This is a genomic window from Nocardia mexicana NBRC 108244 (assembly GCF_001613165.1).
Taxonomy (GTDB): domain Bacteria; phylum Actinomycetota; class Actinomycetes; order Mycobacteriales; family Mycobacteriaceae; genus Nocardia; species Nocardia mexicana.
Map to the genome: position 1 here is coordinate 1 of NZ_BDBV01000086.1, position 57,671 is coordinate 57,671.

The window sequence follows — 57,671 nt, forward strand, 5'->3', positions numbered from 1 at the left end:
CTAGTCGGAGGCTGCGGTGAGCGCCGACAACTCCTCGTCGGACAGCCGCAGCTCGCCCACCGGCAGCAGGTCGGCCAGCTGTTCCGGAGTGCGGGCACTCGCGATCGGCGCGGCGACCGTGGGCTGCGCGGCCAGCCAGGCCAGCGAGACCGCGGCGATCGGGACGCCGTGAGCGGCGGCGATGCGATCCAGCTCGCCCAGCACACGCTCGCCCCGCTCGTCGAGATAGGACGCCGCGCCCTGGGCCCGCGGGCTGTCCACCTCGACCCCCGGCCGATACTTGCCGGTCAGAAACCCCTTGGCCAGCGCGTAGTACGGCACCGTCGCCAGCCCCTCGGCACTCGCCAGCGGCAGCACATCGCGCTCGAAGTCCGCCCGCTCCACCAGGTTGTAGTGCGGCTGGATGGCCACGTACCGGGCCAGCCCCTCCCGGTCGGCGACGGCCAGCGATTCGCGGATGCGGTCGGTGGACATATTGGACACGGCCACATACCGCACCTTCCCGGCGCGGACCAGTTCGTCGTAGGCGGCGACCGTCTCCGCCACCGGGGTGTCCGGATCGTCGTAGTGCGCGTAGTACAGATCGATGTAGTCGGTGCCGAGCCGCCGCAGCGATGCGTCGGCCGCACCGTGAATCGCCTTGGCGGACAAGCCCTCGAACGGCGCGAGCCGACTGCCCTTGGTGGCGATCACCACACTGTCGCGGTTGCCGCGTGCGGCCAGCCACTGTCCGAGCACGGTCTCGGACTCGCCGCCGCTGTTACCGGGCACCCAGGCCGAGTACACGTCGGCGGTGTCGACGAAATTCCCGCCGGCCGCCGCGTAGGCATCCAGTACCGCGAAGGATACGGCCTGGTCGGCGGTCCATCCGAACACGTTGCCACCGAGGCACAGGGGAAACACATCCAAATCGGTTGTACCAAGTTTCGCCATGAGTTCGAACGTACTCCGCGGTCCGGCGGCGGTCTCGCGAGATTCTCAGCCCTTTCGGACATTCGCGACTGTGGCATCGAACACGTCGCCGAGCGCCCGCATATCCGGTGCGGCGCCGTCGAAGCTCATGTAGGTCGCGTTGATGCGCACGTCACCGATCTGCGCCACCAGCAGCCGCATGGATTGCGTGAGTCCCGGACCGTCCATCGGCCCGGATACGGTGCGCCGCAGCGCGAGTGCGTCGTCGGCGGAGACGGGCGGCGGCGGTTCCACTTGCGTCACAACGGCATTGGCGAGCGGACCGCGCTGCACACGCACGGCTTCGCAGTGCCCCAACTGATCTCGCAACCGGGCCATCGGCTGATCGGTCCGGCTCAGCTCGACGGTGATGGTGGCGCGAGTGTCGTTGTCGGTGCCCACGACGACGGCGAGCCGGTCGGTATCGAACCGCGGCTGCGGCGGCGCGCAATCCTCGGGATCGGCCAGCGACCCGGCCGGAACGCCCGCCAGGTCGGCGACCGCACGGCGGGCCTGCTCGACCGGCAGCACCACGGCCGTGTAGCGGGCGGGGAACCGATCCTGGCCGGGCAGCAGCCGCGCCAGGGGCGTACCGATGTGCCGGGTGACCGCGGTTTGCTGCATGGCCTCCGGAGTGCCCGGCACCGTCTGGCCGCACGCCGCGAGCAGGCCGGTCAGGGCCATACCGCCCAGCACGCGCGCCGCCGCGCTGCCCTTCCTGCGCGGCCGCGGACCCGGTGAATCCGGCACGATCACACTTTTCACTATGCCGAACGCCCGCTGTTCGCCGGGACTGCCACGCCGGGGCCGCGCGCCGGGAATGCGAATCGCGCCTCGCCCGTTGTTCGGACGTGCGGTGCACCCACCCGGCGCGGTCTCCGAAGCACATGAGAGACAATGAAGGTGGTTCGCCACATCACATCCGCCGCCGGTTGTGACGGCGGGCCCCGGACTATGACCGGTATGGACGCATTTCCGCCGGGCACGGCTTCGGGACCGGCTATCCGACGCAACGGATGCGGGCGCACCACGCAGGAAGGAGTACGCGATGGACTACGAGTCGCGAATGTACGAGCTGGAGTTCCCCGCTCCGCAGCTGTCGTCCGCCGACGGCGCTGGTCCGGTGCTGGTACACGGGTTGGAAGGCTTCACCGATGCCGGCCACGCGGTACGCCTGGCCACCACTCATCTGCGCGAGAGCCTCGAATCGGAGCTGGTCGCCTCGTTCGACGTGGACGAGCTGCTCGACTACCGGTCGCGGCGCCCCCTGATGACGTTCAAGACCGACCACTTCTCCGACTACGCCGATCCGGAGCTCAACCTGTGGGCGCTGCGCGATACCGCGGGTACCCCGTTCCTGCTGCTGGCCGGGCTGGAACCGGATCTGCGCTGGGAGAAATTCGTCACCGCCACCCGCCTGCTGGCCGAGCAGCTGGGAGTGCGCCGGACCATCGGCCTGTCCGCCATTCCGATGGCGATCCCGCACACCCGCCCGCTCGGCGTCACCGCGCACGCCAGCGACCGCGACCTGATCGGTGAGCATCAGCGCTGGCCGGGTGAGCTGCAGGTGCCCGGCAGTGCCTCGTCGTTGCTGGAGTACCGGATGGCCCAGCACGGCCAGGAGTCGATCGGCTTCTCCGTGCACGTGCCGCACTACCTGGCCCAGACCGCGTATCCGGAGGCCGCGCAGACGCTGCTGGAGAACGTCTCCGAGAACGCCGGACTGGAGTTCCCGCTGGCGGCGCTCAGCGAGTCGGCGGCCAAGGTCCGCGAGCAGGTGAACGAGCACATCGCCGGGAACACCGAGGTGGAGACGGTGGTCAACGCCCTGGAGCGGCAGTACGACAGCTTCGTCACCGCGCAGGAGCGCCAGTCCAGCCTGCTGGCCCGCGAGGCGGACCTGCCGACCGGCGACGAACTGGGCGCGGAGTTCGAACGCTTCCTCGCCGAGCAGGGCGAGTTCGGCGACGGAACAGAGGGCGGGGAACTGCGGTAGTTCGGGGCTGCCGCGCGGTATCGGTTTGCGGAGCGGCCGCCCCTTCCCGGTAACGTAGAAGCACGTGCAGCTTTCCGAGTTGATCCCCGACCGTGTCGTGCCCGACGTCGACGCGGATTGGCTGTACGAGACCTTCGCCGAATGGACGGTCGATCAGGGCCTGGCGCTGTATCCGGCGCAGGAGGAAGCCCTGCTCGAGCTCATGACCGGCGCCAACGTCATCCTGTCGACCCCCACCGGCTCGGGAAAGTCGATGGTCGCGGTGGGCGCGCACTTCGCGGCGCTCAACCGGGGTGAGCGCAGCTACTACACCGCCCCGATCAAGGCCCTGGTCAGCGAGAAGTTCTTCGCGCTGTGCGAGGTGTTCGGCGCCGACCGGGTCGGCATGGTGACCGGCGACGCGGCGGTGAATCCGACCGCGCCGATCATCTGCGCGACCGCCGAGATCCTGGCCAATCTGGCGCTGCGCGAGGGCGCGGCCGCCGACGTCGGCCAGGTGGTGATGGACGAGTTCCACTTCTACGCCGACCCGGACCGCGGCTGGGCCTGGCAGGTGCCGCTGCTGGAGCTGCCGCGGGCGCAGTTCCTGCTGATGTCGGCCACGCTCGGCGAGGTCGACTTCTTCGCCCGCGATCTCGAACGCCGGACCGGACGCCCCACCGCGCTGGTGAGCGGCTCGGAACGCCCTGTGCCACTGACGTTTTCGTATCGCCGCACGCCCATCACCGAGACGCTGGAGGAACTGGTCACCACGCACCAGTCCCCCGTCTACGTCGTGCATTTCACCCAGGCCGCGGCCCTCGAGCGGGCACAGGCGCTCACCAGCGTCAACTTCGCGTCCAAGGCGGAGAAGGAGGCGATCGCCGAGGCCATCGGCGGCTTCCGCTTCTCCAGCGGGTTCGGCAAGACGCTGTCGCGGCTGATCCGGCACGGCATCGGCGTGCACCACGCCGGCATGCTGCCCAAGTACCGCCGCCTGGTGGAGCGGCTGGCCCAGGAGGGCCTGCTGAAGGTGGTGTGCGGCACCGACACCCTGGGCGTCGGGATCAATGTGCCGATCCGCACCGTGCTGCTCACCGGCCTCACCAAATTCGACGGGGTGCGCACCCGCCGCCTCAAGGCCCGCGAATTCCACCAGATCTCCGGGCGGGCCGGTCGCGCCGGGTACGACACCACCGGCACGGTCGTGGTGCAGGCGCCCGAGCACGAGATCGAGAACGCCCGCCTGCTCGCCAAGGCCGGTGACGATCCGAAGAAGCAGCGCAAGGTGCAGCGCCGCAAGCCGCCGGAGGGCTTCGTGTCCTGGTCCGAGGACACCTTCGACCGCCTCGTCGCCGCCGAGCCGGAGCCGATGGTGTCGCGCTTCCGGGTCACCAATTCGCTACTGCTCAATGTCATCGCCCGCCCCGGCAACTGCTTCGACGCCATGCGCCATCTGCTCGAGGACAACCATGAGCCACGCCCGGCGCAGCGTAAACATATCCTCGAGGCGATCCGGCTGTATCGCGCGCTCCGAGACGCGGGCGTGGTGCAGCAGCTCGACGAGCCCGACGAGACCGGCCGTCGCGCCCGGCTGACCGTCGACCTGCAGCGCGACTTCGCCCTCGACCAGCCGCTGTCGCCGTTCGCGCTGGCCGCCCTGGAACTACTTGACAGCGATGCGCCGACTTACACACTGGATGTGGTGTCGATCATCGAATCCACGCTGGAGGACCCGCGTCAGCTGCTGCTCGCCCAGCAGCACAAGGCGCGCGGCGCCGCCATCGGGGAGATGAAGGCCGACGGCATCGACTACGACGAGCGCATGGAGCTCATCGAGGACATCACCTGGCCCAAGCCGCTCGCCGAGCTGATCGAACCGGCCTTCGAGACCTACCGCGCGGGCCATCCCTGGGTGTCCGAGTTCAGTCCCGCCCCCAAGGCGGTGGTGCGCGAAATGATCGAGCGCGCAATGACTTTCACCGAGCTGATCAACGAGTACGAACTGGCTCGCTCCGAGGGCATGGTGCTGCGCTACCTCGCCGACGCCTACCGCGCGCTGCGCCGCACCGTCCCCGAATCCGCGCGCACCGAGGAGCTGGAAGACGTCACGGAGTGGCTCGGCGAGCTGGTCCGGCAGGTGGATTCGAGCCTGCTCGACGAGTGGGAGCAGCTGACCAACCCGGGCGCGGAGAACGACGCCGAGCAGCTGGCCTTCGGCGCGGAGACCGTGCGCCCGATCTCGGCCAACGAGCGCGCGTTCAAGGTGATGGTGCGCAACGCCGTGTTCCGCCGCGTCGAGATGGCCGCGCTGCGACGCTGGCAGGCGCTCGACGACCTCGGCGACGGCCCGGACTGGGAGCACGACCTCGCGCCGTACTTCGACGAATACGGCGAGATCGGCACCGGCCCGAACGCGCGCGGCCCGCGGTTGTTCCAGCTCGAGCAGCGCCCCGGTTTCTGGCACGTGCGCCAGGTGCTCGACGATCCGGCCGGTGACCACGGCTGGTCGGTCGACGCGGTCGTCGATCTGTCCGAATCCGACGCCGCCGGCGAGGTGGTGTTCGACGACGTGGCGGTGACGGCGGGATGACCGGCGCATTCGCACGACTCGCGCTCCGAAGACCCGTCCCGCGGGACGCGGCTCGCCGCTCCCGTCAGTGATCAAGACGACGTTAATCCGGTTCGTTTTCCATGCCGTCCCGCTGATACTCTCGCGCTCGCTGCCTGCAGCGGGGAGGCTGCCCGGAAGAAAGAGAGTCCCCTTAGATTGTTGGATACACACGCGCCCGAGTCACCTTGTCTCGTCATCGATCTCGCCCGGGTGCGCGACAATTACCGCGCACTGCGGTCCGCGCTACCCACCGCGCGAATTCGATTCGCGGTCAAGGCTTCTCCGATGCCGGAGATCATCCGGCTGCTCGCCGCGGCGGGCGCGGAATTCGACGTCGCCAGTATCGGTGAGATCGAGCAGTGCCTGAGCCTGGGCGTCGATCCCGCCGTGCTCTGCTACGGCAACCCCCTGAAGAAGGCGAGCCAGATCGCGACCGCCTACGCCTCGGGCGTGCGCCGGTACGCCTTCGACACCGAGGACGACCTGGATCGCATCGCCGAGCATGCCCCGGGGTCGGAGGTGGAATGCCGCTTCCTGGCCTCGGCGCCGCAGTCGCAGACCCCGTTCGGCGCCAAGTTCGGCTGTGCGCCGGGCGAGGCGGTGCGGCTGCTGGTGCGCGCCCGCGATCTCGGCCTGCGGCCGGTGGGTCCCTACTTCCACGTGGGCTCTCAGCAGCTGGATCCGGTCGCGTGGCAGATCGGCCTCGAACAGGCGGGTGCCATCGCGGAAGCGTTGGCGGTCAAGGACATTCCGGTGCGATCGGTGAATATCGGTGGCGGACTGCCGATTTCGTATGTCGATCCGGCGCCGGAGCTGTCCGATCTGGGTGCGGTGATCGCCGAGGCGGCGACGCGGTACCTCCCGGAGCACAGCGAACTGGTGGTGGAACCCGGCCGGGCCCTGGTGGGCAACGCCGGTGTGATTCACGCCGAGGTCGTGAACGTGCGCATCGCGCCGGACGGGCGGCGCTGGGTATACCTCGACATCGGCCGCTACAACGGCATGGCCGAGACCGAGAACGAGTACATCGCTTATCGCATCGAAACCTTACGAGACGGTGACCCCCGCGACGAGGCGGTGATTGCCGGACCGACCTGCGACGGAGACGATGTACTGTATCAACGCACGCGGGTCCTGTTACCGACCACGCTGCGAGCCGGTGATCCCGTTCGGATCCTCGATACCGGCGCTTATACGGCGAGTTATTCGTCGGTGTCCTTCAACGGTTTTCCGCCTTTGACTGTGCATGTCATCGGCGCTGAGCGAGAGTGAGTTTGCCCATGACGGCAGAATTCACCGGCTGGCATGTGCTGGCCGAGTTCGGTGGTGTCGACGCGGCTCTCTGCGACGACCTCGAACGACTCGAAGCAGCACTTCGAAAATCGTTGCTCGCCGCGGGCGTGACGATCTGCGATGTGGTGCACAAGAAGTTCGAGCCGATGGGCGTCACGGTGCTGGCGCTGCTATCGGAGTCGCATGCCTCCATCCACACCTATCCGGAATCCGGTGACATCTTCGTCGACGTGTTCACCTGCGGGAGTATCGGCGCGGGTGCGACCAAGGCGGTCGACCTGCTGGCCGCCGAGCTGTCCCCCGGGACCGTGCACACCGAGGTCATCCAGCGCGGGCACTCGGCGCGGCGCATCCACGAGCCGGTGGGCGCCGGTCTGACCCGCATCTGGGATCTCTCCGAGGTGCTGGTCGACACCCGAACTCCGTTCCAGCACATGGTGATCGCGCGGACCGAACAGGGCATCTCGCTGTTCTCCGACGACGATCGCCAGTCCACCGAGTTCTCCCAGCTGACCTATCACGAGGCGATGCTGGTCCCGGCGTACGCGCTGGCGGCGAAGCTCGACAATGTGCTGATCGTCGGCTCCGGCGAGGGGGTCGCCAGCCAGATGTCGGTGGCGGCCGGGGCATCCCGGGTCGATCACGTCGACATCGACCAGCTCGAGGTGGAGCTGTGCGCGAAGCACCTCCCCTACGGCTACACCGAGGCCGATCTGGCCGAGGCGGTCGCGGGCAGCGGGCCGATCCGGATGCACTACGCCGACGGTTGGGACTTCCTGGGCAAGGCCGAGGCCGAGGGCGTGCGCTACGACGTCATCGTCATCGACCTGCCCGACGAGCGGGTCGAGGACGCCCAGCACAACCGCCTGTACGAGGAGGAGTTCCTCACCCGATGTAAGGCGCTGCTGTCCGACGGCGGCGTGCTGGCGGCGCAGGCGGGCTGTGCGACCATGTGGCGCAACGAAACCCTGAAGCGGTCGTGGCAGCGGTTCCGCGACCTGTTCGACACGGTCGTCCCCTACGGCTCCGACGAGCACGAGTGGACGTTCCTGTTCGGCGTCGCGCAGCCGGTCGCCGATCCGGTCGCCGCGATGACGGAGCGGCTGTCGCGGCTGCCGTATCGGGCCGCGACGATCGACGAGCAGGCCCTGGTCCGCGGCGCCATCGAACCGCACGCCTTGCGCGTGGGCGCCGCCGTAGCCTGAGCCGACCGGTACGGGGCACCGGCGTCACCGCCAGCCGGGCACCTGGCCACGCCTCCCGGCGATTGCGCCACGGCCGCCCCGGCGATTGCGCCGCCGCCCGGCATTGCGGACGCCCGCCCGGACACCTTGTCCGGGCGGGCGTTTCGCTGGCCGTGCTGCTCGACGTTTCGCTGTCCGTACTATTCGACGTTGCTGTTCGCACTACTCGGAGCGGGCCGGTTCGGTCCAGGACCATCGGTAGCCGTCGACGTAGCCGGCGAGGTAGCCCTGCCCGTAATCACCCGGCCGCACCAGCGGCGGCGTGGCGGTCTCGCCCGCGAGGTGGCGGGCGGCCGCGACACCGTCCCGGTACCCCGCGCGGTACCCCGCGCGGTAGCCCGTGTGGTAGTTCTGCGCAGCTTGGGCCATATCGAGCTCCTCGGGCAGGGGTGGCTGCCATTCGGATCGAGCGAGTGAGCGGTCTCGCGGGCACGTCGGCGGGCCTTCGGGCGCGATACACCGACCGGGCGGCGGCGCATCGCCGTCACCGCAAGTATGCACCGAGAACCGCTGGTGGCGTGGCCGTTTCCCGCGTCCGATGTGCGGTTCCGCGGCCCGTGTCACCGGTGCCCGGATGGCGTGCCAGCACGTAGCGCAGTTCGGTGCGCCGCCGCACCCGCAGCTTCCGGTAGGTGTGGGTCAGATGCTGCTCCACGGTGCTCACGGTGACACCGAGCGTCCGGGCGATCTCGCGATTGGACACCCCCTGGGCGGCCAGTTCCGCCACCCGATACTCGGCGGTGCTCAGCTCCGCGCCCACCGATGCCGAATCATGCTGTGCCCCCGCATCTTTCGCACTCGGACCGCCTGGATCGCCCGTTCCGGCGACACGCTGCGGATCCCGGGCACATCGCCGTCGCAACGGCTCGGCCCCGCACTTGTCGGCCAGGGTCAGGGCGGCGTGCCGGACCGCGTGCGCGCGAGCCTGCCTGCCGATCATCTCGTAGGCCGTCGCCAGCTCGGCCAGTGTCGCCGCCAGCTCCAGCTCGTTGTCGTTGCGGCGCGCGATGGCCGCGGCCTCCTGCAGCGGGGGAATGCGGTCGCGCGGATCCCTGGTCGCCGCGATCAGCCGCAGTGACACCCCGCCGCTGGCATGCCGCTGCGCCGTCCCGAGCCGCCGCAGATGGGCCTCGGCGTAGCCGCGGGTGCGGCCGTGATCGCCGCGGGCCAGGTGCGCCTCGGCCAGATCGTTGCGCCACGGCACCAGCCCGGGGATGTCCAGGCGCCACCGCAGCATCAGCTCGCCGCACCGGTGAAAATCGGCCAGTGCCCGGTCCGGACCGGCCGTGACCAGCCGCAGATGGCCGCGAGCGTGCAAGTACGGCAGGGTCATTCGCGAATCGGCGAGTTCGGCGGGCAGCTGCCGGTCGAGTTGCAGGTGTGCCTGCTCGTAGCGGCCCGCGGCGGTGAGCGCGCGGACGTGCGCCGCCACCGGGAGGGCGGCGCCGGCGCCGAGATTCGCGGCGGGAATACAGTTCAGCGCGAGGTCCGCGGAGCCGACGGCCTCGGTCAGCCGTCCCTGGCGCAGCGAGATCTCCGCCCGCAGCGCGGCGAATTCGGACTGCCAGGTCGGCGCCCGCCGGGCCGTCGCCTCGGCCAGCAGCGCATCGCACCAGGCCGCGGCCAGCACGAGCCTGCCCGCGTAGATCAGCCCCTCGAGGGCGACCCGCAGCGGGCCGACCGTCGAGGCGTCGAGGCGATGCCTGGCCAGGATGCGGTAGGCCGTGGTCGCGGTGGCCTCGCCGGTACTGTCGGCGGGGAACGCGGCCAGCAGCCGGGTGGCCAGCGCGTGCGCCGAATCCGGCGCCGACACCGTATGCCGTTGCGGCGCCGGGCAATCGGCGGCGGCCTCGGGGTAGGTGTAGCCGATCCAGGAGCGCAGGAACGCCAGCTCGTCGGCCGTGGTGCCGTCGGTCACCGCCACCGGGCCGACCACGTCCAGCGCCGACCGCACCTGCTCGCGGTGGCCGTGCCAGAGCAGGCACCGGGCCGCGACCGGTCGCGCCGGAATCGGCAGCGAGCCCGCGGCCGCGGCCGCCTTCAGGCGGGCGAAATTCCTGGTGGCCGTGGAGGGATTGCTGTGCCACTCCACCGATACCAGCTGCGCCGAGGTCTCGGCCCGCTCGCCGGCGTCCGCGCTGGATCGGTAGGCGACCTCCAGATAGCGCACCGCCGTGTCGAATTCGTCGACCGACAGCGCATCGTCGGCCGCGCGGCGCAGTACGGTGCGCGCCCACGGTTCCTGCGGCTCCCCCGCGGCGACCAGATGTTCGGCAATATCGGCCGGAGAGGCGCCGCGCTCGTAGAGAATGTGCGCGGCGCGGCGGTGCAGACCCCGCCGCAGTTCCGGCGCCGTGCCGCGGAGGATGGCGTCCGCGGCGTGTGCACAGCGAAAACGCGAATCCTCGAGAAATCCGGCCGCGGTGAGCCTGTCGACAATTTCGTAAACCACCGCCGCATCGATACCGGCCAGATCGACGACGACATCGAGCGTGCTGCGCACACCGAGTACGGCAATCGACTGCACGACCCGGGCGCCGGGCGAAGGCGCCGACCCGCAATATGACGAAATTTCGCAGCCGGATCCGGCATGGCTGCACAACGACGAGCGTGAACAATCAACCGAATGCATCGCCCCTCCGCAAACATGATCGACAAGCAGCCGTATATTACCGCCGAAATCGCGTCCCAGACACGCGATCGAGCCTGTGACGCACCACAATTCGCCCGGGTAGGGGTTTTCCCCGGGTTGACACCGGGGTGCGCACCGTCTCCTCCGGCGGATCTGCGAGTGCCTCGCGCACCGCCCCCGAAACCCCCTTTTCGGGATTAGGGGTCGCCTTGGGGTTGGCACACAGAGCCGGTCCGGCGCACGATCTACGGCGAACCGGATTCACTCTCAGGAAACGGGCCGAGCCGCGAGTTACCGCGCATTTCATCGACGATCCCGAGCGCCCACTCGATAATCTTCCGCACCCGGCTATTCCGTCCTGCGAGCGAATCGATCCGGTGGACAAGATCACCGACAGAGGGAATACCATGCGGGCAGCAACGGGCCGGGACGATATCGCAGTGGTAGGCATCGGGTGCCGTTTTCCCGGGGGAATCGGTTCACCCGGGCAGCTCTGGGAATTCGTCGCCGCCGGACAGCACGTCTCCAGCGAATTTCCGGCAGAACGGCCGATGCCGGAAATGGTGGGCATGGCGGAGCCGGAGATCATCGCCGCATTCGCCCCGAAGGGCGGGTTCATCGAGGAGCCCGGAGCATTCGACTCGGAGTTCTTCGGCATCAGCCCGCGCGAGGCCCGGGCGATGGATCCGCAACAGCGGATCGCGCTCGAGGTGTGCTGGCAGTCGCTCGAGCACGCCGGTATCGATCCGCATCGGCTGCGGCAGTCGCGGACCGGCATCTACATCGGCTCCATGGCCGGTGACTACGCGTATCTCGCGTTCGGGCAACAGGATATCGATCCCGGCTACATCGCGACGGGTATGAGCCAGAGCGTGCTGTCGGGCCGGATCTCGTATCTGCTCGGCTTCGAGGGCCCGGCGATGACGGTGGACACCGCCTGCTCGTCGTCGCTGGTGGCCGTGCACCTCGCCGCGCAGGCGCTGCGCGGCGCCGAATGCACGCTGGCACTGGCCGGCGGCGTGACCATCATGTCGACGCTGACCGGGTTCTACGCGCTGGGCCAGCACGGCGCGGTGTCGCGGGACGGCCGCAGCAAGGCGTATTCGGCCGACGCGGACGGGTTCTGCGTCGCGGAGGGCGCGGCCATGCTGGTGCTGGAGCGCGCCGACGACGCCCGTCGGCACGGGCATCGCATTCTCGCGCTGCTGCGCGGGTCGGCGATCAACCAGGACGGGGCGTCGAAGGGGCTGACGGTGCCCAGCGCCGCGGCGCAGACCGCGCTCATCGAGTCGGCGCTCGCCGATGCCGATCTCACGGCCGCCGAGGTGGACGTGGTCGAGGGCCACGGCACGGGGACGCCGGTGGGTGATCCGCTGGAACTGGAGGCGTTGTTCGCGGGCTACGGGCAGGGCCGCCCGGCCGATTCGCCGTTGCTGCTGGGATCGATCAAATCGAACTTCGGGCATGCGCAGGCGGCCGCGGGGGTGGCCGGGATCGTGAAGATGATCGAGGCCATCCGGCACGGCATCGTGCCCGCGAGTCTGCATGTCGCCGAACGCACCTCGAGCGTGGACTGGTCCTCGGGCGCGGTCGAGGTCGTCACGGCGGCGCGGCCCTGGCCCGAGCACGGGCGGCCGCGCCGCGCCGGAATCTCGTCGTTCGGCATCAGCGGCACCAATGCCCACGTGATCGTGGAGCAGGCTCCGGAGCCGCCCGCCGCCCTCGTGCCGGTACCGGAATCCACTGCCGCCGAGATGATCTGGACCGTATCCGGCCGCAGCGCGCAGGCCCTGTCGGAGCAGGCGCGCACACTGCTCGACCATCTGCGCGCCCATCCGGAACTCGACCACGGCGCGGTGGCGTATGCGCTGGCGACCACGCGGGCGGCGTTCGAACATCGCGCGGCCGTCATCGGTTGCGCCGCGGGCGATCTGCACGAGGGGCTGGCGGCGATCGCGGAGGGCCGCCTGCTGGGCACGATCCACGGGGTGGCCGCCGACCACCGAGTGGTCTTCGTATTCCCCGGCCAGGGCGCGCAATACGTCGGCATGGGCGCGCGACTCATGCGGGAGTCGCCGGTGTTCGCCGCGCACGTGCGCGCCTGCGACGAGGCCTTCGCGCAGTTCGTGGACTGGTCGGTGGCCGACACCCTGGCGGCCGTCCCCGGCACCCCGAACCCCGAGCGCATCGACGTGGTGCAGCCGCTGCTGTTCACGACCATGACGGCGATGGCGGCGCTGTGGCAGTCGCTGGGCGTGAAACCGGATGCGGTACTGGGGCATTCGCAGGGTGAGGTGGCCGCCGCGTATGTCGCCGGGGTGCTGTCGCTGTCGGATGCCGCGCGCATCGTCGCGCTGCGCAGCCGGGCTATCGGGACCCTCGCCGGGACCGGCGCGATGGTGTCGGTCAACGCCCCCGCCGAACAGGTCGAGGAGATCCTCGCGGGCTTGGCCGGATTGACCGTGGCCGCGGTCAATTCCCCACGGACGACTGTTGTCTCGGGCGGGCTCGATGCCGTGCAGGCACTGCTGTCGCGCTGCGAGGAGCAGGGCGTGCGGGCCCGGCGCATCGGCTCCGACGTGGCGGGGCACTCCAGCCACTTCGATGTCCTGCGCGCGGAGGTGGAGTCCGCCGTCGCCCCGGTCACCGCGCACGACACCGAGGTGGCGATCTTCTCCACGGTCACCGGCGACCTGCTGTCGCCGCTCGAGCTCGGCCCCGGGTACTGGTTCCGCAATATGCGCGAGACGGTGCAGTTCGACGCCGGATTCCAGGCCGCCTATCAGTCGGGCTACACGGCGTTCCTGGAGATGAGCACGCATCCGGTGCTGACCGCCGCGATGCACGAATCGCTCGAACACTGGGGCGCGGAACCGGAATTCGTCGTCGTCACCGGTTCGGTGGACCGCGACGACGACGGCCTGCACGGATTCCTGTCCGCGCTGGCCCGCGCGCATGTGCGCGGCGTCTCGCCGGACTGGCCCGTGCTGTTCGACGGGTACCGCGGCGGCGTGGAGCTGCCGACCTACGCCTTCCAGTACCAGAAGTACTGGCTGACGGCCGCGGGAACGATGCTCGGCGGCAAGCCGTCCGGATTCGGCCTCGCCGACCCCGGCCACCCGCTGCTCGGCGCGATGACCGAACTGCCGGGCGCCGACAAGTACACCTTCACCACGCGGCTGTCGGTGGCCACCCACGCCTGGATGGCCGACCACGCCCTCAACGGCAACATCCTCGTACCGGGCGCGATGCTGCTGGAGCTGGCGCTGCACGTCGGCGACAGCGTGGGCTGCCCGCGCGTGGAGAAGCTGACCATGTACACCCCCATCACGCTGCCCGAGCGCGGCGCCGTGCACGTCCAGGTGCTGGCCGGTGAGCGAAACAGGCAGGGGCAGCGCACGATCGCCGTCTACTCCCGGCCCGAGGCCGACGACACCGCCGAGAACCTGTGGAGCCTGCACGCCGACGGGCTCCTGAGCGTGGCCCAGGAGACGGCCGTCGACCAGCAGGGCCTCGAGATCTGGCCGCCGATCGGCGCCGAGGTGGCGATGGACCCCGCGGCGACCTATCGGGGTCTCGCCGCCCTCGGGTACCAGTACGGACCGATATTCCAAGGGATGCAGGCGGTCTGGCGCCGGGGCGAGGACGTCTTCGCCGAGGTCGCCCTGCCCGAGTCGGTGAACGACGCCGACAAGTACGGCCTGCATCCGGCACTGCTGGATTCCGCGCTGCAGGCGACCGCTGCGGTCGCGGAACTGACGGCGGTGCAGGGCAACGCGATCCGGCTGCCGTTCGCCTGGGAGCAGGTGTCGCTGTACGCGGTCGGCGCCGCGGCGCTGCGGGTGCGGCTGACGCCCGCGGGCACGGACCGGGTGCGCTGGCTGCTGTGCGACAGCGGCGGCCGCCCCATCGGCACCGGGGTGTTGCAGGTTCGGACGATCTCCATGACGAAGCTCGCCGAACGCGGGCTGTCCGCGCAGCAGGAATCGCTGTTCCGGATCGACTGGCTGCGGGCGCCGCTGTCACGGGCGCGGTATTCCGGCGGCTCCGAGGAATGGGTCGTGGTCGGCGAGCACGGCGTCGCCGACGCGGAAACCCTTCCCGCGCTTCATGATCTGGACGAGCTCCTGACCGGGGACGGCCCACTGCCGCCGGTGGTGGTGTGGTCGCCGCCCGGTGCTCCGGGTAGCACTCGGGATCGCCTGGTCGCGGTGCTGGACCGCCTGCAGCGGTGGCTGGCCGACGACCGCTGCGCGGAAACCACATTGGTGCTCCTCGCCCGCGGCACCCACGCCGCCGACGAGTCCGAGGACGTCACCGATCCAGCGGGTGCGGCGGTCTGGGGGCTGGTGCGCAGCGCGCAGACCGAGAATCCGGACCGCATCGTGCAGATCGATCTGGACGACAGCGCCATCACCCTCGACGATATCGCGACCGCCGTAGCGTCCGACGAGCCCGAATTGCTGTGGCGGCGCGGCGAATTCTGCGGCCGGCGCATCCGGACCGAGCCCGAGTCGGCCGTCGGCGCCGGGAAGCTGCTGCAGGCGCCCTGGCGGCTCGACATCCCGTCGTCGGGCAATCTCGAGGATGCCGCGCTGGCCGCCGCGGAACCGGTCGGCGAGCTGCCCGCCGGTGCGGTGGCCGTCGACCTGCGCGCCGCGGGAATCTCCTTCCCGGTGGTGCTGGCCGGACTGGACGCGGCGCACGGCGTCCCGGACCGGGTCGTCCACGAGGCCGCGGGGGTGGTGACGGCGACGGCTCCCGATGTCACCGAATTCGCCGTCGGCGACCGGGTTTTCGGCCTGTTCGGCGGCATCGGCTCGGCCGTGACCACCGACCACCGCGTCCTGGCGCGTGTGCCGGAGGCGTGGTCGTTCGCCGAGGCCGCGACCGCGCCGGTCGCGTATCTGACCGCGCTGCACGCACTGCGCAGCGCCGAGGCCAAGCCGGGGCAGACGATCATGGTGCACTGCGCGGCCGGCGGCGTCGGCACCGCGGCGATCCACCTGGCCCGACGGCTCGGCCTCGAGATCTTCGCCACCGCGAGCACCGCCAAATGGGATGCGCTGCGCTCCTTGGGGATCGACGACGATCACCTGGGCGACTCGCGTTCGGCGCGGTTCGCCGATGTCTTCGGCGAGCGCGGGGTCGACATCGTGCTCAATCTGCTGCCCGAGCAGCTCACCGGCGCCGCGCTCGGCCTGGTCGCCCCCGGCGGGCGGTTCGTCGAGGTCGGGCGGGCCACCGTGCTCACGCCCGAACAGGCGGGCGAGCGGCGCGGCGATATCGGATATTCGTCGTTCGAGCTGGGCGCCCTCGACCCGGATCGACTGCGGGACATGCTGAGCGAACTCGTGGGCTGCTTCGGCCGCGCCGAGCTGCCACCGCTGCCGCTGACCCGCTTCGACGTCCGGCACGCCGCCGCCGCGCTGCGCTACACCAGCGAGGCCCTGCACACCGGCAAGGTCGTGCTGACCTGGCCGCGCGCCTTCGACCCCGGCGCCACCGTGCTCGTCACCGGCGGCACCGGCACCATCGGCGGACTCGTCGCCCGGCATCTGGTGACGCGGCACGGTGCGCGAAACCTGCTGCTGGCCAGCCGGAGTGGCGCGCAGGCCCCGGGAGTATCGGATCTGGTCGCCGAGCTGTCCGGCGAGGGCGCCCACGTCACCGTGGCATCCTGCGACACCTCCGACGTCCGGGCCCTCGCGGAGCTGCTCGGCACGATTCCCGCCGACCATCCGCTGGGCGCGGTCGTCCACGTCGCCGCCACGATCGCGGATGCGACCCTGCCGAGCCTCACCCCGGAACATATCAACGCCGTCCTGCCCGCCAAGGCCGACGGCGCACAGTACCTGCACGAGCTGACCGCGCACCTCGACCTGTCGATGTTCGTGCTGTTCTCCTCCGCCGCAGGGACTTTGGGGTCGCCCGGTCAGGCCAACTACGGCGCGGCCAACGTCTACGTCGACGCGCTGGCGCAGCACCGGTACCACCGCGGGCTGCCCGCCACCTCGATGGCGTGGGGCTGGTGGGCCGAGACCACCGCCAACACCAGCACTCTCGACGAGAAGGACCGCGCCCGCCTGACCCGGATGGGCATCACCCCGATGTCCACCGCGGCGGCCATGCAGATGTTCGACGCGGCCCTGCACACCGGCCGCCCGCATCTGGTGCCGATCGGTATGAACCTCGGCCTGCTGCGCGCCGCCGCCGCGGTGACCGAGCTGCCGCCGCTGTTCCGGGCGCTGCTGCACACCCGGCCCCGGGTCACCCAGCAGATGGGCGATCCCGGCCAGCTGGCCAAGCGGCTCACCGGACTCGATCAGCAACAGCAGCACGCGGTCGTGGTCGAGATGGTCCGGACGCCGGTGTCGATGGTGCTCGGATACTCCTCGCCCGCCGACATCCAGCCCGACCGGGAATTCACGGAGATGGGGATCGACTCGCTCAGTTCGATCGAGCTCGGCACCCATCTGCGCGCGCTCACCGGCTTGAAGCTGCCGAATTCGGTGATCTTCCAGTACCCGACCGCCAATCTGCTGGCCCGGCACATCCTCGATCAGCTGGCGCCCGAGGAGGCCGGGCTGGCCGATCCGATCGTGGCCGAGGTCGAGATGCTGCTGGCCCGCCTGGCCGCCATCCACGCCGAGGCGGCGGTGCCCGCGGAGCTGATCGACCGGCTGTCCACCTCGGTGCACCGGCTCGGCAACGGCCACGCCGGCAGCGCCGAACCCGTTGCGGCCGAACCGATCGAGCACGCCTGAGCAAGGAGAACCGATGACCGCATCCACGCCGCGCGCCGAACTGGAGCGCGAGCTCGGCGGCGAACTGCCCGGCATCGAGCGGCTGTCCGCGCAGCACTGCGCCGACCTGCTGAATCTGGTGCGTACCGCACCGGCACGGGAGCGCGCGGCCGCCCACGCCGAATTCGACGAGAAACTCGCCGCACGCACCCGGCCGACCCGCGCCCTGCTGCGGGCACTCGTCCTCGGGCGGCGGCGATGACCGACGCCCTGACCCGCTTCGAACTCACCGAACTCGCCGCCACCCTGCAGGTGCCGGTCGAGCGCGTGGAGTACCTGAAAGTCCTGCAGCCCCAGCAGCTGCACGCCCTGCGGACCCGAATCACCCTGCGGCTGTTCGACGATTACGCCGGACTGTATCGGCGCCCCGCCCGGTTCCTGCGCCTCGCACCGAAACGCGTTGCCGCACACTACGCGTCGGTGCTGTTGCCGCCGCGGATCCTGGGCCGGTCGGTCGTCACCGTATTCGACGGCCGCGCCGGTGTCCCGCTGGAGAAGCTGACCGGTGTTCCGGCGGCGGTCGTCGCCGACGCGGCACCCTTCATGGACCCGCGCACCGTCGGCCGCGTGGCGGGCACCGTGCCGCCGACGCTGCGCAAGATGCTCGGCGAGGTGGTCGACGAGCTGATCCGGCGCCGCGATTTCACCACGATCGACAGGCTGATCACGCAACTCGGTGCGCAGCCGGGGACGCAGGACACCCATCCGACGATGTCTGAGCGAGGACCATCATGAACAGAATCGAAGTGGTACAGGAGTTGGCGGTGGCGCCGCCGCAGCTGTATTCGATCATCTCCGATACCGATTCGTGGGGCGATTGGTTCACCCTGCACGACCGGTTCCTCGAGCAGCCGCCCGAACAGCTACAGCTGAATTCCCGCCTGGTGCAGGCCATTCGGGTGATGGGCATGTCGCACACCGTGGAGCTGACGGTCACCGAGTTCCGCCCGCCGATCCGGCTGACCCTGTCCGGGCGCGGCACCGGCGGGATGACCTGCGATTTCGAATTCGGGATCGAGCGCAGCCCGGCCGGTACGACGCTGTCGATCTCCGGCGTCTTCGAGGGGCCGATGCTCAACGCGCAGCTGTCGCGGATCGTCGAGGAGGACGGCCGCACCCAGCTGACCGCCTCGCTCGACCGGCTCTCGACGCTGGCCGCGGCGCGCACCCCCGGCCCCGGCCGGTAGCGACCTGGTGTGCGGTCATGTGCCTGGTATTGATCGGCTGGCGCGCCCATCCGGACTACCGCCTGATCGTGGCGGCCAACCGGGACGAATTCCACGCGCGCAGAACGGAACCGCTGCGTCGGTGGCCCGAGCGGCCGACCCTGCTGGCCGGGCGCGACCTGGACTCCGGCACCTCGGCGCCGGGCGTGTGGGCGGGGCTGTCGAACGCCCCGGGCGATCGCCGTTTCGCGGCGGTCACCAACGTTCGCGGTCCGGGCGAATCGCGGGCGGGCGCGCGGTCGCGGGGTGTGCTCGCGCGGGAATTCCTGTGCGCCCAGCGCGCCGATCCGCAGGACTTCATCCGCGGGGCCATCACCGCACGCGACATCTACAACGGCTACAACCTGATCGTCTCGGATCTGCGGCAACTGTGGTGGTGCAGCAATCGCGGCACCGTCCCCGCCCGAGCGCTGGAGCCGGGCTTCCACGGCCTGGCCAACGACGCGCACCTGCGGTCCGGGGACGGCTCGCGGCACCCGCCCTCACCGAAGGTGGAGCGCGGGCTGGATGCGTTGCGGCGCACGGTCGAATCCGGCCCGGACGACCTGGACGGCTACTTCTCCCTGCTCGCCGACCGCACACCCGCACCGGACGACCAACTCCCGGATACGGGGATGTCGCCCGGGATCGAACGCCTGGCCTCGGCCCGCTTCCTCGCCAATCCGCTGTACGGAACCCGCAGCAGCACAGTGCTTCTCGTCCGCGAGGACGGCTCGTTCGCGATGGTCGAGCGATCCTTCGACCGCCTCGGCGATCCGACCGGCGAGGCCCGTCTCGCCGACGCCGCCCTCGACCGCACGGGAGGTGACCGGTGAGCAGATTCATCGACGCCGTCTTCGGCACCGGCCCGGCGCTCGGCCGCGGAATCGTTGTCGGAGAGCCGGATACGCCCACCCGGATCGCCTGGTCGGAGGTCACCGAGACGGCCCGCGAGCTGGCCGGTGGGCTGGCCGCGCTCGGCGTCGGGCGCGGCGACCGGGTGGCCGTTCTGGTCCGCGCGCCCGCCGAGGCCGCACCGCTGGTGCAGGCGGTGTGGCTGCGCGGGGCGGCCGTCACGATGCTGCAGCAGCCGACGCCGCGCACCGACCACACCCACTGGCTGCACGCCACGCTCGGCATGCTCGACGCGATCGATGCCCGGCTGGTGCTGGCCGGTTTGTCGTTCCTGTCGGTGGTGCCGTCGCTGGCCGCGGCGGGTATCCACACCGTCGCCACGGCGGATCTGAGCGGCGGGCGCCCCGCCGGGCCGGTCGGCTGCGCGGAGGGCGATATCGCGCTGCTACAGCTCAGCTCCGGATCGACCGGAACGCCGAAGGCCGTTGCCATCACCCACGAGAACCTGCACCACAACTGGTCGGCCATGACCGAGGTGTACGGATTCACCCCGGAACACGACACCATGGTCAGCTGGCTGCCACTGTTCCACGACTTCGGCATGATCGCCTTTCTCGCCGGGCCCATGCAGTCGGGTATGGACACCGTGTGCGTGACACCCGCGGAATTTCTCGCCGCCCCCGCCGTCTGGCCCGAACTGCTCACCAGGTACCGGGCCACGTTCACCGGCAGCCCCAACTTCGGATACGCGATGCTGGCGCGCACGCTGGCGGCCGCCCCGGCCGGGGCCTACGACCTGTCCGCCCTGCGGATCGCCCTGAACGGCGGCGAACCCATCGACCCGGCCACGGTGCGCGCGCTCACCGATGCCGGGGCCCGATTCGGCTTACGCCCCGGCGCCGTGGCCATGGGATACGGGATGGCCGAGGCCACGCTCGTCGTCGCGCTCACCCGCCCCGGCGAGACGGCCCGCATCGAGACCGTGGATGCGGACCGCCTCGAAACCGAGGGCAGCGCCCGGCCCGCGGTGCTGCGAACCGCGCGGCGCACAAGGGAATTCGTCGCGGTCGGCCGTCCCGTACCGGGCATGGGCGTGCGAGTGGTGGACGAGACCGGAACCCGGTTGCCCGCCCGCACCGTCGGCGAGTTCCAGGTGCGCGGCGGCGCGGTGACCCACCGCTACCGCACCGCCGCGGGCTGGCAGGATGCCCGCGACCGCTCCGGCTGGCTGGCCACCGGCGACCTCGGCTATCTCACCGACACCGGCGAGGCGGTGGTCTGCGGGCGCCGCAAGGACACCATCATCGTGGCCGGGCGCAATATCTTTCCGACCGAGGTGGAGCGGATCGCCGGGCGGGTCGGCGGCGTGCGGGCGGGCAATGCGGCGGCGATACGGCTGTCCCCGGCCGAGGGGCGCGAACATTTCGCCGTCATCGTGGAGTCCCGCCTGCACGACGACGCCGCCGAGGCCGAGCGCATCGGCGCGGAGGTGGCCCGCCGGGTACGCGACGATATCGGCGTCGCGCCGCGCCAGGTGCTCGTCGTCGCGCCGGGGACGCTGCCCAAGACGCCGTCGGGCAAGCTGCGCCGGTCGGCGGCGGCGGTCCTGCTCGCGCCGGATCCGGCCGAACCGGCGAGCGAGGTGCGGTGATGGGCAGCCTGCTGGCGGTCTCGGACCTGCACGTCGGCCATCCGGGCAATCGCGCCGTCGCCGAGGCCGTCGAACCGGCGGCCCCCGACGACTGGCTGATCGTGGCCGGGGATGTCGCGGAGAAGGTCGCCGACATCCGGTGGGCGCTGACCCTGCTACGCAGCCGCTTCGAACGCGTGCTCTGGACGCCCGGGAACCACGAATTGTGGACCACCGCAACCGATCCTGTGCAGCTGCGCGGCGACCACCGCTACCGGTACCTGGTCGAGATGTGCCGCGACCTCGACGTGCTCACGCCGGAGGACGACTATCCGGTGTGGCGCGGCGCGGGCGGCCCCGCCGTGGTCGCGCCGCTGTTCGTCCTGTACGACTACAGCTTCCTGCCGCGCGGCGCCCGCGACCGTGCCGAGGGGCTGGCGATCGCGGAGCAGCACCGCGCCGTCGCGACCGACGAATACCTGATGCATCCCGACCCGCACCGCGATATCGCACAGTGGTGCGCGGATCGGGTGCACTACACCGAAACCCGGCTGGCGGCGGTGGACGAGAACGTCCCGCTGATCCTGGTGAACCACTATCCGCTGGTGCGGGAGCCGACGAGACTGCTGTTCCCGCAACAGTTCTCGATGTGGTGCGGCACCGAGCGCACGGCGCAGTGGCATCGGCGCTACCGGGCGGCGTGCGTGGTGTACGGCCACCTGCACATCCGGCGGGCCGACACCTTCGACGGCGTCCGGTTCGAGGAGGTGTCGGTGGGCTATCCGCGCGAATGGCGGCGGCACGGACTACCCGATCCGCTGCTGCGCCGGATCCTGCCGCCTCCGCCGCCCACCGCACCGGAGGCGGGTGAGACCTGGCTCGCCACCCACCTGCGCCGGGCGATCGTCGCCACGATGTCGGCGGTCTCGACGCCGCGGCCCCACCGCTCCCCGGCCGACGGCCCCTGATCCCGTGCGCCCCAGCCCCACTCGTGTCACCGGAGGTACCGGAATGCAACAGCTCTTCGACGCCGTACTGGCAGGCGTCCGCACACCCGAGGACATCGCGAATACCCCACTGCCCCAGCACTACCGAGCGGTCACGCTGCATCGCGAGGACGTGGGCATGTTCGCGGATCAGGACAGCGCCGACAAGGATCCGCGCAAATCCGTGCACATCGACGAGGTCCCCGTGCCCGAACTGGGACCGGGCGAGGCACTGGTCGCGGTCATGGCCGGGGCCATCAATTACAACACCGTCTGGAGCGCGCTGTTCGAACCGCTGCCCACCTTCGACTTCCTGACCCGCTACGGCCGCACCTCGGCGCTCGCCGCCCGCCACGACCTGCCGTATCACGTCATCGGTTCGGACCTGGCGGGGGTGGTGCTGCGCACCGGCGACGGCGTCACCGCGTGGCATCCCGGCGACGAGGTGGTCGCGCACTGCCTCAGCGTCGAACTGGAGGCGGCCGACGGCCACAACGACACCATGCTCGATCCGGCACAGCGCATCTGGGGATACGAGACGAATTTCGGCGGCCTCGCCGAGCTGGCGCTGGTGAAGTCCAATCAGCTGATGCCCAAGGCCCCGCACCTGACCTGGGAGGAGGCCGCGTCCCCCGGCCTGGTCAACTCGACCGCCTACCGCCAGCTCGTTTCCGGCAACGGGGCCGCGATGAAACTCGGTGACAGCGTGCTGATCTGGGGCGCCGCGGGCGGATTGGGCTCGTTCGCCACGCAATTGGTGCTCGCCGCCGGGGCCACCCCGATCTGCGTGGTGTCCTCGCCGGACAAGGCCCGAATATGCCGGGCGATGGGCGCGCAGGCCATTATCGACCGGACCGCGGAGGGCTTCCGGTTCTGGTCCGACGGCCACCAGAACTACCGCGAATCCAAGCGATTCGGGCGATATGTCCGCGAACTGACCGGCGGCGACGATGTCGACATCGTCTTCGAACATCCGGGCCGGGAGACCTTCGGCACCTCGGTGCTGGTGGCCCGCCGCGGCGGCAGCATCGTCACCTGCGCGTCGACCAGCGGGTTCGTGCACGAATACGACAACCGGTATCTGTGGATGAGCCTGAAGCGCATCATCGGCTCTCATTTCGCCAACTACCGGGAGGCATGGGAGGCCAACCGGCTCATCGCGAAGGGCCGCATCCATCCCACGGTGTCGGTCGTCTACCCGCTCACCGAAACCGCGCAGGGCATCCTCGACGTGCGTCGCAACACCCATCAGGGCAAGGTCGCCATCCGCTGCCTGGCCCCGGCGGAAGGGCTCGGCGTGCGCGATACCGCACTGCGCGAGCGGCATCTGGCCGCCATCAACCGCTTCCGCGCGGACCCCGCGACAGGCAATGACGAAGGCGGACCCCGATGACTCGAAACACCTTGGCGAACAAGGCGTTACGGATACACTGGCGAAAGTGTCTCAGACAAGGGGGTGCGCCCGTGCAGGACGCGACAATCCATCGGTGCGGCCGCCTGCTCGCCGCCGCGGCGGCCGCGCTGCTGCTGGCGGGCGCGGGATGCGGTGACCCGCAGCCGCCCTCGCCGCCGAAGACGTCCAAGGCCACGACCCAGGCCGCCGACCAGCCGCCGCTGCCGGTGCCCTCGGCGGGTGACCTCAATGCCGGATTCGTGCTGGCACTGGATCCGGGCACGCGCCCGGAACTGAAGGCCGGGGCCATCGAGGGCACCGATATCGATCCCGCGCTGCCGGAGCGACTCACGGACGCCGCGAAGGGCAACAACGTACAGATGACCGTGACGGAGGTCCAATATGTCGGCGACGGCGTCCTCAACGCGCTGGCCGACCTGACGGTGAACGGCCGGCCGATCGAGGGCAAGACGACGATCCCCTTCGTCGCCGCCGGCGGCCGCTGGAAGCTGCAGAAGGCGTGGGTCTGCCAGATGCTGGCCACCGCGAACCTGCAGTCGCCCGCCTGTCCGGTCTGATATGCCCTCCCCCACGCCCGTGCGCGCGCGGCTGGACCGCTGGCGCGTGTTCAGCGTGCGCGAGCTGCTGCTGCATCCGGGCCGCACCGTCGCCGCGGTGCTGGTGATGGCGGTCTCGGCCAGCTTTCTCGTTGCGGTGCTGGCGATTTCGGGCTCACTGTCGGGCACGGTGCGACAGCTCGCCGACAGCGTCGCGGGCGATGCCGCGCTCGAGGTGTCCGGCATCACCGCCTCCGGATTCGACGCCCGCCTGGCCGAGGACGTCGCCGCGGTGCCGGGCGTCGCCGCGGCCGTGCCGATGATCCGAGCCCAGGCGACCACAGACTCCGGCCCGGCCATGCTGATCGGCACCGACGCCTCGGCGGCGCAGCTGGACAGCGCCCTGCGCGACGCCGTCGACCGGCAGCTCGCCGCCCTGGTGTCGGCGCCGAACAGCGTGCTCACCGGCCCCGCGCTGAATCATCCGCAGGGCACGTCGATACGGGTGGGCGACGGCCGGGTCACCGTCGCCGGGGCACTGGCCGGGGCGTCGGCCGGGCGGATCAACGACGGCCACTACGTACTGGCTCCGCTGCCGCTGGCGCAGCGGCTGACCGGGCGCACCGGACACCTGGACGCGGTGCTGGTGACACTGCGGCCCGGCGCCGACCCCGCCGCGGTCCGAGCGGGGGTCACCGATGTCGTGGCCGGGCGGGCCGTGGTCGGCGATCCACTGCAGCGAACGGCCCAGACCGGCAACGGAATTCGCATCGTGCAGTACATGACGCTGATGGGCGCGACCGTCGCCTTCGTGGTCGCGGCGTTCCTCATCTACACGGTCATGACCATGGCGGTCAGCCGCCGCCGGGCCACGCTGTCGATGCTGCGCGCGATCGGCGGGCGGCGGACGACGCTGGTGTCGAACCTGCTCGCCGAGTCGGCGGTGCTGGGGTTGATCGGCGGCCTGCTCGGGGCCGGGCTCGGCGTCGCGATGGGCATGGTGGCGGTCTCCAGCCTGCCGACGGTACTGCTGCAGGCGGTCCAGGCGCGGCTCGAATTCTTCCTGCCGTGGTATGCCGTCCCGCTCGCCGTGCTGGCGTCGGTGGCCACCACGACCGCCGCGGCCGCGATGGCCGCGCATCAGATCTACAAGGTGTCTCCCGTGGAGGCGCTGGCCCCCGCCGAGGCGGCGTCGACCACCGGCATCCCGCGCTGGCTGCGGTTCGCCGGGCTGGCGGGGGCGGGCGCGCTGGTGGCGGTGGCCTACGCGATCCGTGCCGTCCGGCCCGGCGAACTCGTCGCCTCCGCCGCGGCGTTCGCGCTGTTCTTCGGCGCGGGAATGGCGTTGTGCCTGGGCCTGACCGAGCCGATCATCGCCGCCACCGCCGCCGTCGCCCGGCTCTTCCGGGCCCCGGGGGAACTCGCGGCGACGACGGTGCACCGCTCCCGCATCCGCGTCTGGGCGACCCTCATGACGGTCTTCATGGCGGTGGCGATGACGGTCACGATCACCGGGGCCAACCGGGACCTGCTGACGGCGGCGCGCGACTCCCTCGCCCCGCTCGGGCAGGCCGATCTCGTCGTGTCGACGAACCCACCCGGCGAACTCCCGCTCGGTCCGCGACTGCCGGATTCGCTTGCGGGACAACTGGCCCGGGCGCCCGGCGTGGAGCGCGTGGTCGAGGGGCAGACGGCGTTCGCCGGAATCGGCGATGTCAAGGTGCTGCTGGTCGGTCTCGGCGCGGGCACCTCCGATCCGCTGTATCACGTGGTGAGCGAACAGGTTCGGTCGGATCTGTTGGCGGGCCGCGGGGTCGTGCTGTCCCGCGACCTCGGTACGGCCCTGCATGTCGGCGCCGGTGATGTGCTGCCGCTGCAGACCCCGACGGGTGTGCGGCCCGTTCGAGTGCTGGAGCTGGTGTCCTACCTGTCGGTGCTGACCGGCACGATCGGCATGGATATCGGGCAGATGCGAAGCTGGTTCGACCTTCCCGGCTCGACGACGATGCAGATCGATGCCGTCCCCGGCACCGACCCGGGGGCGCTGGAGCGGGCCGTGCGCGCGGCGGCCCCGCCCGACGCGCACGTCTACACCGGCGCGCAGGCGCTCGAGGGTGTGCAGGGTTCGGTCCGGCAGGGTGGCGCGGTCGCCAATGCGCTGTGGGTGATCGTCGTGCTGATTTCCGCTGTGGCGCTGTTGAATACGCTCACGCTGTCGGTGCTGGAACGACGGCGCGAGATCGGCGTGCTGCGCGCGATCGGCACCACCCGGCGGTTCGCGCTGCGCATGGTGCTCGCCGAGGCGGCCGGAATCGGGTTGATCGGCGGGCTCATCGGTCTGGGCTTCGGCGTTGCGGCGCAATACTTCTACGACTCGGTGACGCCGGGCATCCTGCATTTCGACGTGCCCTACCGCCCCGGCCCGTCGGCGATCGGCTTCGCGGCCGCCGCCCTGCTGCTGAGCCTGCTCGGCTCGATTCCCCCGGCGGTGCGCGCCGGTCGCATCGCCATCATCGAGGCCATCGAGGTCGGCTAGTCCGGGAAAGGTAAAGGCGTGCTCGAACTCCACGACATCCGCAAGAGCTACACGATCGGCACCCAGCGCGTCCCCGCGCTCGACGGCGTGACCATGACCATCGATCCCGGCCTTTTCGTGTCCGTCGTCGGCCCGTCGGGGGCCGGTAAGAGCACCCTGCTGCACATCCTCGGCGCACTCGACACCCCGGACGCGGGCTCGATCCGCTTCCGCGGCAACGAGATCGGTGCCCTCGACGATCGGGGGCAGTCGGAATTCCGACGCCACCGGGTGGGCTTCGTCTTCCAGTTCTTCAACCTGCTGCCGACCTTGTCGGCCTGGGAGAACATCGCGATCCCGAAACTGCTCGACGGCCGCACCCTGCGCTCGGCCAGGCCCGCCGCGCTGGAGTTACTGGACCTGGTCGGCCTCACCGGTCGCGCCGACCACCGCCCGGCCGAGCTGTCCGGCGGCGAGATGCAGCGGGTGGCGGTGGCGCGGGCGCTGATCATGGATCCGCCGCTCATCCTGGCCGACGAGCCGACCGGCAACCTGGATTCCAAGACCGGCGTGGCGATCACGCGGCTGCTGGCGGATATCGCCCACGACGGCGGCGCACGCTCGGTGGTCATGGTGACCCACAACCTGGAGGCCGCGGCGCGGACCGACCGGGTGATCACGCTGCAGGACGGCCGCATCAGCGGCTCCGCGGCACCGGCAGATTCCGAGCGGGAGGTCCGATGAACGACAGCGACAATGCGGTGGACTACGAGGTGATCATCGTCGGGGCCGGATTCTCCGGCATCGGCTCGGCAATCCAGTTGCAGAAGGCGGGAATTCACGATTTCGTCATCCTGGAGAAGGCGGACGACATCGGCGGAACCTGGCGCGAGAACACCTATCCCGGCGTCTGCGTCGACGTGTTCAGCTGGGGGTACTGCTATGCCTTCGAGCCGAATCCGAACTGGCAGCACACCTTTGCCCGCGGGCACGAACTCAAGGCCTACGCGGACCACTGCGTGGACAAGTACGGCCTGCGCCAGCACCTGCGGCTCAACACCGAGGTCACCAAGGCGGGTTTCGACGAGGGCCGTCACCTCTGGCGGGTCGATACCGCGGTCGGCTCGCTGACCTCACGGTTCGTCATGATCGCGCCCGGCGGTTTCAACCACCCCAAGCGACCCGATATCGAGGGACTCGACGACTTCGCAGGCACCGTGATCCACAGTGCGCGTTGGGATCACGACCACGACCTCACCGGCGAGCGCGTCGCCGTCATCGGCACCGGCGCGTCCGGGGTGCAGCTGATACCGGAGGTCGCGAAGGCGGCCGAGCGCCTGCACGTATTCCAGCGCACGCCGATCTGGTCCCATCCGACCTTCGACGTCCGCATCCCGCGCGCGCTGCAGACGGTATTCCGCCGCTTCCCGAGGCTGATGCTGCTGCCGCGACTGCTCAACAATCTGGCCATCGAGACGTTCTTCTTCTTCGGGATCCGGTTCAACGGGCCCTGGCTGGTGACGCTGATGGAGCGACTCTCGCTGGCCATGCTGCGCATTCAGGTGCCCGATCCGCGGGTGCGGGCCGCGCTGCGGCCGAATTACCGGTTCGGGTGCAAGTTTCCGGCGCTGTCGAACCGGTACTACCGGACCTTCGCCCGCCACAATGTGGAGCTGGTGACCGCGCCCATCGAGCGGATCACCGAGACCGGCATCGTGACCACCGACGGACAGCACCGCGAGATCGATACACTCGTGCTGGCCACCGGTTTCAAGATCTACGAGCGCGACGTGCTGCCGCCCTTCCCGGAGGTGGGCCGCGACGGTGTCGAACTCGGCGAGTTCTTCGAGGAGAACCGTTATGCCGCATACGAAGGCACCAGCCTGCCCGGCTGGCCCAACGCCTGGGCCATCCTCGGGCCGTACGCCGTGACCGGTTCCTTCTTCCTGATGATCGACAATTCGACCACCCACGCGGTGCGCTGCATCCTCGAGGCCCGCCGCCGCGGCGCGACCTGTGTCGAGGTCAAGCAGGAGCCGCATCGCCGCTTTTTCGAGGAGATGGTGCGGCGGCAGGGCAAGAGCCTGTTCTACAACTCCAATTGCGAACGCGCGCACAGCTTCTACTTCGACAAGTTCGGCGATGTCGCGCTGATCCGGCCGTCCTCGGGCGTCTCGGCCTGGTGGCGGGCACGCCACTTCCCGATGGACGACTACGAATTCACCTCGCGCAGTGGCCCTTCGGAGCGTTGAGAGTCAGCGCCAGAATTTCCGTCGCAATCCGGATCCGCGTGCGACCGGCGCGGATTCGGGTTCGGAGCCGACGGCACCGACCAGGGTCCCCATGTCGTAGTAGTCGCGCCACGCGGTGATGACCGCGCCGTCGATCTCGAAGACCCCCATGACCGGTAGCTCGATCTCGCGGGCCGGGCCGCGCAGGATGTCGGTGCGCTCGTTCATGACCAGGCCGCCGCTGGTGATCTGGTGATGGATGTCGATCCGAATGGACTCGAAGCCGAACAGGAAGCGCCCGATGAAGTCTCGGATCGCCGGGCGGCCGACGATGGGCGGCATCGGGCGATTGTGGTAGACGGCGTCGGCGGCGAAGTAGGCGCCGATCCGATCCGGATCCCGGTCCGGATCGGACCAGCGGTCGAACATGGCGCGCACGATCTCGTCGGGACTGGTCATGCCAACTCCGTTCTCCGGCACTACCGTCCCTCGATTCACCCCCGGGCCCCACGCCCGCGTCAACCCCGGCGAAACCCCTACCGCCCCGTTCCCGCACTCCGTACAAGTTCCCGCACCCGCTGTGGCGTCGGTCAGAGGTGCGAGAACATGTACGGGGTGCGGGAACTCGGCCGCCGGCCACAGTGGGTGGTGCGGCCCCTCATCGCGCCGCACCACCCACCAGCCAGAGATCGGGGGCGCCGGATCACGGCAGGGCTGGAGGTTCGATCCCCAACTCCGCCAGACGATTTCGGTACACCTCCACGTTGGCGAGCTTGACTCCCTCGTAGCCGCGCACCACGTCGTGCAGCCCCGCTGCCTCGACGGCGCGGCCGTACTCGGCACCGAGCGTGTCCGACAGGGCCAGGACCATCTCGGTGTAGTGGGCGAGCAGGGCGCGCTCGACCTTGCGCACGTGCATGTAGCCGAAGGGATCGAACCTGGTGCCGCGCAGTCGCTTTCCCTTGGCCAGGACCTTCAGCGCGAGGTGGCTGCGGGGGCCGAAACCGACCTTCTTGTCCCGGCCCAGCGCCCGCAGCACCGGCGGGTGCAGGCGATAGGTGAGGTTGGCGCCGTCGGGCACCTGCGCCGCCACCTCGTCGAGGAAGGCCGGATCGACCAGGCGGCGCGCCACCTCGTACTCGTCCTTGTAGGCGGTGAACTTGTACAGCCCGCGGGCAGCCTGCTCGGTGAACTCGGTGCGGTCGGTGACCCGCCGCTGCGCCAGCCAGAGGCGTTCCATCGTCTGCACGTACTCCCGTGCCACCCGCACGCCTTGGAATCCGATCAGCTCCGTGGCGCGCACCTCGATCAGGCGCCGCGTCTCCCCCGTCGCCGACAACCTGTCGAAAAGATCTGCCGGAACCCGGGTTTCGACGCGCGCACGCTCGCGGGGCGCGGTCGCCGCGGCGAAGTCCTCCGGCCGCGCGATCGCCGCGCGGCCCCACCGGAACGCCGCGATATTCGCCTCCACCGCCACACCGTTGATCTCGATGGCCTCCTCGATCGATGCCGCGGGCAGCCGCAGCCCGCCGAGCTGGTAGGCGGCGCCGACCAGCAGGAAGTTCGCGGCGGCCGTGGTGCCGAACAGCGTTTCGGCCGCGGCCAGCGCGTCGAACGACCGCACCGTGCGCGAGACCCGCTCCAGCCGCGCCAGCAGCGAGCCGGTCTCCGGGTACTCGATCGCCTTGTCGTACACCATGTCCCCGGTCGGCGTCTTACTGGTCGACGCGACCGACAGCGTCGTCTCGGCGGACCCGTAGGCCAGGTTCTTGGTGTCGGCGGCAGCCAGCAGGTCGAAGGCGACGATGCAGTCCGCCGAGCCCGGCGTGAGCCGGTTGGACGGCTCCAGCGCACCCGGTGCGAACCGCAGGTGCGACACCACCGGCCCGGCCTTCTGGCTCAGCCCGATCTGGTCCAGGCTCGCGACCTCGTATCCGGCACGCATCGCCGCCGTCGCCAGCACCTGGTTCACGGTGACGATCCCGGTGCCGCCGATACCGGCCAGGAAGACGTTCTGGGTGGCGGTCGGCGCGGCGACCCCGAGGTCGTCCAGCTCCGGCGGTGCGGGCCGATTCCTCTTGCGCCGCTTGGCCTTACCTGGTTCCGGCAGCTCCACGGTCACGAACGACGGGCAGTCGCCGTTCAGGCAGCTGTAGTCGGTGTTGCAGGAGGTCTGGTCGATGCGGGTCTTGCGGCCGAACTCGGTGTCGACCGGCTGCACCGACAGACAGTTGCTCTTCGTCCCGCAGTCGCCGCAGCCCTCGCACACCGCCTCGTTGACGACCACCCGGGTGCGCCGCACCGGCAGCGTGCCGCGCTTGCGCTGCCGCCGGGCGTCCGCCGCGCAGTGCTGGTCGTAGATCAGCACCGTCACGCCCGGAATCTCGCGCAGCGTGCGCTGCGCCTCGTCGAGCCGATCCCGGTGCCACAGCCGGGTTCCCGGCGCCAGGTCCCGCTTGCGGTACTTCTTCGGTTCGTCGGCGCAGATGATGATCTGCCGGACGCCCTCCACCGTCAGCTTGTGTGTCAGCCGGGGCACCGCCAGCGCGCCCTCGGCGTCCTGGGCGCCGGTCATCGCGACCACGTCGTTGTAGAGCAGCTTGAAGGTGATGTTCACCCCCGCCGCGATGCACGCCTGCACCGCCAGCTGCCCGGAGTGGAAATACGTTCCGTCGCCGATGTTCTGGAACAGATGCGGCACCTCGGTGAACGGCGCCTGCCCGATCCACTGCGCACCCTCGCCGCCCATCTGGGTCAGGCCGGTGACCTTGCTGTCCTCCCGTCCCGACATCGTGACCAGGGTGTGGCAGCCGATGCCGCCGCCCGCCAGCGAACCCTCCGGAACTCCGGTGGAGCGGTTGTGCGGGCAGCCGCTGCAGAAGTACGCGGCCCGTTTCGCGGGCAGCACGGACAGCGACAGCGGTTGCGGCAGTGGCTGGTTCATGTCGACATACCCGTCCAGGGCCCGGCGCAGCGGCTTGGCGATCCGCCCGGCGGTGAGCTCGCCGTCCTGGTCGAACAGCGGCCGGTTCGCGTCGTCGCGCTTGCCGATGATCCGCGGCGCGCCGGCGGTGCCGTACAGGATGTCGCGCAACTGGGTCTCGATGAAGGCGGTCTTGTCCTCCACCACGATCAGCCGGGACAGCCCCTCGGCGAAGGCCCGGACGGGTTCGGGGGCAATGGGATACGGCATTCCGATGCGCAGCAGCCGGATTCCGGCGCGGTGCAGTTCGTCGTCGTTTACCCCGAGGTCGAGCAGCGCCTGCCGAACCGCGTCGAATGTGGTTCCGGTGGCGGCGATTCCGACGGTCGCGCGGGCCGGGTTCACCTCCACGACATCGAGTTCGTTCAGCGCGCTGTATTCCTTGACGATCTCCCAGCGCGGTCCGTACAGGTCGGCCTCGGCGAGCACGCTGTCGGTCGGCGCCGCCATCGGCCGCTGCCGGTAGGTGAACGGCCTGCCCTCCCAGTCGATCTCCGGAATCAGGGTGTCGATGTCCCCGACGCGGCCGTCCACGGTCCAGGCGCCGTCGGCCACGTCGGCGACGATCTTCAACGCCACCAGGCATCCCGACGCCCGCGACAGGGCCACCCCGTGCAGGCCCATGGTGATGATCTCGGAGGCGTTGCGCGGGAACAACACCGGAATGTTCAGCGCCGCCAGCGACCGCTCCGATACCGCGGGCACGGTCGACGATTTCGAGGCCGGATCGTCGCCGACGAGCAACAGCACGCCGCCGTTCGGGTTGCCGCCGTACATGTTCGCGTGGCGCAGCGCGTCGGTGGCGCGGTCCAGACCCGGTCCCTTGCCGTACCAGACCCCGACCACGCCGTCGTGCGTCGCGGCGCCCGCGGGCAATTCGCCCTGACTGCCCCACACCGAGGTCGCGGCCAGTTCCTCGTTCAGTCCCGGCACGAACCGGATGTCGTGCTCCGCCAGCACATCCGGCATCGCGTCCAGCATCCGGTCCACGCCGCCCAGCGGCGAACCCTGATACCCGGAGACGAAGGTGCCCACCCGGCGCCCCGAACGCACGTCGCGCACGTGCTGCTCGACCAACTGCCGCGCGATCGCCTGCACGCCGGTCAGGACGACGGTCCCGGCGCCGACGCGGTAGCGGTCGGCGAGGTCGTACGGTGCTGTGATCAGTTCGCGGTCGGCGAGCTCGGTCATCGATTCCACCCGTTCCGTTCGGCGCCGGTCGGGCGCCTCCCTTGTTGAGCATTCGTCGCCGCCATCCTGTCTCCAGAGCGCTGAATGAACAATAGGAGGATTTGAAGTTGAGCAATGTGCGCAATTGCTGGTCTCCCGAATGGGCAGCAGCTATGCAGGGTGTGGGGTGAAATGTGACCCGGGACACCCACCCCTCACCGGCTACCAGGAGGCGGCGACGCCCCGGTCGCGCCACGTGGTGCCGCGGCGCTCGTACTCGAAAAGTTCCTCGACGGCGTGCGCGACCCGCGGGCCGACCTCGCGTTCCAGCAGATAGAGAGCCACGTCCAGGCCGGAGGTGACCCCGCCGCCGGAGATCAGGTCGCCGTCGTCCACGACGCGGGCGCCGACCGCCCGCACGCCCGCGGCCTGCAGCCCGCCGAGCGCCATGCGATTGGTGGTGGCCACGCGGCCCTCCAGCATCCCGGCCATCGCCGGAATCAGCGAACCCGCGCACACGGTGGCCACGGTCACCTGCGGGCTGTCCGTCGCCTTCCGCAGGAGCGCGGGGAGTTCGGTGGTCAGCGCGCGGGCGAGCAGGACATTGATGAACTCGTTCCGCTGTCGCTCGTCGGCGTCCGCCGCGGGTTCGCCGAGACGACCGGCGGCGCCGGGAACGATGATCACGCCCGGCCGGTCGGGGTCCAGGGTTCCGGTGGCGCGCAACGTGATTCCGCCCGCCCCGCTGACCACTTCTCGCGGCCCCTCGGCCGAGACGAACTCCACCGTCACCTCCCCCGAGGCGATGCCACCGGCGTACAGCACGTCGTAGGGGGCGACGACGTCGAGGAGGCCGAAGCCGTCGAACAGGACGATCTGAGCATGCATGTAATCCTCCGAGGCGAGTGACGACCGGCGAACGCCGGATCGTTTCCGACGCTAGGTGTGCCGCCGCACCCTCCCCAGCGGTGTCGGCGCCAATCTTCAACGGGAAAATGCCCATGTCGCAGACCCGACCCCGAGCGGGCCGGAAGCTGTACTTCTCGACACAGGTACCTGTTTTCCTGCCGCGAGCGGCTACGTTTCAGCCATGCACACGGTCGCGGTTCTTGCTCTGGACCAGGTGATTCCGTTCGATCTGTCGACACCGATCGAGGTCTTCACCCGCACGCGGCTCGCCGACGGGCAGCCCGGCTACCGCATTCGCGTCTGCGCCGAACGGCGCGAGATCGATGCGGGCACCTTCGTCCTGCACGCCGAACGAGGACTGGACGGGCTCGCCGGTGCCGACACCGTCATGATCCCCGGAACCTCCGACCCCACAACGCCTTTGACGCCCGCGGTGCGCACCGCGCTGCGGGAAGCCGCCGCCGCGGGCGCCAGGATCGCCTCCATCTGCTCGGGTGCGTTCCCCCTTGCGGCCAGCGGGCTGCTCGACGGCCTCCGCGCGACGACGCACTGGCTGGCCGCCGACCGGCTCGCCGCCGACCACCCGCAGATCGACGTCGACCCGAATGTGCTCTATGTCGACAACGGACAGGTCCTGACCTCGGCCGGCGCGGCGGCCGGACTGGATATGTGCCTGCACATGATCCGCCGCGACTACGGCTCCGCGGTCGCCGCCGACGCCGCGCGCGTCTCGGTGATGCCGCTGGAACGCGAGGGCGGGCAGGCACAGTTCATCGTGCACGACCGCACCCCGGTCCCCGCGGGTTCCGAGTTCGAACCGTTGCTGGCGTGGATGCGCGAAAACCTTTCCCGCCCACTGACACTCGACGATATTGCCCGGCAGGCGAACGTCAGCACCCGGACCCTGATCCGTCGCTTCCGGGAACAGACCGGCACCACGCCGCTGCACTGGCTCCATCGCACCCGCGTCCGCCGCGCCCAGCTGTTATTGGAGACCACCCGGCATTCGGTCGAGCACATCGGCGCCCAGGTCGGTTTCGGATCGCCCACCGCGTTCCGCGACCGGTTCAAGCGCATCACGGGCGTCACCCCCCTTGCCTATCGCCGCGCCTTCTACTGACTGTGCGATGAACTGGTTGCGATATGCGAGCAGTCTGGGTAGATTCCCAACTGCTTGCAGATTGCAATCAGAAAGGCTCACGATGGCTCAGCTCGCTCGCGTTCACAATTTCACCGTCTCGCGCGACGGATACGGTGCAGGAGAAGGGCAGAGCGCCGACCGGCCATTCGGGCATGCCGATCCGGCAAAGCTCATGTCCTGGGCGGGTGCGACCGCCAGCTGGCCCAACCGCACCGAACCCGGCGGCACCCGCGGTCTCGATGACTACTGCACCCGCGAATTCAGCCGCAATATCGGCGCGGAGATCATGGGACGCAACAAGTTCGGTCCGCAGCGCGGTCCGTGGGAGAACCACGAATGGCAGGGCTGGTGGGGCGATGAGCCGCCCTTCCACACACCGGTGTTCGTCCTCACTCACCACGAGCGTCCCTCGTTCACGCTGAGCGACACCACATTCCACTTCCTGAACGCGTCACCGCAGGAAGCTCTCACGCGCGCGAAGGAGGCCGCCGACGGGCGAGATGTGCGAATCGGCGGCGGCGTCGCAACGGTCCTCGAATTCCTCGAGGCCGACCTCATCGACACCCTGCACATCGCCGTCGCCCCTGTCGAACTCGGCCGTGGCGAACGCCTGTGGAAGTCTCCCGACGAACTCCTCGACCGCTTCCACCTGGAGCAGGTCCCGAGCCCCAACAGCGGAATCGTCCACCACTTCCTCTGGCGCCGCTGACCGCAGCGCCGCGGGCTGCGTGGACCGCCGCCGTTCTCCGTCGCGGCGGAAACCCGGTCCCATACCTCAAATCCGCTGCTATGGTGCGCGGATGATCGATCTCCGTCCAGCGGAGGCCGCCGACGCACCCGAAGTCGCCCGCGTCTGGTACGACGGGTGGCGCACGGCCCATCTCGGGAACGTCCCCGATGCGCTGCTCGCCGTCCGCCCGCGCTCGTCCTTCGATGACCGTGCGGCCCAAAGGATTCCGGACACCATCGTCGCCTCCCTCGGTGGCGAGATCGCAGGTTTCGTCATGGTCAGCGGCGACGAGGTCGACCAGGTCTACGTCGACGCCACCCACCGCGGCACCGGCATCGCCGCCACCCTGCTGACCGCCGCCGAATCCCGCATCCGCGCCGCGGGCCACCCATCCGCATGGCTCGCCGTAGTCCCCGGCAATGCCCGCGCCCGCGCCTTCTACACCCGCCAGGGCTGGATCGATGAAGGCACGTTCGTCCACCAGGCCCCGGGCCCCGACGGCCCGGTCCCGGTCCCCTGCCACCGCTACGTCAAGCCACTCGGAGCCTGACGCCACGTGCGCTACACCGCCACGGCCCTGCCGAGCGGCCGCCAGGCCAGTACCGCAACGCATGTCATGATCGCCGCCGCGATCCAGAACGGCGCGACCACACCGAGTGCCTGCGCAATCCCGCCGCCGAGCAGCGACCCGAGAGCCGCGCCGCCGAGATCGAACAGCGAGTAGACGCTGCCGACTCGGCCGAGCAGATGATCGGGTACCTGCCGCTGCCGGGTCGTCACGACGATCACGCCCCAGACCATCGTGTGAATTCCGAACATCACCAGGATCATCGCGGCCGCCCAGGGTGATCGGACGACGGCGAGCGCCAGGTGCGTCGCCGCTTCCACGCCCAGTCCGGCGCGCAGCAGGGTCGCCGCCCCGAGCCACGACCGCAGCCGTCCCGCCGCCAGCGTGCCGAGCAGGCCACCGACGGCGGACGCCGTGAGCAGCAGGCCGTAACCGACGCCGGAGACTCCGAGCCGCTCGTGCGCATACAACACGAACGTCGCGAAGGCCGCGCAGAACGCCACATTGCCGACTCCCATACTCAGCGCGAGCGTCCGTAGCAGCCGGTGCCGCCACAGCCATCGCAGGCCGGACGCGATGTCTTCTCGCACACTGATATTCGCCGTCGATATCGCAGGCTTGCTCGCCGCGCGCACCGTGGCGACGAGTGCGGCGGCGGCGCAGAACGACACCGCATCGAGCGCGAACGGCACGGCCGCACCGAGTACGAACAGCCACGCTCCCAGCGGTTTCGCGAGAAACTGATTGCCGATGGTGAACGTCGCCATCAATCGCGCATTGGCATCGCCGAGCCGTTCGGCCGCGACGATGGCCGGGAGGAATGCCGCGGACGCGGAATCGGCAAGTGTCTCACCGACTCCGAGCAGAAAGAAGACGACGTAGACGACCGGCACGGTCACGATTCCGGCCGCTGTGGCGGCCACCAGCGCACCGAGCGCCGCGGCGCGCAGCACGTTCACCGTGACGATCAGCCGGCGCCGCTCGAGCCGGTCGACGAAAACACCGCTGACGAGCACGAACAGCAGCCACGGAAGCTGCTGGACGAAGGCGGCACCGGCGACCGCCGCCGGATTCGCAGTGAGTGACGCGACGAGCAGTGGACCCGCCACGAGGGTGACTCCGTCACCGATCGACGATATCGCCGACGCGGTCCAGAGCTTCGAGAAGTCCGTGCCGAGCGGCACGGTGTTTCGGGCGCGCAAAGGGAACTCCCCCGATCGGAGAAACGGTCGTGTTCTACCGCGAAACCGCTTCGAGGCGGGGAGATCCGCCGGACTAGCGCGTAACAGGCTCCCCCGCCGAAGCGTCGACCATCACCATGACGAAGCGCATTACCTGCCCTCTCTCCCGGCCGGACAATTCCCGAAGCGAACGCTACCGCAAGCCGCTCGGCAGTTCGAGACAATTTGACGGGTACCGGTGGGACGCAACCCGATTGACCGACACACCTCGCCTACCGAACAACCTCGGCAACGAATCGATCACCCCGCCGACGAGAGGGTTCCGGACGCCGTCGCGCCCGAGGTGAGGGCGTCGGCGACTATCCGCGCGACGGTTTCGGCGAGATGCGGTGTGCGAGCGGGGTCTTCGTCGAGCATGATCTGCCAGGCGAACAGGGGGCCGAGCAGCAAGACGTGCACGGTGGCCGGGTCAGGGCGTCGGGACAGTTCGCCGCGAGCTACGGCACGGTCGAGCAGAGTGCTGACGACGGACCGCTCGGCGGTGAGGTAGGTCTCGGTGAAACGTGCGTCCAGCGTTGCGTCGGAATGGATGTCGGCGAGGAGTCCGGCCATCACCCCGGCAGCGGTCCGGGCGAGCTGATCGCCGATCCGTGCGGTCAGCGCGGCGATATCGCCGTGCAGCGAGCCGGTGTCGGCGGGTGGCTCTTCGCGCAGGTCGTGCACCAGCACGGCGAAGATCATGTCCTGCTTTGTCGGGTGCCGCCGGTAGATCGCCGCCTTGCTCACCCCGGCACGCGCCGCCACGGCATCGACGGTGAGCGCCGCGTAGCCGTGCTCGGTCAGCAGTTCCCGCACCGCCACGGCGATGGCGTGATCCACGCGACTGTCCCGAGGCCGCCCCCCTGGTTGTTTCGAACTCGGCATGCTGGCATCATACGAGACTGACGGTATCGATACCGTCAGTCTCGTAACTGGTGGCCCACCCACCAGCGGCTATGTGTCGGAGGACCTGATGAAACTCATACAACAGCGCACCGCGCCCAACCCGACCGGCGTCCGGTCGACGCAGATCGCCGGGTGGATCGCGATCGCCTTCGGTGCGATACACACCCTCGTCGCCCCCATCGACACCCGCGACACCTGGTCGCTGGTCTTCTCCGAAGGGTGGTGGAACACCTTCACCTTGGACAAGGCCACCACGCTCGCCCAACTCGAACGCTCGGAAACCTTCTGGCTCACCCTCGGCAGCTTCGGCGTCCCGATCCTGCTCCTCGGCTGCCACCTCGTCTGGTCGGCCCGCCACCACCACCGCGTCCCCGGATGGATCGGCTGGCTCCTCGTCATCTGGTCACTACTCCTGATAACCGCAGTCCCCGCCTCCCCAGCCTGGGCCCTCCTCCTCAGTGGAGGATTGATCACCTTGGGCGACAGCCGAATTCTCACGGGGGGCGGTCGGGACGAAGCGATACCCAGCGCCACGTGACGCGATCTCGTGGACTCACTCAGGCCGCGACACCCACCCGACGGCTCAACTCGCGGACATCGTCGCGCAAGCCCGACGGTGGGTGCTTCAACAGCTCGTGCAGCATCTCCCGCGCAAATCCGTTGTACCGAATCGTCTCCGGCGCAGCCTCTTCCGACTTGTTGAGCATCGTGAAGGCCGCTGTCGCCTCGTCACGTTGCAGGTATGCGCGAGCGACCTCGATGAAATGGCGGCTCCGTCGCGGGACCGACACGATCTGGCCGGCGTCGAAAGCTGTCCCCTGTGCATCTCGGATAAGTCCGGGCAGTAACGCTCCCAACTGCGTTCGATGATCCGGGCTGGAATGCCTCACCTGCCACGCCTGCCGCAGTCGCTCGGAGAGATGCTGGGCACTCGACCGCGCTCCGGCCGCGACCACGTGATAGTCGGTGAACGCGGCCTGCACGTCGGTCAATGCCGCGTGCCGTTCACGGAACCGATGCCTACGCTCTTGACACTCATGGCGGCCACATCAGCAATAGCCGGACTCGCACTCGCCGGGTCCTACCGCGCACTGCCGCCTCCGATCGGCCGAAAACGCCAGGCGCCTGCAAGTGAGCCGAACTGCGCCCGGGAGCTTCTGTCCCGCAAGGATATTGAGTCACGAGTCAACTTGTGGCCCCATGGCTGGCCGCATGAGGCACCGGACTGTCCCTTCAGTGTTGCCGCCGCCCATCAGGTGATGCGGGGCATCGGGGGTGCAGCTTCGAGAACTGTCCGCGCAAGAGGGCCGCCTATGCGGCGTTGCGGGATGCGGGCAGGCTCGTCCCCGACCTCCGGGCGGCGCGGTGGTTGCGGTGATTCATATAGGCGTTCCGCTCCGACGGCGGTGTCGCCGATGATCTTGCCGGACAAGGATCTTCTGCTCGCGGCGTTCCGAGGGTTCCCGCATCGCGACCATCCCGTGTTGGATGCGGCGGGGGAACTTGCTGTACTCCACGAGCATCGCCTCCGTTCCCGGACAACCAGTTTCGACAACTTCGAGCGGGACCGAGCGAGACTCGTGCTGGAGATCGACCGCTGGTGTGCGCGGCACCTGCCCGTACCGCCCGGCGGTGCGCGACTGCATACCGAAACCGTCGGGCGTGTGGTGGATCGCCTGGCCCGGATGTCGGCGCAGGTGTACTCCCGGCTCGTTCAGGTGTCCGACAGCGAATACGAACGAGCGACAACTCTCAACGAACTCGCCGACGCCTACCAGGACCTGGTCGACGAACTGTCCTGCGGAATGCGCCGCCTACCGGACACGTCCGATAGATAGACACCAGACAACGATTTTTCGGAACGCGCAACCGCCTTGCGGCTGATTCGGGTCGGCTCGATCGATGCTAATTGTGGTGGGGTGACCGAATCGATGAATCTCACTACACCACAAACACTTTCGCTCGAACTGGTGGATCGGTACCGCAATCGTGGTTATGTGCATCTGCCCCGGGTGCTCGACGCGACGGAGGTGCGGGAGTGCCGTGCCGACGCCGAGGAACTGCTCGACCGGCAGCCGAAGATCTCCTGGGACGACGACGCCGACGGCAATGTCATGGACTGGGTCGCCGACCCGCAGACCATGAGTGCGTCCATGCGCCGCCTCGCCCTGCATCCCGGTATCACCGCGATCGCCGAGCAGTTGGCCGGGCGCCCGCTGCGGATGTTCAAGTCCGAGCTGCTGCGCAAACGCACCACCGGCAGTACCACCACGCCGCTGCACATCGACGACCCCGCGTTTCCGATCGACGGCGCACCGGTGACGTTGACGGCCTGGGTCGCCCTGGTGGACGTGCCGGTGGAGCGGGGCTGCATGAGTTTCATCCCCGGCTCGCACCGCTGGCCGGGCGGGACCCCGCGCGATTTCACCGATCCGTTCGACGCCCGCCCGGAGCTGCGGTGGTGGCCCCGGGTGACGGTGCCGCTGCGCGCCGGGGACTGCACCTTCCACCATTCCGCGCTGGTGCACATGGCCGGGGCCAACGCGACCGACGACGTCCGGATCTCACTGGCCACCGTCTACATGGACGCCGAGGCCACCTACCGCCCGTCATCCGAATCGCCCTATCAGGACGATGTTTCGGAGATCGAACCCGGTCGGCCGATGGATTTGGAGCGGTACCCCCTGGTCGGCACCTCCCGCTGACCGTCGCACCGGCCGCGCTCAGGCTTCGACCAGCTCCGCCGCGACGAACTGTGCGACCAATTCCGTTGCGCGGCGGTCGAAGTCGGCGTACTGCGCCTCGCGCTCGGCGCCGGTGGCGGCATCATCGAGGAGCAGATTGCCGTTGGCGTCGACGCGCTGCCTACGCTCCTCGGCGTCGGGGAGCAGGCCGACGGTGGAGTGGGCGAAACCGCAGTAGTAGGCGATCCCCTGGTTCAGATTGATATCCAGCATCGCCCGCATCCCGTCGATGATCTCATCGTCGCCCGCGGCACCCGCCAGGCCCAGCCACAGGATGCGCTTGCCCGCTAGCCGAGGCTTGCTGCGCCCGTAGGCGAAACCGTAGTTCCACACCCGGTCGATCCAGCCCTTGAGAATGGCGGGCACGGTCTGCCAGTACACGGGGAAGACGGCGACGATGACCTCGGCGGCGAGGATGCGCTCCATATGAGCTTGCGTCTCAGCGGAATACGGCTTCTCGCGATTACCCCAGTCCGGCTGATCCTCCACCGTCATGCGCGGATCGAAGCCCTCGGCGTGCAGATCGAGCACGTCGACGCGGTACCCCTCGGTCTCGAGTTGCGCGGCGGTCCGGCGGGCGGTGTGCGCGGTGAGCGAGTCGGACCGGTGGTGGGCCACGACCACGAGGGCGGTCCGGCGGGCCTCACTATGCTGCATTGGTTCTCTCCTGACTGCTGTCGGTCGATGCGATGACACCAGTAAATCCATGATCGGATAGATGATCCATGGGAGAAACGCTTCAATATATAGGAGATCGTCTACGATGGTGGGCGTGGATCCCTTGAGTTCTCTCCTCAGCGGCATCCGGGCCGAGGGCTCGGTCGTCAGCTACGCGGTGCTGGAGGCGCCGTGGACCATCCGCTTCGCCGACGACGCTCCGCTGACCATGGTCACCGTGCTGCGCGGCGGCGGCACCCTTCTGCTGCCCGACGGCACCGAGCGACAGGTCGGCGCCGGCGACACCGCCGTCGTGCGCGGACCGGAGCCGTTCCTGCTGGCCGACCACGCGGCCACGATCGGCGCCCCGCACACCGAGTACGAAATCGCCTGCTTCACAGAGGATATCGAGTGCACGGCCCAGGACCTGGGCGGCATCCGATGGGGCAACGATCCGGAGGGAGCGACCGCGCTGATCGTCGGCGCCTACCGCGCCTCCGGCCACCGCCACGAACGCCTGCTGCGCGCCCTGCCGCCGGTGCTGGTGATCAACGAGGACACCGAGGTGTGCGACTGGCTGGAGTCGGCCGCCGCCGACGCCGCGCTTCGGTCCGCCGGCTCGCAGGCGCTGATGGACCGGCTACTGGACTGGGCCCTGGTGTGCACGCTGCGCACCTGGTTCGAGCAGGCGGGCTCCGACGCCCCCGGCTGGTACCGCGGCCTGGCCGACCCGGTTCTGGCACCCGCCCTGCAGGCGTTCCACGGCCGACAGTCCGGAAGCTGGACCGTGGCCTCGCTCGCCGCCGAATCAGGCGTCTCCCGAGCACTTTTCGCGAAGCGCTTCACCGAGGTGATGGGCCGCCCACCGCTCACCTACCTCACCGAATGCCGCATGGACGAGGCGGAGACACTGCTGACCGACACCGAACTCTCCGTCGCCCGGATAGCCGAGACCGTCGGCTACGCAGACGCATTCGGCTTCAGTGCCGCCTTCAAGCGGCATCGCGGCGTGAGCCCCAGCGCTTTTCGCCTCGCCGCAACCGCCGAGCACCACGGCGAGCTGGTTGCCGGGCTGTCGAGCTGAGCGTCCCGGGTTTCACTTGCCCAGCGACTGCGCACCCTCCCAGGTGAGCCGGGTCGGATCGGCCACGACATTGTCGTGCAGCGTGAACGTTCCGGTCTGGCGCGGCACGTCCCGGTCGTCGGGGTTGGTCAGCTGCTGGGTGAAAGTTCCTGCGGCGGTGTCGAACTGCAGGAGGTGGTAGACGCTCTTGCCGTTCCAGTCGGCCGACGGCAGCGAGATGAAGTGCGCGGAGTACGTCGGCTCGTCGAAGTCACCGTTGAGAACATAAGTGCCGTAATGGTTCTCACCCGGTGACAGGATGGCGTACAGGCCGTTGTCGTAGTAGAGCAGCACCGCGTCGGGATACGGCTTGGGCTCGTAGAGGATTTCGTAACGCAACCGGGCCAGCCGGGTCGGCCTGCCGAAAGTGACGGGCACGGAGCCGGGGGCCGCACTGCGGGGCCGCTGGGCAACGACGGCGCCGACCGCAGTGCCCAGGCCGAAGGCCGCGAAGAGGCCGGTGCGGCTCATCGGCTCGCCGCCCGTCCCCCGCGCCACCGCGCACACCAGTCCAGGTAGCGATCGAGGTGATCGGCGGCGAAGATCTCGGGCTGCCAGTCGTTTCGGATGACGTCGGCGGTCCAGACGTAGGTCGGCACGGGCTTATCGTGCCCGATCAGCGAGATCGGTTGCAGCTGATACTCGTCGTCCTCGAAATCGTCGACCACCTCCCATTCGGCGCGGGTCAGTCCGTCGAGGATCAGCCCACCGGCCATCCGCCCCGGCTGCGCCACCAGGCCCGGATACATCCGGCCGGGCAGCGCCGCCACCCTCCGGTCGCGGGCCACGGCGAAATCGTAATCCGGTGTGCGCCCGATCAATTCCTCCAGCACGGGGCCGAATTGCAGGGTGCCGTACACGAACAACCGTTTGCCGACGCCCTCCAGTCGGGGGTACCGCTCGGCCGTCGCGCCATTCCGTCCGCCGCTCATCGCCTGCTCCACGCGGGACAGAATGTTCGCTGTCTAGTTGCCGCTCTCCTCGCCACACCCGTGCATCCCATGTATCCACTCTGCCGAACCCAGGCGCACAACCGGGCCGCAAGACGACGTGACCTCTCTCACTTTCAGGTTTACCACCTAATAACCGCATCCCAGCGAGCTCGAATCCGCAACCGCGACAAAGCGGCCGAAGCACCGATATCCACCGAATCGCACTACGGCGTCCCGGAAATCGACATACGCGCTGACAGATTGCTGACCCGCGCCTATCCCCGAACCAGCAGTCTCCCCGCGAACCACCAGCCACCACCGACGCGCACCAGACGTCGGCGCGAGGTACGGCTACTCGCCACTCCCGGCCACCGTGCCCGACAACCGGGCAAATGCCCCTGCATCGTGGGAGCTGAAGATCTCGACCTCGTCACCGTGCCGCCGGACGAGTTCACGCAACCGCTCGCGATTCTCGCGTTGCGCGGTCAAGTCGGCACCGAAGTACGGGTAGATCCGGTTGACTCTGGGCAATTCCGGCCGCGCCGGATCGATGTCGGCGCGGGTCAGGAACGAGTCCCCGGCATGCAGCACCCAGCCGCTGCCGGTGTCGACGGCCACGCCGACGTGCCCGCGGCTGTGGCCGTACAGCGGAATCACCACGAACTCCGGCGGCAGTCCGGACAGCTCCCGCACCGCAGGGAACCCGAACCAATCCTTGTCCGCGCCAACCTCGTTCACCTCCCACCGGGGTCCGTGCGCCCAGTGCAGCGGCCGATACCGCGTGCGTTCGGCCAGTTTCGGCGCCCGCGCCGCTCGCAGTTCCGGCCCGTGTACGTGCACCGACGCATTCGGAAAGTCCACCAGGCCACCGGTGTGGTCGGAATCCAGATGGGTCAGCACGATGTGGCGCACGTCGGCGGGGTCGAGGCCGAGCCCCTCGATCCGGCGGACGGCCGTCTCCTCCTCGCGCAGGGCAAGGCGCACCAGAAATCGGCTCGGCCCGACCATCCGCCTCGGATCCCGGACGCACCGCAGGCCGAATCCGGTGTCGATCAGCACCAGACCGTCCCCGGTCTCGATCAGCAGGCAGTGCGTGACCAAGCCGATATCGGCTGTGCCGCAGTTGAAATGGTGGATACGCATATCCGGCTCACCCCGCCGGACGGACGGTCGATCCCGCCAGTCGCGCGTACGCGGCGGGGTCGTGCGCGCAGAAGATGGTGATCTCGTGCCCGTGCGTGCGGTTGAGTTCGACCAGCCTGCGCCGGTTTTCGCGATACGCGCCCTGCACGATCGAGCCCAGCTCGTACAGCTGCCACATCAGCGGCGTGCGCGGCCCCGCCGGATCGATCTCGCTGTCCAGGAAGAAGGCGTCGCCCGCGTGCAGCAGCCAGCCCTTGCCGGTGTCGACCGCGACGCCGACGTGCCCGCGGGTGTGCCCGGGCAGCGGGACCACCAGGATCTCCGGCGGCAGGCCGGGCAGGTCGCGCACCGCGCGGAAGCCGAACCACTCGTCGCCGCCGTCCAATTCGTTGACCATCCACCGCGGCCCGTGCGACCACTGCACGGCCCGGTATCGCATCCGCTCCGACAGGGTGCGACCGGCCGTGGCCGCGCGGAACTCCGGTCCGTGCACGTGCACCGTGGCCTCGGGGAAGTCGGCCAGCCCGCCGGCGTGGTCGAGGTCGAGGTGGGTGAGCACGATGTGGCGCACGTCCGCCGGGTTGTAGCCGAGCCCCTGGATCTGCCGGATCGCGGTCTCGTGCTCGGCGAGCTGCGTACCGAGCACGAAGCGGCTCGGGCCCACCAGGCGCTTCGGAGTGCGCACACAGTCGAGCCCGAATCCGGTGTCCACCAGCACCAGACCGGCCCTGGTCTCGATGAGCAGGCAGTGATCGACCATGCCCATTCCCATACTGCCGCAATTGAGATGATGTATCCGCACGTCGAGAGCGTCCCAGACGCTCAGCCGCTGGTCAATTGCACTGGCAGCCGGTCCGCGCGCCCCCTGGGGCGACTGTGCATCCTCACACCGGGCCTCCATACGCCGAGACCGCAGCGGGGCCACGGCACGCCACATCCGACGGGCACGCACAATCCGCCACAGCCCGCGCGCCACCCACCGCAGCGGCGAGCCGTCTACACCGGCTGCTGCCCCCGGATGATCTCCGCGAGCTGTTCGTAGTCCTCGGTGCGCGCGGTCGACCCGCGGAACACCAAACCCAGCGTGCGCCCGGGCGCGGGCTGCGCGAATCGCGCGATATCCAGTGTGCCCCGGGCGGTTTCGGCCGCCACGGCCATCTCGGGAATGAGCGTGACGCCCAGTCCGCCCGCGACGCACTGCACCACGGTCGCCAGCGACGCCGCGCGGGTATCGCCGACCGAGCCCGGCCGCACCTCCTCCGATCGGCACAGGTCCAGCGTCTGGTCGCGCAGGCAGTGCCCCTCGTCGAGCAGCAGCAGCGGCAGGCTGTCCAGCGCCGCCGGGGATACGTCGGTGCGCCCCGCCAGCTCGTGCCCGCGCGGCGTGACCAGCACGAATTCCTCTGTGTAGAGCGGTATCTCGACGAGTCCGGCGGCCTCGCTCGGCACCGCGACCAGCGCCACGTCCAGCACGCCGGTGCGCAGGCCGTCCAGCAGGCGCGCGGTCTGATCCTCGATCACGTGCGGCACCAGCGCGGGCAACCGCCGCCGCAGCTCCGGCAGCAGCGTGGGCAGCACATACGGGGCAACCGTGGGAATGAGACCGAGCCGCAGCGTGCCGCCCAGGCCGTCGCCGTTCGCGGAGGCGACGAATCGGTCCGCGGCCTCCAGCGTCGCCATCGCTTGCGGCAGTAGCCTTTTGCCCGCCGCGGTGACGAGCACCCGGCGCGTGCTGCGCTCGATGAGTTGCAGTCCCAGCCCGTTTTCCAGTGATGCCAGCGCCTGCGATAACGTGGGTTGGCTCACAGATAGCCGGGCGGCCGCCGTGCCGAAATGGCGATACTCCGCGATCGCCACGAACGCACGCAGCTGTGACAGGGTGGGCTGATAAGTCTGATCAGTCACGCCTATCAGTCTAGTGCGACTGATCACCTTTACCTTTCATCACCCTCCGGGCAAGATCGACAACGCATGACCGAGTACTACCCACCCCGGCGGCTTCGCCGCCTTACCACCCCCTCGCACGGCATTCGCAGACAAACGAAGAAGGAGAAAGCATGGCCCTGCTGACCATCGGCGACCAGTTCCCCGCCTACAACCTCACCGCGGTGATCGGTGGCGATCTGTCCAAGGTGAATGCTCAGCAGCCCGACGACTACTTCACGCAGATCTCGAGCGACGACCACGCGGGCAAGTGGCGGATCGTGTTCTTCTGGCCGAAGGACTTCACCTTCGTGTGCCCGACCGAGATCGCCGCGTTCGGCAAGCTGAACGAGGAGTTCGCCGACCGTGACGCGCAGGTGCTCGGCGCGTCGGTCGACAACGAGTTCGTGCACTTCCAGTGGCGGGCCCAGCACGAGGATCTGAAGACCCTGCCGTTCCCGATGCTCTCGGATCTCAAGCGCGAACTGGCCGAGGCCACCGGCGTGCTGAACGCCGACGGCGTCGCCGACCGTGCCACGTTCATCGTCGACCCGAACAACGAGATCCAGTTCGTGTCGGTCACCGCCGGTTCCGTCGGCCGCAATGTCGACGAGGTGCTGCGCGTGCTGGATGCGCTGCAGTCCGACGAGCTGTGCGCGTGCAACTGGAAGAAGGGCGACCCGACCATCGACGCCGGCGAGCTCATGTCGGCCGGGGTCTGAGGAGTTTCGCTGTGTCCGTTGAGAATCTGAAGAATTCACTACCCGAGTACGCCAAGGACCTCAAGCTCAATCTGTCGTCCATCGCGCGCTCGACGGTGCTGAACGAGCAGCAGCTGTGGGGCACCCTGCTGGCCACCGCCGCCGCCACCCGTTCGGCGAGCACGCTGCGTGAGATCGCCGAGGAGGCCGCCGACACGCTGTCGGCGGAGGCCTACAACGCCGCCCTCGGCGCCGCCTCGATCATGGGCATGAACAACGTGTTCTACCGGGGCAAGGCCTTCCTGGAGGGCCGCTACGACGATCTGCGGGCGGGCCTGCGCATGCAGATCATCGGCAACCCGGGCGTCGACAAGGCCGATTTCGAGCTGTGGTCGTTCGCGGTGTCGTCGATCAACGGCTGCCAGCACTGCCTGGAGGCGCACGAGCACACCCTGCGCGAGGCGGGCGTCTCGCGCGAGGTGATCTTCGAGGCCCTGCGCGTGGCCTCGATCGTCGCAGGCGTCGGCCAGGCCGTGCAGACCACCGAGACGCTGGCCACCGCCACCGTCTGATCGCACGCACGAAAAGTGCCCTGCCCCACCACAATCGGGGCAGGGCACTTCGCCGTTCCGTACCACTACCCACCACGCACATCGGCCTCATCACCCGCCGTCCGGGCGCCCTAGCGCCCGGACGGCGGGTTTGCCGCGGGTAGGCTGCACAACCATGGGCACACTCGAAAGCGACAGCACGCAGGTCGAGGTGGTTAGGGTCTTCACCGATGCCGCGGGAAGGTTCGGAAACCCGCTGGGTATCGCCCGCGCCGCCGATGTCGTCGATATCGATCACCAGGCGCTGGCCGCCCGCGCCGGGTACAGCGAGACGGTGGTCGTCGAACCACCCGTCGAGGACTCCGCGCGAATGCGGATCTACACCCCGACGGTCGAGCTGCCGTTCGCCGGACATCCGACCGTCGGCGCCGCGTGGTGGCTGTCCGAGCAGGGCACGCCGGTGAAGGTGCTGGAGGTCCCCGCCGGGCCGGTGTCCGTCACCCCGGTCGAGGGAATGACCTGGGTGCAGGCCCGCGCCGAATGGGCCCCCGCGTTCACCTTCCACGAATTCGACGACGCCGAGGTGCTCGCGACCCTGGACCCGGCCGACTTCCCCGAGGGCAAGCACTACGTCTGGGCCTGGACCGCCAAGGACCGCGGCGCCGTCCGCACGCGGATGTTCGCCCCGGCCATGGGCATCGCCGAGGACGAGGCGACCGGCGCCGCCGCCATCGCCCTCACCGCCCAACTGCGCCGCAGCCTGATCATCACCCAGGGCGAGGGCTCCCAACTGTTCACCGAATGGGACTCCGACGGCTGGGTCCGCCTCGGCGGCCGCACCGTCCCCGACCACCCGGTCGTCGTCTGACCCACCTCCCCGCACCCGTTCCGACCGAACCGAACCCGTAATCACGCACCCCTTGCCTCCTCCCGCACCGGGTACAAGCGTTGCGACGGGCGCGAGAACGGACAGCGAGTGCGAAAGGCAGGCGACAAGTCGCCCAGGTTGCGGAGCCGACGCCCTCAGCTGGCATCAGCACGGCGGCTGGGGAACTCACGCACCCCTTACTCGCTCCCGCACGGGTTATATCGGCTGTAGCGGGTGCGGGAACGTGTACGAGGTGCGTGAATTGTGTGGGTCTGCTGGTGCTTCGGTGGCGGCTGCGGCGGGTGGGTCAGCCTGTGGCTGCGGCGAGGAGCATATAGGTGGTGCCGAGGTCCATGATGATGTGGGGGACGAGAGCGGCGCGGCCGGGTGTGTGCGGGAGGGCGTGGCGCAGTAGGTTTTTCGTGCCGGGGGTCAGCATCAGCACGGCGTCGAGGGTGAACAGGGCGGCCAGTACGAGCATCGGGATCGGCGGTGCGGCGTGGTGGCTTCCGTGCTGGTGCCCCGACATCGCCCACAGCATGGCCGCGGCCGCGATCACGTGGTAGACGAGCGGCGCGAGGTGGTCGGCCGCCGCCGTTCGAGTGCCCATCCGGCGCTGCAGGATCCGGCCCGCCAGCAGACCCGCGTAGACGACCACCATCGCGGTCAGCACACCCTCGACGGCCGCGGGCGCCGCCCCCGCGGGAAACACCAGCATCGCCAGCATGACCAGGCACATCAGCAGGTGTGCCGCATCCGATTCGCGGTCCAGCACCATACCCGAAACACTCACTCCCCCAGCGTCATCCGCACACTCCGCACCCGCGGCCAGCAGTCTCGCCGCCACGATCACGGCCGCCACCACGAACGCCGCCACCACACCCCAGCGCAGCGCGTCGTACTCCATCACGAAACCGCCCACACCCCACCACCTCTCGCCGACGAGCCGGTCACTCCATGCTCGCACCCGCCATCACAGAGCGGCCACCGTTCCACCGGGGCCACCACCGCCCCGGACCTGCCTCAGCGCTGCCTGTCCGAGCCGCTACCAATACAGACCGCCCCAACCCACGAAACTCATCACCCGACAATCCCCCGGCAGCGATCGGCGCACACCGCACTCCGGACGACTCCCGCTTGCACCCGGATCGCGGTATCGCGAGCCGCAGCATCGGATGAGCCCACGCCCTGGTCGGCCAACACGGCGTTCAGACGATGGACGCGCTACGGACCGATCTGCCTGCCGAAACTCGGCCCCGCTGTCCGGCAGCGCATGCCTCGGCGTGGACCTCGCGCACACCGGCCACCCGTCTTCGGGTTCCGGCATCGGCGCAGGTTGCGCACCGCTGCGGTACCGCTCGCGATCGATACGGGGCGTACACCCGCTACCGTGCCGGTATGCGAATCGTGCCGGACGACCTGACCTCGGCGGCGGTGATCGCGCTGCTCTCCGAGCACCTCGGTGAGATGCACGCGAACTCGCCCGAGGACAGCATGCACGCGCTCGACCTGGACGGGCTGCGTAAACCGGAGGTCACCGTCTGGTCGGTGTGGGACGGTGACCGGCTGGCCGGATGCGGGGCGCTGAAGGAACTCGATCCGACGCACGGCGAGATCAAATCGATGCGCACCGCCACCGACCACCGGGGTCGGGGCGTCGGTTCGCTGTTGCTGCGGCACCTCGTCGATACCGCCCGCGCGCGGACCTATCGGCGCCTGAGCCTGGAAACCGGTGCGCAGCAATTCTTCTCACCCGCACACCGGCTCTACGAGCGGCACGGATTCCGGCGTTGTGCCCCGTTCGCCGACTACCTCGAAGATCCCAACAGCGTCTTCATGACCCGCGAACTCTGACCGAGAAGTTCCTGCGTCGGCCGGGCGTCGATATCAACCCTCGATATCCAGCGACGGGAGGCGATATCGGCACCGGCCCTCGCGAGGGACCCGGACGGCCCGACCTCATCGACCCCCGCCGTCGGCCGTCGTATCCTGCGACGATGACGGCTGAATCGTCGCGGCCCAGGAACCGGCGGTTGGTCGCACCGGCGGCCGCCTCGATCGCCCTGGCCTGCACCGGCGCCCTCACCGATCCGTTCACCTGGCAGGCCACGACGCTGGTCGCGATACCGGTCATCGCGGTACTCGCCGCCGCGATCGTCCGCCCGCCGAGCCGCACACCGCCGGATCCGGCACTGCGGCGCGGCACCGTCGTGTGGGGCACATTGCTCGCGGCGGCGCTGGCCTGGGAAGCGTACGCCTTTGTGCGGCAACCCGATTGGTTACGCGCCAGCGCGGCGCACCCGACGCTGTCGACACTGCTGGACCCGGCGTTCGAGCAGGGGCCGGTGCGATTCGCAGGCTGGCTGGTGTGGGTCGCCGCCGGATGCTGGCTGGTGTGGCGATGAGCGAGCGCGCCGTCATCATCACCGGATTCGCCGTCCTGTTCGCGGCCGTGGCGGTCACGACGGTGGTCGCGCGAGTACGCCCGAACCTCCTCGTCTCTCTGGCGACGACGATCGGCTTCCTCACCCGAACCCGCTCGACCCGACTCACCGCCGTCGCGCTCTGGGCATGGCTCGGCTGGCATTTCCTGGCTCGCTAGCGCCCGGACAGGTCGCTGACCCGGATGCCGGAGGTCAGGTGCGATGAAGTCCGCAGCACCCGGCCCTCAGCCCAGCGCGCGGCCGAATGCCGCCGCCAGGTCGGCGACCTGAGGCTCGCTGATCACGAACGACGGCGAGATCTGCAGCGCGCCCTGTCCGGCCGCCCGTCCCGAAACGCCTTGCGCGCGCAGGGCCTTCACCATGGCCGGGCCCTCGGAGGGGTCGGCCAGCTGCACCGCGGCCACCGCACCCAGTCCGCTGCGCACCTCGGATACGCGCGGATGGGCGGCCAGTGGCGACAAGTGCTCGTGCAGTAGCGATTCCAGGTTCTTGCTGGCGTCCAGCAGATTCTCGCGCTCGATGATGTCGAGGTTCGCCATCGCCGCCGCGGCCGCACCCGCGTGCCCGCCGTAGGTGTAGCCGTGCCGGAACCACACCCCGCCGGAATAGAACGGCCCGGCCACCCGCGGCGCCACGAACACCGCGCCCATCGGCAGGTAGCCGGAGGTGAGTCCCTTGGCGGTGGTCATCATGTCCGGCTCCAGGCCGAAACGCGATGAGGCGAACCAGGATCCGCCGATCCGCCCGAACCCCGTGACCACCTCGTCCGCCACGAACAGGATGTCGTGCTCGCGGCACAGGCGGCGGACCTCGGCCAGGTACCCCTCGGGCGGCAGGTACACGCCACCCGCGCCGATGATCGGCTCGCAGAAGAACGCCGCGATCCGATTCGCGCCGACCTCGTCGATCAGTGTTTGCAGCGCCCGCGCGTCGTTCCATTCGACCGTGCGGGCGTCGGGCATCAGCTCGCCGTAGCCCTCGCGGTTCACGGCGATGCCGCCCAGCGCCGTCCCGGCGACGTGCATACCGTGATAGGCCAGACGCCTACCGACGATCAGCGTCTTCTCCGGCCGCCCCAGCTCGTGCCAGTAGCGGCGCGCCAGCTTGGCGGCGGTATCGACCGAGTCGGACCCGCCCGAGGTGAACATGATCTTGCTGCCCGGCACCGGCGCCAGCTCCGCCAGCCGCTCCGCGAGTTCTTGGGTCACCGGCGCGGTGAGGTCACCGAAATTCGAGTAGTGCGCGAGGTCGGACAGCTGCGCGGCGACCGCATCGGCGATCTCGCGGCGTCCGTGGCCGACATTGGTGAACCAGAGTCCGGCGGTGGCGTCGAGGTAGCGGGTCCCGGCCCGGTCCCAGATGTGGGCGCCCTCACCGCGGGCGACCACGAACGCGCCGTCACGTTCGACGGCCCCCATATCGGCGAACCCATGCCACAGCGCACCCATCTCAGGCTCCTCTCCGCACACCGGCCGGGCAGGGGTGTGGTTCTCCCGTGCCCGAGGGCGACCCGTATCGAAAAGCGCGAGCCAATTCACAGCTACACAGCCGTCGCGCCGCAGGTGTCGCGTCGCCAGACTACCTGCGTCCGGGACCCCCATCGCGCTCGGAGGTGACCGCCCCATCCGGTCCGGACAGGGCGGAGGAGTCCCGGCGGCCGAACATCACCCCCAGCCCCGCGACCGCGGTCGCCAGCAGGGCGAAGACCACCGCGAGAATCACCAGCCCGATCAGCAGCGAGATATATCCCTGCCCGCGCGGGTCGAGGAACGGGTACGGATACCAGTCGACGATCGCGCCGCGGACGAGGCTGTACACCCCGTACACCGCCGGATAGATCAGCCAGCCACCGATCAGCCTGCCGGTGACACTCAGCCGCGCGGGCACCAGCAGCCAATCGGCTACCAGCACGATCGGCAGCACCCGGTGCATGATGTCGTTGATCCACTTGTCGGTCAGCATCACGTCGATATTCGCCAGCAGCACCGCGTACACGACGCCGGTGATCAGGAGGTACAGCGCACTCGCGCCGCGCAGCAGTTGCCAGCGCCGGTCGCCGGGGTCGCGCAGGCCGCCGATCAGCAGCACCACCACGCCCAGAATGTTGGACTCGACCGTGAAATAGCTGAGGTAGTTGCCCAGCGAGAACTCGGCGACGCCGATATTGCGCACGGGAATCCAGACCAGCGCAACGACTCCCAGCACCCCGAACACGACGCGCAGCACCCGGACCCACGGCGGCGTCCCTGCCCTGGTGATCATGATCCGATCTTCCCACAGCAATTCGGGTCACCCACGGAACCACGGCAGACTCACGGCAACTCCCGAGCGCCAGCGCGGAATCGGCGACCGGCAACACATTCCGGGGTACTCGCGGCGTACGGCGGGTTCGCCCCGGCCTCGCGGGTCAGGACGGGCCCGCCAGCGGGTCCCGCCGCCCGAACCCCCGCACCCGATCACCCAGGCGGCGCAGCGCGGCGATGGTTGCGCCGCCCAGGGCGCGCACCCGAGCCCGGAGGAATGCCGCGATCCCCAGCAGCAGCGAGACAACCCGCAGGGCGCGGACCCACATCGGAGTTCCCGAACCGGCGACCATGGCCCGATGGTCGCATACCGATCGGTCTTCAACCAGCAGCGACAGGCCGATAGCAACCAACCGGTAACCTGCCCGCGGCGACCGGGACTGCAGGTCACGGCGCCGGCTTCGCTACGCTGGTTGCTGCAATGACCAGGACCGCCGCCCTTCCCCGCGAGCTCCGCACCCGCCTGTCCGATCTCTCGATCCGCGACGAACACCGGCTGCGGCGTCGGCTCGACAAGGCCCGCGGTGGCGATCTCGGCCGCATCGAGGCCGAGATCACGGCCGCCGAGCAGCGCGTCGCGGCGCGGCGTGCCGCCGTCCCCCGCATCGCCTATCCCGAGCAGTTGCCGGTCTCGGCCCGCCGCGAGGACATCGCGAAGGCCATCGCCGAGAATCAGGTCGTGGTGGTCGCCGGGGAGACCGGTTCGGGCAAGACCACGCAGATTCCGAAGATCTGCCTGGAGCTGGGGCGCGGCATCCGAGGCACCATCGGGCACACGCAGCCGCGCCGCCTGGCCGCGCGCACGGTCGCCGAACGCATCGCCGAGGAACTCGGCACCGAGCTGGGCGACGTGGTCGGCTACACCGTGCGCTTCACCGATCAGGCCTCCGAGCGCACCCTGGTCAAGCTGATGACGGACGGCATTCTGCTCGCGGAGATCCAGCGCGACCGGATGCTGCGCCGCTACGACACGATCATCATCGACGAGGCGCACGAGCGCAGCCTCAATATCGACTTCCTGCTCGGGTACCTGAAGCAGCTGCTGCCCAAGCGGCCGGACCTCAAGGTGATCATCACCTCGGCGACCATCGATCCGGAGTTGTTCGCGCGGCATTTCGGGGACGACGACAAGGACGAACCCGCACCGATCGTCGAGGTGTCGGGCCGGTCGTATCCGGTGGAGCTCCGCTATCGCCCACTGGCACTGGAGGTTTCGGCCCCCTCGGAGGACGACGAGGACGACGATCCGCGCATCGTCGATCGAGATCCGGTGGACGCCATCGGCGATGCGGTCACCGAGCTGCTCGCCGAGGGCGACGGGGACGTCCTGGTCTTCCTGTCCGGTGAGCGCGAGATCCGCGATACCGCAGACGCTCTGCGCGACCTGAAGCTGCCTCGCACCGAGATCCTGCCGCTGTACGCGCGACTGTCGGCGGCCGAGCAGCACCGGGTGTTCCAGTCGCACACCGGACGTCGCGTGGTGCTCGCCACCAACGTGGCCGAGACCTCGCTGACCGTCCCCGGCATCCGCTACGTCGTCGACCCGGGAAACGCTCGCATCTCCCGGTATTCGATGCGCACGAAGGTGCAGCGGCTGCCGATCGAACCGATCTCGCAGGCCTCGGCGCGCCAGCGCTCCGGCCGCTGCGGCCGCGTCGCCGACGGCATCTGCATCCGGCTGTACTCCGAGGAGGACTTCGACGCCCGGCCGCAGTTCACCGAGCCGGAGATCCTGCGCACCAACCTGGCGGCGGTCATCCTGCAGATGGCCGCGCTCGGCCTCGGCGATATCGAGAGCTTCCCGTTCGTCGAGCCGCCCGACCGCCGCGCCATCCGTGACGGCATCGCGCTGCTCGAGGAACTGGGCGCGCTGGCCCGCAAGACCGAGGACACGGCGAAAGGGCCTGAGTCCCTTCCCGATTCCGATGTCCGCCGGAATGACGATGCGGGCGGCGATCGCGGACAGGGCTCGGACGAGGCGAAGTCCGGGCACGACGAAGACGTCTCACCGCGATCGGGCAGGCGAAGTCGCCGCCGCCAGGAGGCGATGGTGGGCGATCTCGTACTCACGCCGGTCGGCCGCGAGATGGCGCAGATTCCCGTCGACCCACGCATGGGCCGAATGCTGGTGCAGGCCAACCGAAACGGGTGCCTTGCCGAGGTACTGGTGATCGTGGCGGCGCTGTCGATTCAGGACGTGCGCGAGCGGCCCGCCGAATTCCAGCAGGCCGCCGACGCCAAACACGCGCGGTTCACCGTGGAGGGTTCGGACTTCCTCGCCTACCTGCGCCTGTGGGACTATCTGCGCGAGCGCCGGAAGTCGCTGTCGTCCAACCAGTTCCGGCGGATGTGCCGCGACGAGTTCCTGCACTACCTGCGCATGCGGGAATGGCAGGACCTGCACGGCCAGCTCCGCACCATCACCAAGGGTCTCGGTTGGAACAGCGACGGCACGGTCGCCCCGGTGGACCCCGAGGCCGACGGCCTGCCCTGGGACTCCACCGCGATCCACCAGTCGCTGCTGGCGGGCATGCTCTCCCACATCGGCGTCCGCGAGGCCGAGACCCGGGAATTCCTGGGCGCGCGCAACGCCAAGTTCATGATCTTCCCCGGATCCGCGCTGGCCAAGAAGCCGCCGCGCTGGGTGATGGCCGCCGAACTGGTCGAAACGTCGCGGCTGTGGGGCCGGATGGCCGGGCGCATCGAGCCGGAATGGGCCGAGCGGCTGGCCGGAGATCTGGCGAAACGCAGCTATTCCGAACCACATTGGTCGTCCCGGCGGGGTGCGGCGATGGCGTACGAGCGGGTCACCCTGTACGGCATCGCACTGGCCGCCCAGCGCCGCGTCGACTTCGGCCGCATCGATCCGCAGCTGTCGCGGGAGCTGTTCATCCGCCACGCCCTGGTGCAGGGCGAATGGCAGACCCGGCACGAGTTCTTCCACCGCAACCGCGAATTGCTGGACGACGTCGCCGATCTGGAGAACCGGGCGCGGCGGCGCGACATTCTCGTCGACGACCAGGTGCTGTTCGACTTCTACGACCAGCGCATCCCGGCCGACGTGGTATCGGTGCGGCATTTCGACAGCTGGTGGCGCAAGGCCCGGCGCGAGAACCCGGATCTCCTCGATTTCTCGAAATCGACGGTGGTGAACGAGGAAGCGGCGCAGCTGGATCCGGCCGCATTCCCCGACAGCTGGCGCCAGGGCGAGCTGACCCTCGGGCTCACTTATCAATTCGAGCCCGGACAGGCCGATGACGGTGTCACCGTGCACATTCCGGTCGCGCAGCTGGCACATGTGCGCGCGGTCGGGTTCGACTGGCTGGTGCCCGGCATGCGCGAGGAGCTGGTGGCCGCGCTGATCAAGACGCTGCCGAAGCACCTGCGTCGCAGCGTCGTTCCCGCGCCGGACTTCGCCCGCGCGGCCCTCGCCCGGCTCACGCCACGCGCCGAGCCGCTGCGGACCGGCCTGGCCCGGGAGCTGTCGCGGCTGGGCTCGGTGACCATCGCCCCCGCCGACCTGGACCCCGCGGCGCTGCCCGACCACCTCCGCATGACCTTCGCCGCCACCGCCGCCGACGGCACGGCCATCGACCGCAGCAAGAACCTCGCCGCACTGAAAACCGCACTTGCCGAACAGGTTTCGAAGTCGGTGGCCCGCGCCACGGCGGCCGCCGAGCGCGCACCGGCGACGGTCTGGACCTCGGAATCACTGGGCACCCTGGAGCCGACGGTGCGCCGCGAGGCGGGCGGGCAGACCGTCACCGG

At 69.6% G+C, this 57,671-nt stretch carries 50 protein-coding genes (1 of these 50 running past the window's edge); 30 read left to right on the forward strand and 20 right to left on the reverse strand.

Features of this window, described 5'->3' with window-relative positions; translation table 11 throughout:
• Together NM1_RS31070 and NM1_RS31075 are read right to left on the reverse strand one after the other, a co-directional pair.
• On the reverse strand, window positions 1-933 hold the full coding sequence (locus NM1_RS31070) for an aldo/keto reductase (RefSeq protein ID WP_068028047.1): 933 nt from the start codon (window positions 931-933) through the stop codon (window positions 1-3).
• Between the two features lie 45 nt (window positions 934-978).
• Window positions 979-1,701: a sensor domain-containing protein gene (locus tag NM1_RS31075; protein WP_246011764.1), complete on the reverse strand. Its 723-nt coding sequence runs from the start codon at window positions 1,699-1,701 to the stop codon at window positions 979-981.
• A gap of 298 nt (window positions 1,702-1,999) precedes the next feature.
• On the opposite strand from NM1_RS31075, the gene NM1_RS31080 reads away from it, so the two are divergent.
• From NM1_RS31080 to speD, 4 genes are all read left to right on the forward strand, one after another.
• Entirely contained in the window at window positions 2,000-2,947 is a 948-nt protein-coding gene (locus NM1_RS31080; protein WP_068028053.1) for a PAC2 family protein, read from the forward strand.
• A 64-nt stretch (window positions 2,948-3,011) separates the two neighbouring features.
• Window positions 3,012-5,519: a DEAD/DEAH box helicase gene (locus tag NM1_RS31085; RefSeq protein WP_068028056.1), complete on the forward strand. Its 2,508-nt coding sequence runs from the start codon at window positions 3,012-3,014 to the stop codon at window positions 5,517-5,519.
• A 180-nt stretch (window positions 5,520-5,699) separates the two neighbouring features.
• Window positions 5,700-6,812 carry a type III PLP-dependent enzyme gene (locus tag NM1_RS31090; RefSeq protein ID WP_255286238.1) on the forward strand — a complete coding sequence of 371 codons (1,113 nt, stop codon included), beginning with the start codon at window positions 5,700-5,702 and terminating at the stop codon, window positions 6,810-6,812.
• An 8-nt stretch (window positions 6,813-6,820) separates the two neighbouring features.
• Window positions 6,821-8,038, forward strand: coding sequence for an adenosylmethionine decarboxylase (speD, locus tag NM1_RS31095; RefSeq protein WP_068028059.1), 1,218 nt, complete (start codon window positions 6,821-6,823; stop codon window positions 8,036-8,038).
• 201 nt (window positions 8,039-8,239) lie between these two features.
• On the opposite strand, the gene NM1_RS31100 is transcribed toward speD, so the two are convergent.
• Entirely contained in the window at window positions 8,240-8,446 is a 207-nt protein-coding gene (locus NM1_RS31100) for a hypothetical protein (RefSeq protein ID WP_068028063.1), read from the reverse strand.
• A gap of 115 nt (window positions 8,447-8,561) precedes the next feature.
• Window positions 8,562-10,580: a helix-turn-helix transcriptional regulator gene (locus NM1_RS31105; RefSeq protein ID WP_068028065.1), complete on the reverse strand. Its 2,019-nt coding sequence runs from the start codon at window positions 10,578-10,580 to the stop codon at window positions 8,562-8,564.
• 569 nt (window positions 10,581-11,149) lie between these two features.
• Between NM1_RS31105 and NM1_RS31110 the strand changes: the two genes are divergently transcribed.
• From NM1_RS31110 to NM1_RS31165, 12 genes are all read left to right on the forward strand, one after another.
• Window positions 11,150-17,476 (forward strand): type I polyketide synthase, encoded by a 6,327-nt coding sequence (locus tag NM1_RS31110; protein ID WP_169814351.1) that lies wholly within the window; start codon window positions 11,150-11,152, stop codon window positions 17,474-17,476.
• A 13-nt stretch (window positions 17,477-17,489) separates the two neighbouring features.
• Window positions 17,490-17,717: a hypothetical protein gene (locus NM1_RS31115; RefSeq protein WP_068028070.1), complete on the forward strand. Its 228-nt coding sequence runs from the start codon at window positions 17,490-17,492 to the stop codon at window positions 17,715-17,717.
• Window positions 17,714-18,250: a hypothetical protein gene (locus NM1_RS31120; RefSeq protein WP_068028073.1), complete on the forward strand. Its 537-nt coding sequence runs from the start codon at window positions 17,714-17,716 to the stop codon at window positions 18,248-18,250. Before NM1_RS31115 ends, NM1_RS31120 begins: the two co-directional genes overlap by 4 nt.
• Window positions 18,247-18,702, forward strand: coding sequence for a type II toxin-antitoxin system Rv0910 family toxin (locus NM1_RS31125; protein ID WP_068028076.1), 456 nt, complete (start codon window positions 18,247-18,249; stop codon window positions 18,700-18,702). Before NM1_RS31120 ends, NM1_RS31125 begins: the two co-directional genes overlap by 4 nt.
• A 17-nt stretch (window positions 18,703-18,719) precedes the next feature.
• A complete protein-coding gene (locus tag NM1_RS31130; RefSeq protein ID WP_068028079.1) occupies window positions 18,720-19,556 on the forward strand; it encodes an NRDE family protein in 837 nt (278 codons plus the stop codon).
• Complete coding sequence (locus NM1_RS31135; RefSeq protein WP_068028082.1) at window positions 19,553-21,226, forward strand: fatty acyl-AMP ligase; 1,674 nt, start codon at window positions 19,553-19,555, stop codon at window positions 21,224-21,226. The genes NM1_RS31130 and NM1_RS31135 overlap by 4 nt, the downstream gene beginning before the upstream one ends.
• Entirely contained in the window at window positions 21,226-22,173 is a 948-nt protein-coding gene (locus NM1_RS31140; protein WP_068028085.1) for a metallophosphoesterase family protein, read from the forward strand. The genes NM1_RS31135 and NM1_RS31140 overlap by 1 nt, the downstream gene beginning before the upstream one ends.
• Window positions 22,174-22,216: 43 nt before the next feature.
• The gene (gene ccrA, locus NM1_RS31145; protein ID WP_068028088.1) at window positions 22,217-23,584 is read left to right on the forward strand and encodes a crotonyl-CoA carboxylase/reductase; all 1,368 of its coding nucleotides are present in this window, start codon (window positions 22,217-22,219) and stop codon (window positions 23,582-23,584) included.
• Window positions 23,585-23,655: 71 nt separating this feature from the next.
• Window positions 23,656-24,162, forward strand: coding sequence for a WKL family lipoprotein (locus NM1_RS31150; protein ID WP_084520210.1), 507 nt, complete (start codon window positions 23,656-23,658; stop codon window positions 24,160-24,162).
• Between the two features lies 1 nt (window position 24,163).
• Entirely contained in the window at window positions 24,164-26,677 is a 2,514-nt protein-coding gene (locus NM1_RS31155) for an ABC transporter permease (RefSeq protein WP_068028090.1), read from the forward strand.
• An 18-nt stretch (window positions 26,678-26,695) separates the two neighbouring features.
• Window positions 26,696-27,400: an ABC transporter ATP-binding protein gene (locus tag NM1_RS31160; RefSeq protein ID WP_068028094.1), complete on the forward strand. Its 705-nt coding sequence runs from the start codon at window positions 26,696-26,698 to the stop codon at window positions 27,398-27,400.
• Window positions 27,397-28,908 (forward strand): flavin-containing monooxygenase, encoded by a 1,512-nt coding sequence (locus NM1_RS31165; RefSeq protein ID WP_068028096.1) that lies wholly within the window; start codon window positions 27,397-27,399, stop codon window positions 28,906-28,908. The genes NM1_RS31160 and NM1_RS31165 overlap by 4 nt, the downstream gene beginning before the upstream one ends.
• Window positions 28,909-28,911: 3 nt before the next feature.
• Here NM1_RS31165 and NM1_RS31170 read toward each other — a convergent pair whose 3' ends face one another.
• The 3 genes from NM1_RS31170 to NM1_RS31180 form a co-directional block, all read right to left on the reverse strand.
• Window positions 28,912-29,346, reverse strand: a complete 435-nt coding sequence (locus NM1_RS31170) for a limonene-1,2-epoxide hydrolase family protein (protein ID WP_068028098.1) — start codon at window positions 29,344-29,346, stop codon at window positions 28,912-28,914.
• A 244-nt stretch (window positions 29,347-29,590) separates the two neighbouring features.
• Entirely contained in the window at window positions 29,591-33,061 is a 3,471-nt protein-coding gene (locus tag NM1_RS31175) for an indolepyruvate ferredoxin oxidoreductase family protein (RefSeq protein WP_068028245.1), read from the reverse strand.
• Between the two features lie 201 nt (window positions 33,062-33,262).
• Window positions 33,263-33,928, reverse strand: coding sequence for a DJ-1/PfpI family protein (locus NM1_RS31180; protein WP_068028099.1), 666 nt, complete (start codon window positions 33,926-33,928; stop codon window positions 33,263-33,265).
• Window positions 33,929-34,130: 202 nt separating this feature from the next.
• On the opposite strand from NM1_RS31180, the gene NM1_RS31185 reads away from it, so the two are divergent.
• From NM1_RS31185 to NM1_RS31195, 3 genes are all read left to right on the forward strand, one after another.
• Window positions 34,131-35,069 carry a GlxA family transcriptional regulator gene (locus tag NM1_RS31185; protein ID WP_068028101.1) on the forward strand — a complete coding sequence of 313 codons (939 nt, stop codon included), beginning with the start codon at window positions 34,131-34,133 and terminating at the stop codon, window positions 35,067-35,069.
• A gap of 82 nt (window positions 35,070-35,151) precedes the next feature.
• Window positions 35,152-35,799, forward strand: a complete 648-nt coding sequence (locus NM1_RS31190; RefSeq protein ID WP_068028103.1) for a dihydrofolate reductase family protein — start codon at window positions 35,152-35,154, stop codon at window positions 35,797-35,799.
• Window positions 35,800-35,890: 91 nt separating this feature from the next.
• Window positions 35,891-36,370, forward strand: a complete 480-nt coding sequence (locus NM1_RS31195; protein WP_068028112.1) for a GNAT family N-acetyltransferase — start codon at window positions 35,891-35,893, stop codon at window positions 36,368-36,370.
• Window positions 36,371-36,381: 11 nt separating this feature from the next.
• On the opposite strand, the gene NM1_RS31200 is transcribed toward NM1_RS31195, so the two are convergent.
• Both NM1_RS31200 and NM1_RS31205 read right to left on the reverse strand, forming a co-directional pair.
• Window positions 36,382-37,590 (reverse strand): MFS transporter, encoded by a 1,209-nt coding sequence (locus NM1_RS31200; RefSeq protein ID WP_068028115.1) that lies wholly within the window; start codon window positions 37,588-37,590, stop codon window positions 36,382-36,384.
• Window positions 37,591-37,869: 279 nt separating this feature from the next.
• Window positions 37,870-38,448, reverse strand: a complete 579-nt coding sequence (locus NM1_RS31205) for a TetR/AcrR family transcriptional regulator (protein WP_068028118.1) — start codon at window positions 38,446-38,448, stop codon at window positions 37,870-37,872.
• Window positions 38,449-38,581: 133 nt separating this feature from the next.
• Between NM1_RS31205 and NM1_RS31210 the strand changes: the two genes are divergently transcribed.
• The gene (locus tag NM1_RS31210) at window positions 38,582-39,052 is read left to right on the forward strand and encodes a DUF6463 family protein (RefSeq protein ID WP_147289164.1); all 471 of its coding nucleotides are present in this window, start codon (window positions 38,582-38,584) and stop codon (window positions 39,050-39,052) included.
• A gap of 19 nt (window positions 39,053-39,071) precedes the next feature.
• Here the strand turns inward: NM1_RS31210 and NM1_RS31215 are convergent, their stop codons facing one another.
• Complete coding sequence (locus NM1_RS31215) at window positions 39,072-39,506, reverse strand: hypothetical protein (RefSeq protein ID WP_068028125.1); 435 nt, start codon at window positions 39,504-39,506, stop codon at window positions 39,072-39,074.
• Between the two features lie 423 nt (window positions 39,507-39,929).
• On the opposite strand from NM1_RS31215, the gene NM1_RS31220 reads away from it, so the two are divergent.
• Window positions 39,930-40,352 (forward strand): DUF4254 domain-containing protein, encoded by a 423-nt coding sequence (locus NM1_RS31220; RefSeq protein ID WP_068028128.1) that lies wholly within the window; start codon window positions 39,930-39,932, stop codon window positions 40,350-40,352.
• Between the two features lie 81 nt (window positions 40,353-40,433).
• Window positions 40,434-41,219 (forward strand): phytanoyl-CoA dioxygenase family protein, encoded by a 786-nt coding sequence (locus tag NM1_RS31225; protein ID WP_084520213.1) that lies wholly within the window; start codon window positions 40,434-40,436, stop codon window positions 41,217-41,219.
• Window positions 41,220-41,237: 18 nt separating this feature from the next.
• Here NM1_RS31225 and NM1_RS31230 read toward each other — a convergent pair whose 3' ends face one another.
• Complete coding sequence (locus NM1_RS31230; RefSeq protein WP_068028131.1) at window positions 41,238-41,915, reverse strand: NAD(P)H oxidoreductase; 678 nt, start codon at window positions 41,913-41,915, stop codon at window positions 41,238-41,240.
• A gap of 115 nt (window positions 41,916-42,030) precedes the next feature.
• On the opposite strand from NM1_RS31230, the gene NM1_RS31235 reads away from it, so the two are divergent.
• Entirely contained in the window at window positions 42,031-42,999 is a 969-nt protein-coding gene (locus tag NM1_RS31235; protein ID WP_211339596.1) for an AraC family transcriptional regulator, read from the forward strand.
• A gap of 12 nt (window positions 43,000-43,011) precedes the next feature.
• Here NM1_RS31235 and NM1_RS31240 read toward each other — a convergent pair whose 3' ends face one another.
• From NM1_RS31240 to NM1_RS31260, 5 genes are all read right to left on the reverse strand, one after another.
• Window positions 43,012-43,536 carry a hypothetical protein gene (locus NM1_RS31240; RefSeq protein WP_211339594.1) on the reverse strand — a complete coding sequence of 175 codons (525 nt, stop codon included), beginning with the start codon at window positions 43,534-43,536 and terminating at the stop codon, window positions 43,012-43,014.
• Window positions 43,506-43,970 (reverse strand): gamma-glutamylcyclotransferase family protein, encoded by a 465-nt coding sequence (locus NM1_RS31245; RefSeq protein WP_114699882.1) that lies wholly within the window; start codon window positions 43,968-43,970, stop codon window positions 43,506-43,508. Before NM1_RS31245 ends, NM1_RS31240 begins: the two co-directional genes overlap by 31 nt.
• 351 nt (window positions 43,971-44,321) lie before the next feature.
• Entirely contained in the window at window positions 44,322-45,113 is a 792-nt protein-coding gene (locus tag NM1_RS31250) for an MBL fold metallo-hydrolase (RefSeq protein WP_068028138.1), read from the reverse strand.
• Window positions 45,114-45,120: 7 nt separating this feature from the next.
• Window positions 45,121-45,879, reverse strand: coding sequence for an MBL fold metallo-hydrolase (locus tag NM1_RS31255; RefSeq protein WP_246011762.1), 759 nt, complete (start codon window positions 45,877-45,879; stop codon window positions 45,121-45,123).
• 230 nt (window positions 45,880-46,109) lie between these two features.
• Window positions 46,110-47,018 (reverse strand): hydrogen peroxide-inducible genes activator, encoded by a 909-nt coding sequence (locus NM1_RS31260; protein WP_068028145.1) that lies wholly within the window; start codon window positions 47,016-47,018, stop codon window positions 46,110-46,112.
• Window positions 47,019-47,170: 152 nt separating this feature from the next.
• Here NM1_RS31260 and NM1_RS31265 point away from each other — a divergent pair, with 152 nt between their 5' ends.
• From NM1_RS31265 to NM1_RS31275, 3 genes are all read left to right on the forward strand, one after another.
• On the forward strand, window positions 47,171-47,758 hold the full coding sequence (locus NM1_RS31265) for a peroxiredoxin (RefSeq protein WP_068028149.1): 588 nt from the start codon (window positions 47,171-47,173) through the stop codon (window positions 47,756-47,758).
• Window positions 47,759-47,769: 11 nt separating this feature from the next.
• Window positions 47,770-48,309, forward strand: coding sequence for an alkylhydroperoxidase, AhpD family (gene ahpD, locus NM1_RS31270; RefSeq protein WP_068028156.1), 540 nt, complete (start codon window positions 47,770-47,772; stop codon window positions 48,307-48,309).
• Between the two features lie 154 nt (window positions 48,310-48,463).
• Window positions 48,464-49,156 (forward strand): PhzF family phenazine biosynthesis protein, encoded by a 693-nt coding sequence (locus NM1_RS31275; protein ID WP_068028159.1) that lies wholly within the window; start codon window positions 48,464-48,466, stop codon window positions 49,154-49,156.
• A gap of 307 nt (window positions 49,157-49,463) precedes the next feature.
• Here the strand turns inward: NM1_RS31275 and NM1_RS31280 are convergent, their stop codons facing one another.
• A complete protein-coding gene (locus NM1_RS31280) occupies window positions 49,464-50,078 on the reverse strand; it encodes a DUF5134 domain-containing protein (RefSeq protein WP_068028165.1) in 615 nt (204 codons plus the stop codon).
• Between the two features lie 476 nt (window positions 50,079-50,554).
• On the opposite strand from NM1_RS31280, the gene NM1_RS31285 reads away from it, so the two are divergent.
• The 3 genes from NM1_RS31285 (at window position 50,555) to NM1_RS31295 (ending at window position 51,758) form a co-directional block, all read left to right on the forward strand.
• A complete protein-coding gene (locus NM1_RS31285) occupies window positions 50,555-51,010 on the forward strand; it encodes a GNAT family N-acetyltransferase (RefSeq protein WP_068028167.1) in 456 nt (151 codons plus the stop codon).
• A gap of 143 nt (window positions 51,011-51,153) precedes the next feature.
• The gene (locus NM1_RS31290) at window positions 51,154-51,561 is read left to right on the forward strand and encodes a hypothetical protein (RefSeq protein WP_114699880.1); all 408 of its coding nucleotides are present in this window, start codon (window positions 51,154-51,156) and stop codon (window positions 51,559-51,561) included.
• Window positions 51,558-51,758 (forward strand): DUF6186 family protein, encoded by a 201-nt coding sequence (locus NM1_RS31295; protein WP_147289163.1) that lies wholly within the window; start codon window positions 51,558-51,560, stop codon window positions 51,756-51,758. The genes NM1_RS31290 and NM1_RS31295 overlap by 4 nt, the downstream gene beginning before the upstream one ends.
• A 66-nt stretch (window positions 51,759-51,824) precedes the next feature.
• Here the strand turns inward: NM1_RS31295 and NM1_RS31300 are convergent, their stop codons facing one another.
• From NM1_RS31300 to NM1_RS31310, 3 genes are all read right to left on the reverse strand, one after another.
• Window positions 51,825-53,048 (reverse strand): aminotransferase family protein, encoded by a 1,224-nt coding sequence (locus tag NM1_RS31300; RefSeq protein ID WP_068028177.1) that lies wholly within the window; start codon window positions 53,046-53,048, stop codon window positions 51,825-51,827.
• Between the two features lie 130 nt (window positions 53,049-53,178).
• Window positions 53,179-53,862 carry a Pr6Pr family membrane protein gene (locus NM1_RS31305; protein ID WP_068028179.1) on the reverse strand — a complete coding sequence of 228 codons (684 nt, stop codon included), beginning with the start codon at window positions 53,860-53,862 and terminating at the stop codon, window positions 53,179-53,181.
• A 145-nt stretch (window positions 53,863-54,007) separates the two neighbouring features.
• Window positions 54,008-54,196 (reverse strand): hypothetical protein, encoded by a 189-nt coding sequence (locus tag NM1_RS31310; protein WP_068028182.1) that lies wholly within the window; start codon window positions 54,194-54,196, stop codon window positions 54,008-54,010.
• Window positions 54,197-54,324: 128 nt separating this feature from the next.
• Between NM1_RS31310 and hrpA the strand changes: the two genes are divergently transcribed.
• Window positions 54,325-57,671: the 5' portion of an ATP-dependent RNA helicase HrpA gene (hrpA, locus tag NM1_RS31315; protein WP_068028185.1), read on the forward strand. It continues 802 nt past the right edge of the window; 3,347 of the gene's 4,149 nt are visible here — the first part of the coding sequence; the start codon lies at window positions 54,325-54,327; the stop codon falls past the right edge of the window.

Bases quoted from the DNA above. Each gene is read 5' to 3' on its own strand.
- NM1_RS31285 (WP_068028167.1), top strand. From the start codon at position 50,555: ATGCGAATCGTGCCGGACGACCTGACCTCGGCGGCGGTGATCGCGCTG.
- NM1_RS31255 (WP_246011762.1), bottom strand. From the start codon at position 45,879: ATGGGCATGGTCGATCACTGCCTGCTCATCGAGACCAGGGCCGGTCTG.
- NM1_RS31250 (WP_068028138.1), bottom strand. From the start codon at position 45,113: ATGCGTATCCACCATTTCAACTGCGGCACAGCCGATATCGGCTTGGTC.
- NM1_RS31155 (WP_068028090.1), top strand. From the start codon at position 24,164: ATGCCCTCCCCCACGCCCGTGCGCGCGCGGCTGGACCGCTGGCGCGTG.
- NM1_RS31180 (WP_068028099.1), bottom strand. From the start codon at position 33,928: ATGCATGCTCAGATCGTCCTGTTCGACGGCTTCGGCCTCCTCGACGTC.
- NM1_RS31120 (WP_068028073.1), top strand. From the start codon at position 17,714: ATGACCGACGCCCTGACCCGCTTCGAACTCACCGAACTCGCCGCCACC.
- NM1_RS31170 (WP_068028098.1), bottom strand. From the start codon at position 29,346: ATGACCAGTCCCGACGAGATCGTGCGCGCCATGTTCGACCGCTGGTCC.
- NM1_RS31290 (WP_114699880.1), top strand. From the start codon at position 51,154: ATGACGGCTGAATCGTCGCGGCCCAGGAACCGGCGGTTGGTCGCACCG.
- NM1_RS31210 (WP_147289164.1), top strand. From the start codon at position 38,582: ATGAAACTCATACAACAGCGCACCGCGCCCAACCCGACCGGCGTCCGG.
- NM1_RS31125 (WP_068028076.1), top strand. From the start codon at position 18,247: ATGAACAGAATCGAAGTGGTACAGGAGTTGGCGGTGGCGCCGCCGCAG.
- speD (WP_068028059.1), top strand. From the start codon at position 6,821: ATGACGGCAGAATTCACCGGCTGGCATGTGCTGGCCGAGTTCGGTGGT.
- ccrA (WP_068028088.1), top strand. From the start codon at position 22,217: ATGCAACAGCTCTTCGACGCCGTACTGGCAGGCGTCCGCACACCCGAG.
- NM1_RS31100 (WP_068028063.1), bottom strand. From the start codon at position 8,446: ATGGCCCAAGCTGCGCAGAACTACCACACGGGCTACCGCGCGGGGTAC.
- NM1_RS31195 (WP_068028112.1), top strand. From the start codon at position 35,891: ATGATCGATCTCCGTCCAGCGGAGGCCGCCGACGCACCCGAAGTCGCC.
- NM1_RS31080 (WP_068028053.1), top strand. From the start codon at position 2,000: ATGGACTACGAGTCGCGAATGTACGAGCTGGAGTTCCCCGCTCCGCAG.
- NM1_RS31140 (WP_068028085.1), top strand. From the start codon at position 21,226: ATGGGCAGCCTGCTGGCGGTCTCGGACCTGCACGTCGGCCATCCGGGC.
- NM1_RS31175 (WP_068028245.1), bottom strand. From the start codon at position 33,061: ATGACCGAGCTCGCCGACCGCGAACTGATCACAGCACCGTACGACCTC.
- NM1_RS31130 (WP_068028079.1), top strand. From the start codon at position 18,720: ATGTGCCTGGTATTGATCGGCTGGCGCGCCCATCCGGACTACCGCCTG.
- NM1_RS31265 (WP_068028149.1), top strand. From the start codon at position 47,171: ATGGCCCTGCTGACCATCGGCGACCAGTTCCCCGCCTACAACCTCACC.
- NM1_RS31275 (WP_068028159.1), top strand. From the start codon at position 48,464: ATGGGCACACTCGAAAGCGACAGCACGCAGGTCGAGGTGGTTAGGGTC.
- NM1_RS31310 (WP_068028182.1), bottom strand. From the start codon at position 54,196: ATGGTCGCCGGTTCGGGAACTCCGATGTGGGTCCGCGCCCTGCGGGTT.
- NM1_RS31185 (WP_068028101.1), top strand. From the start codon at position 34,131: ATGCACACGGTCGCGGTTCTTGCTCTGGACCAGGTGATTCCGTTCGAT.
- NM1_RS31165 (WP_068028096.1), top strand. From the start codon at position 27,397: ATGAACGACAGCGACAATGCGGTGGACTACGAGGTGATCATCGTCGGG.
- NM1_RS31115 (WP_068028070.1), top strand. From the start codon at position 17,490: ATGACCGCATCCACGCCGCGCGCCGAACTGGAGCGCGAGCTCGGCGGC.
- NM1_RS31305 (WP_068028179.1), bottom strand. From the start codon at position 53,862: ATGATCACCAGGGCAGGGACGCCGCCGTGGGTCCGGGTGCTGCGCGTC.
- NM1_RS31300 (WP_068028177.1), bottom strand. From the start codon at position 53,048: ATGGGTGCGCTGTGGCATGGGTTCGCCGATATGGGGGCCGTCGAACGT.
- NM1_RS31295 (WP_147289163.1), top strand. From the start codon at position 51,558: ATGAGCGAGCGCGCCGTCATCATCACCGGATTCGCCGTCCTGTTCGCG.
- NM1_RS31070 (WP_068028047.1), bottom strand. From the start codon at position 933: ATGGCGAAACTTGGTACAACCGATTTGGATGTGTTTCCCCTGTGCCTC.
- NM1_RS31190 (WP_068028103.1), top strand. From the start codon at position 35,152: ATGGCTCAGCTCGCTCGCGTTCACAATTTCACCGTCTCGCGCGACGGA.
- NM1_RS31220 (WP_068028128.1), top strand. From the start codon at position 39,930: ATGATCTTGCCGGACAAGGATCTTCTGCTCGCGGCGTTCCGAGGGTTC.
- NM1_RS31245 (WP_114699882.1), bottom strand. From the start codon at position 43,970: ATGAGCGGCGGACGGAATGGCGCGACGGCCGAGCGGTACCCCCGACTG.
- NM1_RS31230 (WP_068028131.1), bottom strand. From the start codon at position 41,915: ATGCAGCATAGTGAGGCCCGCCGGACCGCCCTCGTGGTCGTGGCCCAC.